Here is a 53,058-nt window from a genome sequence, read left to right as displayed (position 1 = left end):
CTACCTGCAGGAATATATTGGTTTGCTTGCGGAGTACCGGGACACGCACTAGCTGGAATGTGGGGAACAATAATAGCATCAACCTCAGTAACAACACCATACGTAATAATAACAAGTTAAATATTTTCTTTTGATTTTTATTTTTTAATTTATTTTAATACTATCTACTATACCTCATAAAATCAATTATCCTTTTTCCATATTATAGATATAAAACTTCATTTTGTTAATTTTTTACTTTAAAATTTAATGATAATTAAAAATAAATACTAAGAAAAGCTTTTAAACTATTACTTGTAATTAATTTTTGACCCAAATTGGCAAATGAGCATAGAGATTGGGAGAAGATCTGGTTCTTCATCATGTTAGCTTTAGTTATTGCTTTTACTGGCTATAGCTATGTTTCTATAGCTAATGGAACTTCAGCCACTTATCGATACGGTCTACCGTTAGGTAGTGGTTTACCTAAACATCTGCCTAATGGAACTCTGGTAGTCTATATGCTAGCAGTCCAGTGGGCATTTATACCACAAAACGCTACAGAAATAATTTACGTTAACGGACATATGGAAAACATAAGTGTACCACAAGTTATAGGTTATGCACAAGGATATAATCCAGGCTTATCAGTGCCTTATATTAAGGCAATGCCAGGTCAGCCGATAGTAATAGTGTTATATAGTAACAACGTAGATCATGGCTTTTATATACAACTACCTCATGGTACACAAAACTTGAATATAGTCCCGGGTATTAACTCCTATGCGTTTTTTTACGCACCTAATACCCCTGGAAATTACACATTCCATTGTTCGGAATATTGTGGAGTAGGCCACCCATTAATGTATGGTTATATATGGGTTGGGTGATGTAAAATGGTAAAACTATATCCTAAAACGGGTTTGGGTTTAGGTTTAGTTTATGCAAGTGGAGCGATTGCATGGCTAATAGCTATGGGAATAGCAGCATTATGGTTCAGAACTATACTTTTAAACCCTAACCTACCACCCAAGACTGAAGCAGCCGTAGCTCCACTTTACTACTTCCTTGTGACTTTTCACGGGCAAGCTGCCATGATGATAATAGTTGAAGACCTCTCGTTCTCTATCTTTGCCTACGCATTGTATAAAAGCAACATGTCGATAATTCACAATAAGTTACTATACGCTCTATTCTGGTTGATAAACCTACCAATGATAGTGACTTTTGCTGGAGGTCCAATGACAAGTTGGTACATGTATCCACCTTTAGCATTACAGAGCGGAAGCTGGATGATCTTTCACTCATCTATATTGATTGGTTTAGCTTACTTCATGATGTTCATAAACGCAGTAGCTGTTTCCTTAACTGCTTTGGTTATGTTCATTGACGGATTAAAGACCAAGCCTAAAGAAGGTAAAATACCTATATTTGCAGCATATGCAATGATATTTGCAGGAGCGTTTATATTCTTAACGGAACCGGCACTAGCTGCTGCTGAGTTATGGTATGTACTATACTTTTGGGCTAACGTTCCGGTAAACCCGTTAACATGGGTAGTGTTATTCTGGTTCTGGGGGCATCCAGTAGTTTACTATGCACCGTTTACTGTATTCGGAGGGCTATATGCTCTAATACCACAATTTGCTGGAAGACCTCTATATAGTGATAAATGGGCTAGGTGGAACATATTATTGCTTTTCACTTTCGGAATGACAGTATGGGTTCATCATTTACAGACTTGGCCCTTACCAGTGTACATTAGAGCATTCATGACTTCTAGCACACTTATATTAGCTACTGGTTCAGGCTTAACAGTACTTAATTTAGGTTTAACAATTGCAACAGCCAAGAAGTATGACTACAAGAATCCCGTAGGATTCTCAGCTCTTATAGCCTTAATAGGATTTATTCTAGCAGGTTTACAAGCACTGATATTACCAATAAACCCGTTAGACGCATTAGTCCACAACACCTACTACATAGTAGGTCATTTCCACCTGATGATCTGGACAATTATTGTCGTGGGTTATGTGGCAATATTGTTAGACATGTTGCAAACTAAAATGGGGACGTTAATGCAATTATCGAGTATAGGCAAGGGAATGGTATTCGGAGGTCTAGGTCTATGGACTATAGGAGCACTCGGTGCTGGTTATGTTATGAGTATTGCAGGTTATGAAGGTTTAATCAGGAGGTATGTATCATATCAGCCGTACTTCCAGTCTTTCATGGATGTAATATCTTACTTTGGAATGATGATGGGAATAAGCTTCGCGATGTACGCTATACCAGTATTATTCACTTTACTAAGAGTGGGGACTAACGTATTCTGGGTAAGGAGCGAAGCACCATCAATGCCTACAGGGACTAACATAACAATGAATACTACAGATGATAGCTCTTCTTCTAAGACGGTAAACACAAAAACATTAAATAGTAGTGATAAAAACTTAGATTAATAAAAGTAAATTTTTTAAGGTATATCTCGTAATTTTTTATATGATTAAATTAAACCATAACGTTTCTAAAAAACCCTTAATTATCTCGTTAATATTCGTTTTAGCTTTTGTCAACCCTTATGTAGAACTCCTCCAGTTCACTAATCCTATTGCTTACATGCTAGACCACTACGCTCTGTATGTTGCAGGGCTAATTGCAGGTTATAAGTATTTTAGGGGCTCCTTCTGGGCTCTACTTATAGGTGCTATACCCGCTGGGTTCTGGCACATCCCGTTGTTCTTCGCTCTAGCCGCATCCTTTTGGCAATACCGGGTTTTGTGTGAAGTTACATTTTTTGTAGGAGGTCTTTTAGCCGGGTCTTACATACCTAATATGTCGCTGTCACAAAAGCTCGTGGGTTTGGCTGTATACATGCTATCTGACTCAATCTTAAGTATCTTTTTTGTCCTAGGTTATCCCCAATATTCCAATGTAGACTACCCGTTTTTGCAATGGAGTAATGATGAACTCCCACCGGTCGGAATAGCAATGTTTCTGGTAATGAACATAGTGTTAGTTTACAGTATATATAAACTCATGAGGAACATTCAACTGTTCTAAATACTTTTTATATATACTCGTCTTCTTTGCTTAAATAAATAAATACTCGTCGTATATTATAGTGAATATATAAGCTACAATTTATTTCCCACCACGTTATTTTTAAAATTTTTCAACAATCATGGTGACTACGTTAAACGCACAAAAACTGACACATATTTATAAGCTCAATCTACAAACTTAACAATATGATTTGTACAGTAACAGACTCTGACTTTCGTGTGAGAATATTCTCAAGGGGAGATTTACTAGTACTTTATGATGAGACTAAAGGCGAGATAGTGTTAAAGAAGAAAAACCCGGCTCTCGATTCGCCAATGAAAAGACCTGCAGTGGCTAAAGAGTGCATCAGGCTGGGTGCTGACAAAGTCCTAGCAGCTCATGGTTCCCTCTGTTTTCCAGCTTTTAGAATGCTTAAAAAAGCCCGGATAAAGATGTTGATAACTGACGACGGTAGTGAACTTAAAACTACTAATTATTGGAACGTTAACTGGAAAGAAGTAATGTATTCAAGCTTTCTGGCAATGACAGAGAGGATAAAAGGACATGACTAAGCATAGCTCAGAAAACTATATACTCTAGAGCGATTAGCCTTATGGCCTTGTGTAAGCTAGAAGGGAATAAGTTCTTTTTAATTTATACTTTAAAAAACGAGGGTAAAAATACGGGAAAAAAGTAACGAGTATATTGTAAGAGTTTTGGACTACTATTTCACATTGATAAAACAGCTCGACACCTTGTCTAATTAACCTTTACTTTCGAAGGTATTAACGGGATTAACACGGTTGATAAAACAGCTAAGACGAGAGCTATGTAAAACGTCGATATTAACGAGAAATTAAAACCTAATAACGCCGTGATTAACGCATTACCCGCAGCACCTCCCACAGTAACGCCTATCCCCCAGATGTATGAGTTAGCGACCGTGTAAAATGACTTGGGAAAAGTCTGAGATACGTACCCCAAAAGCACGGGGAAAGCACTAAAAGCGGCAAATGTAAAGACGCTGTACATCAACACGGAAGCTAACAAGTTATCAGACAGCAACAAAAAGCCGAGGAAGGACAACACTGACAGTATACTTGTTATCAGAAATGCAAACCTCCCTCCCTTCTTCTCAGTGACCCAACCGAAAACCGGTTGACCCAGAACAGAGCCTAGAAATCCCACCGTCAAGAAGATCCCCGCTAAGGTCTTTGAATGGTATATATAGTAAATAAATTCCCCTGTGAACGTGGTAGTCCCAGTTATGAACATGCTCCTAATAAATACCAATACACCAAGTATGATAAGGAATTTATAAAGTACTCTGTCTAGTTTTTCCGCCCTTTTTCTAATTTCTTCAAGGGATCTCTTTTTGTACTGTCTTAGACCGAGGTAGATTACCATTGTTGCTAAGACGAACACTACTGTCAGGGATAACAGACCTCCGATTTCTCCTATAGCTACAATTAGAAACGTAATTATCGATGGCATCAATGCCCTACCTATACTTCCGAAGGCTCCGTTAATACCTAGTGCTCTTCCGCTGCTCCTACCGAAAACCCTAGAAAGTATTGCACCACCGATCGGATGATAAAAAGCTTGTCCTATACCTAAGAGTACTGTTCCTATAACTATCAGCAAGGGTGTGAAAAAGCCTAATGCGAAAAGAAGTATTGACACACCCTCCATGAAGATCCCTAAGCTCATCAGCGGAGTGTCCAGGTCATGTTTATCGGCAAAGTCACCTATCAGAGGAGATAGTAAACCGGAAAGTAGAGTGTAAACAATCGATAAAGCCCCTAGGAATACCAGACTAACGTGATCTTGGGTAGAATAGTAGACTGTAACACTTTCACGTTACTTTTAAATACTTCTAGTTACTTTTAATTACTGTGGAGAGGTATCTAACACCTAGTGAAGTTGCTGAAATATTCGGCATGAGTAGGAGTGGTGTTATTAAGTGGATTAGGGAAGGGAAGATAAAGGCTGTTGAGGTTAACGGTAGGTGGAGAATACCTTACAGCGAAATTGAAAGATTACTATCTGGCGGTGGAAGGGTTAAACAAGTAGCGATTTACGCTCGAGTTTCACCAACACAAAAGGACTACCTAGAGAGGCAATTGGACGCATTAAGAGAATGGGTTAGGAAAACTCTCGGAGAAGTGAGTGCAATAGAAGTTAAGGACATAAGTTCCGGGTTGAAAGAGGACAGAGAAGGTTTAAAGAAATTAATAGAATTAGCCAAGAGGAGGCAAATTGACACAGTTGTAGTAGCTTACAAGGACAGGCTAACACGTTTCGGCTTCGAATACCTCGTAGAGTTGTTCAAAGCATATGGCGTAAACGTTATTGTGGCTTTCCAAGATGAAAAGGATTACGTGCAAGAGCTAGTGGAGGACTTTGTAGAAATCGTCAAGTCATTCGCCCCAAGAATTTACGGCCAAGAGTATGAGAAGGTGATAAAATGTGTTGAAGACGTTGAAAAGGACGGTTAAACTAGAGAGCGACTTCTTGAACGAGTGGAAATATCGAGTTCTCAGAGAGGTTGAGGAATACCAGAGGAAGTTCGTTAATGAAATGATTGAGGTAATCCTATCAGAGGCCTTACAGACCACTAGGAAGAAGTTACACGAGAGGTTTTACAGTGACTATAAGGAGAAGTACCCCTTCCTACCCTCAAGGGTTATTGAAGGTGCTTATATCGTTGCTGGTAGGATTGTTAAGAGTTTTAGGGAGAGGAGGAAGAAAGGGTTAACGAGGAAGGATAAACCAGAGTATAAGAGGGTTATGATCACTATTCCTAACATGGTTAATTGGAAGTTTAACAAGGTTTCTGTCAGCGTTTTAACTCACAAGGGTTGGGTCGAGATACCCCTCAAGTTCACCAAGCAATTTGTCCACTACATATATGAAGGTTGGAGGGTTTCGCAAGAGCTTAAGCTGAGGTTAGTTGGTAGGAAAGTCTTAGTTTGGTTGACTTTCGAGAAGGAGGTTGAAGTTGAGTCCAAGGAGGGTAATTATATTTCTATTGACGTTAATGAGAACAACGTCACTTTAGCGACTTTTGAAAATTTTAAACTCAAGGAGTTGAGGAGATATGAAACTGGATTAGGGAGGATTGTGGTTAATTATTCCTTGAGAAGGGAAGAGATTACTAAGGGACACTCAACTAAGGACCAACTAGTTAAGAAGAAGTTGAGGAAATTAAGGGAAAGGGAGAGGAAAACTGACGTTTTGAGGAAGACTGTTAAGAGAGTCGTGGAATTAGCTAGGGATTTAAGGGCTAAGGTTATTGTTGGTAAGTTCTCCTCAAGGTCTAAGGAGAAGATGGAGAGCAATAAAAATGATAAGCTTAGGCATAGGATTCACCAGTGGAGTGTTGTTAAATTTGTGGATATGTTGAAAACTCAAGCGATAGACGTTGATGAGGTTTCTGAGTCCTACACTTCCTCTATCAACCCGTTTAACGGTGAGAAGTTGAGGAAGGGTAAGCAAGTAGTTGAGAAGGTTATCAGGGTTTTTAACCCCTACCTGATGACGGGCACTGCTCACGAGGGTGGGGGGATTAAGGTTTTCAAGGTGAACGCTAGGTACTTGGAGAGTGGTGAGGTTCTTTTGGAGAGGGATTCTATTGCTCCTCTTAACTTGGTAAGAAAGGTGGATGGGAGGGTATTGGTGTTTCCCTCGACTAGCCCCAATGAGTTAAGGGTGACTGTGTATGATCCCTTAAGAGGGGTGCCCGTGGCGGAATTAAAAGTAATTAAAAGTAAGGAAAAGTTACGCCATGGGTAAACACTATTAACAAAGGGAAGATCAGGAAAGTACCGTCGTTCATGAAGTGAGCTAATGAAGTTATGGCAAGTGCCCTGAAATCGTTGGGTTCCATAAAAATAGTTCGAATTCGAACAATTTAAGTGTATCTAAATATCATTCGCTCTTAACCTTACTCAACAAGCTGTAATAAATATAACCGCCAGCTATCTGCAAGACCCCTCCTACTATCTCGGGTAGAGGTAACCAAATATCCATCAGAATACCGCTTGCACCGCTACTCAACTGAGCTACACGTGTTGAAACGCCTTGAATGCTAGTCGCAGCACCGTAGTCCTCCGCTGAGATTCCCCTAACGTTTATTGCAGTTCTATTTGGCGCCCCTATTCCAGCGTTAAAACCCCTTACAGCATAAAACACAGCTGCCATGATAAAAAAAGGTGATAAAGCCATTGCTATGAGGAATACGCCGTTTAGTAACCTCGTTATTGAGGCTACAAATAACGTGTTTCCCCTTACTTTTGAAGCTAGGGCGGAACCCAAAGAGGTCAGTAAATACGAGATCGTGAAAACCAGACCGATCTGGGATTCCGTAACATGGTAAGCCAACTTAAACCATAGGGGAAGCAAGGGGACGGCTAACCCTATCCCAGCCCCGGTTACCGTGTTTGACGCTATGACCCGTAAGATGTAAGAGAAGCTCTTCTTTCCCATGATCTTTGTGGTCTTTTTGGGTCTTTTGGCCTCCTTAACTATGGCAATACTTATTACTGAAATCGCCATTAATACTGCAGCTACAGCGAAGAGCGTTCTGTACTCTTCTACCGCCGGTTTATGGATGAGGGGTTGGAGGGAGAGCAATAAACTACCTATGACGCTCGCACTACTCGCACCTGAACTTAAGTAACCGAGTTTTTTAACCCTTTCTTTTTCGTCCCTCCAATTTGAAGCTACTAATGCGGATATCCCGGGGGACCAGAGACCTCTTAGACCACCGCTAGCCCCTCCGCCTATACCGGTAATGATCAAGAGTGGTATAACGAGGTTTATGTTGGAGGTAAAGCTAAGTGCGGTTATGCCGAATAAGGGGAGCATGTCACCTATTATTAACGACTTTTTATACCCGTATCTGTCCCCTAATAAGCCTAAACCCAGTGAGAGAAGGGAATAGAAAGCGATCACTCCAAACACTATTAATCCGACGTTGATTACGGAAAGCCCGAGTAATGAAAGGTAGAGAGGAATAGAAAGGCTGACGTAGACTAGTGCAATACTCCTAGCGACCCTTGATATGAAGAGAAATAAAAAAGATCTATCGACCATGATTTATCGAGTCTTTTCGGGACTAAAAAGTTTAATTTAGAACAAATTTATGTATATGGCTGTCACTGAAGGTTTATGAGAGAAGAGTATATTATCCTAAAACTGAGGAATAAAACTGCCACATTAGTAATATTTAAAAACCCTTTTAAGTCTCTATTATTTACGATATTTTCTCTACTTTTTTCGTTTATTTTTACCTTTATATTTCACATACGTTTTTGATAAGTTGCTTAATGAGGGAGTAAAAATCTCTTTACTATTTGAATAAATTGAAATTTACTAATGGATTTATAAATCATGTGACATATTAATTAATATGGAGTCACAAAACGGAGACATATTCGATGCAATATCTCATGAAATCAGGAGAAAAATAATCCAACTGTTAGCTGAAAAACCAAAGACTTTTTCCGAGTTACAAAAGGATTTAGGGTTAGACAGTCCGGCACTGGCTTTTCACATTAGAAAACTTAACGGTCTCATATCTAAAAACAACCAAGGGTATTATGAGTTAACACCCTTAGGGGTTAAGGCTTTAAACATGATCAGGCAAATACATAATGAAGCCCCCACTCAAGCTAACAGTAATGAAGAAGATGAAGAGGAAAAAGGTGCATTTTTGCTTACCCCTGGACTTTCTAGTTTGTTTAAGAGTATACAATCAATAGCTGAATTACCTTCTAAACTAGACGAAATTTTCGCTAGGGGTTTCGGCTGGCATAAAATGTTCGAAGTATATAACGGTCCTCTATCTCTAAAGCCTGACTTAACTGTGAGTATTAATGGAGGTAAGGTCACTATATATCAAGGTGACCCACACGCCGTAATCAAATGTGTAGACGAAGACGGATTTCACATGAAAGATATAGGAAACGAATTAAGGATAGAGATCGATGGATGTTACGCAGTGATACATTATCCGTCATTGAACTCATTGAAAGGAGAAGTTAATGGAGGAGCTATTACGCTAAAGAACTCGATTGCAAATATTTCGATTGAGATAGACGGAGGAGTTTTTCGCGCAGACGTGGAAAACGTGGTAAACTCTAAAATCCAAATAAATGGAGGAGTTGCTAACTCTAAATTACGTTATGCCGGAGAAGGTACCTTATATGCTGAGGTAGACGGAGGGACGATAAATCTGGATTTAGAAATACCTTCTAACATAGGAATAATTTTCAATAAGAACGTAAACGGCGGATTAGTGAAAGGGGGCAAAAACATGGTTAAGGAGAAGAATGTGATCGCTAACATAGAAGTTGACGGGGGAATTGTATCTGTTAATACTAGAGTATACTAATAGATTATGGTAACACTGATACTGTAAGAACAGATGAATAATTAAAAGAGATATGAAGCGATTATCTATAGAAGATATAGACAATACAATAGATAGTGTAGTAATAATAGGCAAAAACACAGTATTAAGGTTAAATAAACGTGAAGCAAAGAGGTTACTAAAAAATACTAAACGATCCTCCAACAAACAAAGTTAACATAAATTACAGCTATCTGACAAGAATAGGTCTAGTTAAAATTAATCTTATAATAATGCGGGGGGTGGGACTTGAACCCACGCAGGCCTACGCCATCGGGGTTCTCACTTATGGGGTCCTGAGCCCGACCCCTTTGACCTTGCTCGGGCACCCCCGCACACCACATATTATACGTTTATGGTAAATAAAGTTTTAACAAGTCCCAAAGCTCTTTACCTTAAACTTATCTCTTGGTCTCACTTTTTATTTCCCAGTTTCTATTAAATCTACACTTCAACACTCTATTCAGATCCCTCAAGTTGACCGTAAGGAGAGCTACAGAGCCTAAAGGTAGGATATAATAGACCAGTATATAATAAGTCGGGGAAGCAAGAATCGGTAGAACTGAAAATACAGCCCCTATTCCAGCAGCAACAGTGACTATTATCAAAGTAGGTAAGGAGAGGCAACAAGATGTCCCAGAAATTATTCCAACTGTAGGTAAGACTACAAGTGTTATACTTTTCTTCTTAGCCTTTACAGCTTTCCACAACTCCAATACTCTTTCAACGTTGGCTCCTAGTAGTAAGGAGAGGATTAAACCTAAAAAGATCGTATAGGGAATAGCATCTGATACGAAACCGTAAAGGTAAAAAGTGAAGCCTATAGCCTCAGTCTCGTACTCGACAAAGTAGGGAAGAGGAGGAGGAACAGCTGCTCCGAAATAAACAGTCACATAGGGCAAATATTCTACACCGCCAAATAATGCTTCATAAAAGGCTCCGTAAAGAAGTACATGAAATGTCATATAAATGGATGCAGAAATCCAATAGGCCCTGCCTTTTTTAATCTCTCCCCACACCATATTGAAGAACCTCTTAGGTATCATAAGCCAAACTGCTGACCAGAACGTTATAGCTGATAGCATACCACCTATTCTCACGTAGTGAAAAGCTAAGAGATAAAACACGAAGGAAGATACTAGAAGGATTATGATAATACTTAGCCTTGTTGCAAGATTCATAAAAAATATATATCTTCGTACAATTTAAACTGAATAGTAGTAGTTGACGACGAAACCAGTAAAAAACCGATTGAAACGTTAAATTTTAAGGTTAACTTCTTATCATTCGTTAGTTGGCAATCAGATCTTCATATAAAGGCGGAAGAAGAATCCCCCATCTCAATAGCTTTGATAAGAGGGAAATATTTCGTTTAGCGGAAGGGCTATTACCCAGCCGTAACTATTCGCTAAGAACATTGTATTTCCGGCGATTACTGGGTTCACTATTCCGAACCTTCCTCCTACTTGGTAAGTTGCCAATATTTGTCCACTATGCGGGTTTAATACGTAAATGTCTCCTCCTGCTGCTACCCACAATAATCCGTGGTAGTAAGTCGGGCTACCTCTAGGACCTCCGGGCAACTTAGGAGGTATTCCTAAATCTGGTAGTCTGGTTTCCCAAAGTATTTTATCAGTAAACAGGTTTACCGCTGCTACACTACCTAAAGATGGTATTCCTACGTAGACAGTGTCATTTATTATTATCGGAATTCCACCCTTAAATGCTGGAGGAGTATATCCTCTACCTAAGTTAGTAGCCCATAGAACCTTTCCGTTAGTTGCATTTATTGCTAACAACATCGTGTCCACAGTCCCGTTAGGCTCAGCGTTTGCAACAGTGCTCTGGACTACGATACCATATTGTTGTGATACTGCTACGGGTACGTCACCCATACCGGTATTATATGGTTTATTGGGTGAAGGCAGAGTCGCGTTCCACATCGTAGCACCGGTTAGTCCGTTTACAGCAATTATTAATCCGTAGGGAGCTCCTAAGGAAGTGAACCCACCTATGAATACCGGTGTACCGTTAGGTAGTACGTAGTAATTCACACTACTCATACTAGCGAATAGTCCCTTGAAATCATCCATCCATATGACTTGTCCAGTACTAGCGTTAACACCTACGAAACAACCTCCACCCGTAGTATATGCTAATATACCATTATATACTGCAGGAGCTGGCATCGCTTCACCCATTGTAAACCTCATCCATAATAATACTCCGTCAGAAGCGTTAAAGGCATATATAGCTCCATAACCCATACCTCTATGGATTAAATCGTACTGACCTTTTTCGTAGTGAACAAAATTAGCAAAGTTAAAGCCCACATCACCTACAGTAACGAATATTATACCGTTCCACACTATGGGGTTATTCATAGCATAACTTGCTAACCCGGTAGCATACCATATTACGTTCCCGGTAACAGGATTTACTGCAAATATACTCCCTGGTACACTGTCCATCTCTACAAATAATTCGTTATCTGCTAGTGATACCCCTAAAGGTTGTCCGACCATTTGTGTTAACATCACTAAGGCTGTCTTAACCCCCATCACACTCGCTCCCGGTAGTTTAGAGGGAGGAGTAGATAGAGGTATTGAAACACCTCCTGCTAATTGAGCAGCAGGTAATTCCCAAGAGACGCCAGTTATTAGCGCGGTACATGTCGTAGTGACAACAGCGTTGTGATCTTGCTGTGAATTAGTTACTGGCCACGTTGAGGGTAGCCCCATATTTGAGTCGGAAGCGTTTTCTGGATAGTAAATCACTTTAATAGTGTAAGGGAAATAAGTCCCGTTATAGCACGTGTACTCCCTAGTTATGACTATCGGGGAGGAGGGTATTAGTGGTGGCTGTCCACTTAGTATCGATACTGCAGCTACTAAGCTCAAAATTAGACTTAGTATTAAAAATACCAAGAAGATTTTCTTACCCAACATTTTTTGTCATTACAATTATTAATTGAAATTAATATAAGCTTTGCACATTTTTAAATAATTACTCAAGTTTTCATGAAAAATATATTATTTGCATAGATGTAAAAACGTTATTTACAGTGGTTTGCAATGAACTCAACGGCCCTCTTTATTGAGTCAATGTAATTTTCTATCTTCATAAACCCATGACCTTCTCCTTCATATATCTTGTACTCAACTTGCCTACCCAGCTTCTTCAACTCCTCAACAACCTGAATTGTTTCTTCAGCTGGACATCTGGGATCGTTTTGGCCAGCCAACAGCATTAATGGTGCCTTTATTCTATCAACGAAAAAGATCGGTGACCTATCCCTAAGTAAAGCCTCATCGTTACCGATCTTTATTTCATCGTATTGTTTCAATACCTCCCTCTCGAACTGTTTCTCAGTGAACCAGTTGACGAACGGTACTACAGCCACTGCAGAACACCATAAGTCAGGGTATTTAGTCACGGCCATCATTGTTAAATATCCGCCGTAACTAGCACCAGTAACTGCTACCTTCTTCACGTTTAGTACTTTAACCGCATTAATAACGTCGCGTAGGTCTCCTCCTCCTAGATCCTTGTCGTTCATGTGATTGAACTTCCTACCATAACCGGTGCTCCCCCTATAATCAGGACAGATCACCTTGAACCCCTTCTTCACCAGGAATTGTATTTCAGGGTTAAAGTTGTCAATACATTGGAAGTCCGGGCCCCCGTGTATGTAAACTACTCCCTTGTCCTCATTTCCCCTACTGTATAATAACGCGTGGATTTTAATACCATCAGAGTCATAAGTTACTGATGTAGGGCTCACGAATTCATCCTTGACTCCGTTCATTGAGTCGGTAAGCCTCTGGCTCAATTTACCTTCAATTACGTACAAGTCTGTAGCCCTAGAATGTTTTGACATCAGGTAATACACAGAATTCTTTACAACCTTCAGGTCGTGGATATAACCACCTTTTTCAAGATGTATGTTAGGGACTTGTAATAACTCACTCTTACCGTCCTTTATTAAAGTGTATAACACCTTTTCGTTATAAACTACAGCCTCATTAATGTCATAATCCGAGACGTTAATTATACTGGAAATCTCGTCCTTTTTGATATCATAGGAATATAACCCAAAAGTACCATTATGATTTGAGAGGAATATAAACTTGTCCTTATTTAAGAAGCAGTTTTCCGACGGGACTATTTGTTCGCTCTCGTCAAAGGATAACTCCTTTATTACATTTCCAGTGAAGTCGGAGACATAAATATTGTCATCATATATTCCTTGAGAATAGACTATCAGCTCTCCATTAGTACAATAACCACCTACAGGCTCTTCTCCCTTGCTTATATTTTCGATCTTCTTACCGTCGTACAAATAGAGGTGTAAAGTCTTCCCGTCCCTATTAGAAATGAAGAGGATTCCGTAAATGGTGACCATAGGAGAGGAATTATCGTATTTGTCGACTAAGAGAGGTTTTGGCTTCTCCCATCCCTTCTCCCACTCATAAATTCCCCTCCTCTCTCCACCCTCGGGATCTATAGTTATCAGGAGTCTGTCATTATCAGCCCAAACTACTTCTTCTGGAAATCCGAAGGTGTTTACTTTGTTGTCACCGTAGATGTATACTTCTGGCTTATTCTCCCTAATAATCAGTGCAATTTGACTGTCTTTTCCTTCTACATCATAATCTAGAACTGGTTTTATCTTAGTTAAATACTCGTATTCCACGAGTTTGTGATTTATGTAAAAATCAATATTTAACCTTATTCTATTAAAATAAATCGTTAGATTGAACGTTAGGTTTAACGATCCTGATCAATATTGCCACAAAACTTCATGTAACTTCACACGCTATGTTAATAAGTTAACACTAAATAACTGTAGGACAAAATTATCTCATGAATGTTAAAGAAATCAAAATGAGATTCGTAAAATCTTTCATTATCAATTTAGATAACGGTGACCAAGTAATAGTGGACAGCGGTTTACCTAACTCTGCTCAGAAGATACTTGCGGAAGTTAATAAGGATCGTGTTAAATATGTAATTTTTACTCATTCTCACATAGACCATATAGGCAGTGCCTATGAACTTAAGAACGCATTACGGAACGCACAGTTCTGCATTCACAAGGAAGGAGTAAAGAATCTTAGAGGAGAGGAGATTAGGAAACCAGTAGTACACTCCTTCACCTACAAACTCCTAATTGGCGCTTTTTCGTCCTTTACAAAGAAAAACTTCAGGGGAATTGAACCGGACTGCGAGTTAACTGAAGAGGAATTAGATGGTCTCCAGATTTTATACACGCCAGGTCATACGTCGGACTCAATCTCTATTTACATACCATCTGATAACTCAATAATTGTTGGGGATATGTTACAAGGGACTAGGAACGGGCTTAGAATGCCCGTAATACATGAGAATATAGAAGAGCTTTTGAAGAGTATACAGAGGATAAAAGAGCTTAAACCAAGAGTAGTTTATGTCTCTCACGGAGAGAATGGAAATAATATTTTAGTGTAAACAATTTGGTAGAAATATAGTCCCGCCGCGGGGACTTGAACCCCGGACCACCCGGTACCAGCTAATCCACCTACAGCCGGGCGCTCTAGAACCGGGCTGAGCTACGGCGGGTCTCTTACATCTGTCCCGACATTATAATTATAGTGCGAGAACGATTTATAAGTTTTTTTTCAATTAACGACGTTTGAGCTAGTAAGTGTAAACATGATGTCTTAAGTATAATTAATTCTATATAGACCTTCGCAATAATTTGATACTTTTTCATTAATAAAACTTTGGAATTATACTGAAATGAGATACCATAAGTGTCCTAACTACGAAAGAGTAACGGAAGTCTATTATTTAACGAAATATATCTATGTAATCTGTATAGCGAGTTATAAAGTTAGGATATAATTACAGAAAGGAGAGTTTTAAAGACACCTAAAATATGAACAAAATTTAACGTCAGTTAAGCGAGTCAGCTACTAAGATAATACTTGAGACTCTAAGTGAGTGATTAACGTAGTGAGATAAAAACCAAAGTAGCCACGATGATATTAAAGTTTATACATGTATACATATAATCTGATTTTCTCCCTAAAACAAGGAAGCTTTTAATCTTTTGAAAACATAAAGTTCGCTATATCGTAAGTCTATATTGATAATCAACTATCAATATGAAGTTACGGCAAGATAGCTAATTATTTAAAATTAACTAAACAAAAAAGCGTAGAATAATAATAATGTTATAGATAATAAAAATATAAAAGAAAAAAGTCATTATTACTTAACTTAATTCTGCTTTGAAGGGCTCTGAACTTCTATCTCGAAGTCCTGTGCCGTTATTACTGAGATAGGTTTCCAGCCTGCTAGTCTGGCTATTAATGAACCAACAACTGTGGTTATTAAGTTCAATGACAACGCTATTAATGCTATATAAATCGGACCCATAGGGGTATTAAAGAACGAGCTCACTAGTGGCCCGAAGTGGTTTACATAGAGGGTTAAATAAATTCCGCTAGCCATTCCTACTATCCAACCTGCTAGTGTTGAATTACCCTCTAACTTGTCGGTATATAGAGCGATGAATACAGCCGGTAATGTTTGGGAAACAAGTATTCCGCCTAAAAGTTGAAGCTGAATCGCATAGGTAGGAGGAACTACAAATACGAAAGCTAACGCAACAAACTTGAACACTGTAGACAAGATCTTTGCTAACCTAGCCTCACTCGAGGGAGATAGCTTTGTAAACTCACCTATTACGTTTCTCGTTAGCAAGTTAGCCACACCTATAGCCATGATCGCTGCTGGCACTAACCCACCGATGAATATAGCTAAGAAAGCTAAACCTACAAACCAATCAGGCATTGAAGCAGCTATCAAAGCGGGAACTGTTAACGAACCATTCTTAGTAGTTATTACAAGGTTTAACGCGCTCGGTACTAAATATATTAAAATGCCAAATAGAGTGATTAAAGCTAAGCCGATTCCGTATATAGGCAATAACGATGTGCTCAACTTCAGCTTCTCTCTACTCTCAGATGATAAGGAACCGTTTATAGCGTGAGGATATAAGTATAAGGCTAGAGCACTTCCTAAAGCTAAGGAAAAGTAAGCAGCGTAAAGTTGAGAGGGAAGCACTGTATAACCGAGAGCCGACTTTAACGCCACAACATTGTGTATACCGCTCTTAGGATTAGATAAGTAAGACTGTGCAGCACTTAGAGCTGCTCCGTAACCTCCGTGTATGAGCGGTATATACACAGCTACTGTAATTACAGTGATCCACACTAAGATGTCCTTGAATATACCAGATAAAGCAGCTCCCCTTAGCCCACTAGTTATTGTAAACGCAGCTAGGACTATGAATGCTAGTAGTAAAGCTAGTTCTGTTACACTTAAGCCCGCAATCGTTGCATGCGGTGATATTCCTAACCCTACCAACAATACAGCTAGAACAGCCTCCATTCCTACGATCTGCAACGCGATATATGGCAACTCAGCTACTGCTCCAGTTAATGCCACGGCCATTGCTAAGGGCTTATTATTAAACCTATCCTTCACGAAATCAGCCGCTGTAACATAACCCTTATTTTTAGCAACTATCCAGAGTCTCGGCATTGTTAGCAGTGCTACTCCGAATCCCCAAGCTACATATGGTACAGCGAACCAATATATCGCTCCTTTTGCTAAAAATGCCGATGGTACAGCTATAAACGTATAAGCTGTGAATAAATCAGCGCCTAGCAGGAACCAGACTATTAACCAGCCTAGCCTTCTTCCTCCTAGTCCCCATTCATCGAGTTTTGATAAATCTCCTTTCCTCCACTTAGCACCATAAAAACCTAGAAATGTGAAAAATGCAAAAAGTACGACGAAAGTGGCTAGGGTTAAACCATCAACGTGCAAGCCCATTGCCATTTTCCGTCACCTATTTTTGAAGATTAGACTTACGGCTACGAACATTATAGATGAAACTATTAGTAGTATTATCTGGTAGAAATAGAAGATAGTTAGACCACCTACTGTCTCTGTTGCACTATTAAATACTGGATAAATAGAATATATTATTATGTCTATTAATAGAACAATTAGGGTCACCACGTAAAATATTTTATCGTTTACAGCCATGCTTGATCAATAAACATTCTATCAACTTATTTAAAAAGCTTATATCCTTAAAACAAGGGTTTTTCTATCATATTAATGTTATAATATCAAAAGTCGAAAACTACTTTAATTTGGTAATTTAATATCATATTATTGTGAAGTTAAAAACAAAGAGAGCGGAAGAAATAATAGTTCCACCTTTGCCTGAATACTCTTACGTGTGTAACGGCGAAATAGTTAGTACCGAGTGTAAGGGGTCAACAATTTTTCGTGATCCAGATTTTATCACTATACAGCCTCAAGACGTTCTGTATTCTTTTAGCTTATCCTCAATCGTCTCATTAAAAGCCAGAGGGAGAAAATTTCGAAGGTGGAGCCACTACCTCAACAGCTATAATATCCAATTGGAAGGAGCAGACACTTCATTCCTTCTCTCATCAAACGGCTTTATCACAATTTACGTTGATGGCTTAGATTTTTGTGGGATCAGCGGGGATGTTGTATATAAAGAATATAAGGTAATCACGACAAAGAAGGATTATGATCAAAAGCTCGAAGAGATGTTAAGAGTAAAACCCCATTTGGCTATAACTGAGTTACGTGAGCTATGGATATCCATAACCGGTTATAAAGTGATATATATTGATAGTACAATTAGGAAGGAGTTGGAGAGAGTAGTTGGTGTAACTAGAATAGAATGTAATAGGATTGAAGAACGCGGTTGTACAACAATCTGTGAAAAGAGATAAAGTATATCAGCCACCTTCACTTCGTCATTACTCCGTACTCGGCAAACTCATCATTTTCCTAGGGATCATCACAATTCAGTCCCTACACCGTTCCTCATAAATAATTCAGTATGTAAAAAATTTGGAACCTTGTTAAATTAAAAGTTGATGAATAGATATTAACGTTAATATAATCACGTAAGATCCTACGTAAGATACCACTCCTGATATTAAGTTTAGATAAATCCTTAATATTGTATTAAATTTTCCAGAAACTAAGTTGGCAACTACTACCCCTACTACGATCGGCAGGACGTACTCGTCTATAGGGTTGAACCACCAGGAAGGTCCTTGTAGGAAGGCGTAAAAATCCAGAAAAGTAAATAGAAAGAAGCTAACTAATCCGCTCAATATCCCTAGTATTACCACATACCAAGCTTTCATTAGTCTTCACCACTAGTCTTGTAAGTAATCCTATATAATCTTTGTGACAAGAAAATTATATATCCTGTTGATAGAATAGTTCACAAGGACATTTGTTCGGGCTTTCTCAATGAGTGGGAGTATTATCAGCCATATCCTATTTTAACCTTTAGAGTTACACTACGGGAAACACAAATTTTACTCCTAGACTCATTTTGGATTCTTACTCAACCAAGGAAAATATTATTTATATCACATATAGATAAAATTTATTATAACCGACTTGTACTAAAACGTATGAAAGGTCTAAGCGGTAAAATAATAGGACTAATAGTTATCGTACTAAATAATAGTAGTTACATTAGGACTACATTTAGTTACGAACCACTTCGCGTCAACGGTTGCTTCCTTTAACTATAACACCAGTAACATCGACATCTAACATTACGTTGAGTGTGGTCACTTTTAGCGAACAATCAGTTAACTTCATACAGTATGTAAGATTTTTAATCGAGTTACTCTAACTTTACATGAAAAGAGCCTCCTCGCATGAGTAAAGAAGTCTTTAAGAGTAAAAACACTCCGTCGTCAGAAAGTGAAAAGATACGAGCTAACATCCCATACCTAAAATATTTAAGTTATAACTTATTAGTTCTAGTTCGGAATAGTCAGATAAATCTAATTCTCAGTTTGATTTTCCGTATTTTATTATAAATGAACTACCCTAAAACAGTAACATATAATTCACATTTTTTATCTTCTACTGTATTAATTAAAAAGGATCCAGCTGATCCATGAGTATGAGTTTTTTATTTAAATTCCCTAATGTAAGGCTCAGGGGGAATTTTTAATTACAAACCTTTCTATTCTTTCTGATTCTTATCTCCTTAGCTTATTTAAAAAAGTAATAATTTCTATTATTTTACACGTTAGAAATGGCCGTGATGATGGTGGTGATGGAAGGGTTCGGCGTACATATCTTCTTCTAGTTCGTCTTTCATGTTCTTTTTCAATTCTTCTAGGTGATCTAATACGTCATTTAAAGTCTTATACTCCGTAGGAATGTACTTTATTCTACCATAAGACATCATATACGAACCGGGGCATAAGAACTGTTTGCCAACTACTATTGCATCTGGCTCAAGGCTTAGAATAGCGTCCATCGTCATCTCCTTGCTTCCAACACCAGGATTCTCGTACTGTTCAACTTCCTTCTTCTCCTCGTTTATAATTCCTATTATTTCAGCTTCATCTAAGGGTTTTAAATTATAGTCTTTATCATATGTTACAGCTATTTTCATTTCACTTACTATCCAATTACGGGGATAATAAATTCGCATTAAATAAAGGTTTGCAATTATTCGTTATCAAACTATTTTAAGCAAGAAATAAGATAGTTCTCATGGAAGGCAAGACCCACGTTAAGATAGTGTATTGTAGACCATGTGGCTATCTGGATAGAGCATTAGATCTAGCAAGAGACGTTCTAAGCTATTTTGAAAATACAATCGTTGAGCTAGAGCAAGGTAGTAACGGAATATTTGATATTTATTTGAACGGAAATTTGATCTTCTCCCGCTATAAGGAAAGGAGGTTCCCACAAAACGAGGAAATCCTTAAGGAGATAGGAAAGCTTAAGACGTCGACATGAATTAAGATAAAAAGTACAAATGAAGAGAAGAAATAGGGAGAAAAATTAAAAAAAGAGAAAAAATTAAAAAAAATTAAAATTTTCTAGGAGGCTTGTCTCGATACTCTATGGGCAATACCTATCTTCTCTAGTTCGGTCTTAACTAGGTTAAATCCTTTAATTACGCCGTTAGATACTATATCATAATCTCCACTAAACGTCATGACTAACGAATTAGTAACCTCACCCAAACTTACACTCTCACCATAACTTACCCTACCTTTCACTAAAGTTAACACCACATTTACTAACCACACAGTAGTTGCTATGTCAGCAATTGTAGAACCTATCGTAGCTAATATCTGCCCGTCTATGAACGCTGGGGAAAGAGGATAAACTTCTTCTTTCCTTATTAGCCCTGATATACCAAGCTCAGAGAATCCAACTATAAGCATTATTGTACCTATTAAGTAGCCCCAGAAGTGTATCCACGCCATCTTGGCCGAATACCAAGACCTCTGTGTCATCATCGGTAACATTAAGTATAGAGCAGCAAATCCAGCAGGAACTATTGAGAACAATATCATCGCATGGAAATGAGATACTACGTAATAGCCCTCATGAGATATTGCGTTAAATGAAATAACTGAATTGGATATTCCCATAACACCTCCATATATTGAACCAGCGAAAGACAACACTGTCCAAGCTGCTAGCAGGTTCCACTTAATATTAGCTCCTTTTACAGTAGCAAACAAGTTAAAGAATGTCATCATTGAAGGCACTACAATACCCTCTGTCAACACCTCTACCAACACTTTTACTTCGGGAGGTAAATTAACCATGTATAGGTGGTGTATCCCTAGCGGACCGGTGGAGAATATTAAGTATAGTACTGCAGATACCCTTGCCAACTTTTCACTGTATAGTGGTTTACCCGCAAGGGTCGGTATCAGTAAGTACAAGGAAGCTACAGCTGGGAACCATGCAATATAGACTATTCCGTGCCATAATGTCACAAAGGATATCTGGTCAGCAATTACGTTGTAACCTACTAACTTGTAAAACGCTAGTAAGTCCCATAATGAAGTTACTACTTCACCAGAATAGCTCTCTAACATTAATATTGCTACTACTAAACCGAACACCAGAAATATAGGTAATTTTTCATTCCTACCCTTTGAAGCAAGGTAGAAGTGATATACATACCAACCCGTCATTAAATATATTCCAGCGTCCATTAAAAGCCATGCTATGTACCAGAAGGGAGATACTACGTATAGGGAGTATCCAGGGATTCCTATTGGTGCAAGGTAGTACCAACCAGTAGCACTAAAATAGTTGTCAAAACCTTGTTGTTGAGTTATAATAATAGGGCCTTCGAAGAACATGAAAGAGATGTTGAATAATACGAAGCCTAGGTTAAACACCCACTTAGCTCTCGGCTGGATTAGCAACATCCTAAATGTGAAGTAAATGAATACTGCAAGAATTAGTTGTTGAGCAAACCCGAACAAGTCCCTGATTGCGTGAAGTGTTACAGACGCGTACCATTCCTGAGGAGTTAGAGGTAAGAACTGAGCTACCCCCCAAGCAAACTCTTGAACTCTAACCATAAAGGCGTCTATAATCCCTAGAATACCCCATATGACGCTTAGTACTATCATTCCCATTGTAACTCTCGTAACCCACTCCTTATCTAATTGGAATAATGCCTTTACTAAATCAGCCAGTTTTCCCATAACGAAGTTAAATCCCAAATATCCTCCAATTACAGCTCCTCTAATAAGCCCCCTCAAAAAGTCTCCTGCGCTCATTTTAATCTACCTCACATTTTTTATTTAATCTGATATAAACGTAGTTTTATAAAAGATATATATGTATTTCAAATCTTTTTAAAATAATACTTAAATATGGTGAAAAAATATCGATAAAATAAAGTAATTTTTCTAACAAAATAGATCAGAGAAAGTATTTATTTCTCTAGCATAGGTATAATCAGGGATGAATACCTTAACAACTGAGGTATTAAAAGATTATGCTAAAATAACCTTCAACACTGGCGGAAAATACAACGTAGTGAATAAGGAATTTATGTACGACGTGATCGATACATTAAGGAAGTTAGACAGTGATAAGGACGTAAGGTTTATAGTGCTAACTGGAGCAAACAAGAACTTTGGAGCTGGAGCTGATATAAAGGAGCTAAAGTTGGCAAATGAGAACAGAGAATATGCAACGAATTTTTTCTCTACAATGTTCGAAATGTATAGAACCATTATAAATCTCAACAAACCAGTAATCTCGATCGTAGAAGGAATAGCTTACGGTGCGTCAATGGAAATACTTCTCGTTTCGGACATCGTGATTGCCTCTCCTTATGCTAGATTTGCGGCACCTGGGGCTAAGATAGGAGTATTCCCACCAGTCCTTGTGACTATAGGTAAAGATGTTATAGGAATTAATAATGTGATCAGGATTGCCCTTTTGGGAGAAGAACTAAGTGCTGAGGAAGCAAAACAGATAGGGCTAGTCCACTTCGTAAGTGATAACTTGGAAGGTGAAATACAGAAAGTTATGGATAAACTCAGACTTATGGCTCCTTCGTCTCTAATGAGTATGAGAAGACTTATTTTCAAAAAGTATGAAAGTGAGTTAGAGTCAGCTTTCAAACTTCTCATAGATCAAGTTTTAACTAAAGACGCAACTAACGGGATCTTAGCGTTTTTGACAAAGACGAAGGCTCCTTGGGTTCTACAATAAGATTATAAAGTGTTTTTACTTTTTTCGTCAGTTTATCTTATACCTCTCTGAGCCTTAACAACCTAGAACCAATTCCCAAGAATACTACGGTAAGGATGAATATCACTCCTAAATACACCGGGTTAGGAAGTTCACCGAGGACTAATGTTGCTCTGACCACATCGTTTAGCAATGATACTGGCTGGTACTCGGCAAACACCTTCAGAAATGACGGAAATATAGAGGGAGAGAAGAAAGCGTTACTGATGAACATTAAAGGTAAAACTAGGAAATTGGCAACTATGTTAGACAAGAACACTTTCTCCTTGGGTGTTAAACCAAGAATCGCTGCACCTAAACCTGAAAACATAAGAGTCCCTAATACTAGACCTGCTAAAAACGGAAGTCCTAGATCTGGCAAAAAACCCATTAACGCACCTACTACTAAGGTAGCGATAGAAGAGAGAATTGTGATTACTACCTCGTAGATCATCAAAGCCAAGACCCATTCATAATCCTTTATTGGCGATGAGGCTAACCTCTCTACAAGCCTATCTCTATAATATCCACTACCAACACCGGTTACCCCAAACAGACCATTAGATAGGGTTATTACTCCGACTACACCTGAAATCTCATAAGCTACTGGAGTAGCTCTCGTAATAGTTTCTTGAGCTGTAAATGGTGTTTGCTCATGTAAGTAATACAAAGACAGATATGACTTCAATAAGGGAATATAGTTACTTGTCAGTTGGCTGTAATATATTACTTTAGAAGTAGAGTTAACAAAAATTGCGTTATACAACGTGACGTAATTGGGATTACCTCCAACATAAGCAATAAATAGTTTACTCTGATTGAGGTATGAAGCTATTTCCCCACTATTATTTCCGGCAACATAAACCATTATATGGAGTTGAAAAGCTTGACCGAGTAATGAGAAAATGAAGGCGAGTATTAATGGAAATACTATTACAAAGCCCAGGGTAACTCTACTTCTCAAATTGTCTTTAATGATCGCAACTGCAGTAGGGATAACGTTCCTCATTGATCAACACCCTCTAGTTGTCTCATAAGCTCTAAGTAAGCTTCCTCTAAACTTTCCTTTTTGAACTCATTTACGAGTTCGCTTGGAGTTGACAACTTAACGATCTCACCCTTATAGATTACAGCTACACGGTCTGAGAGCTTTTCCGCCTCGTCTAAGTAATGAGTTGCCAAAAAAACTGTGATCCTCTTGTCCTTCAAAGACTTCACAACCTCCCAAATGTTCCTCCTAGACTTGGGATCTAGACCAACTGTAGGTTCGTCTAAATAGACTATCTTTGGATTACCGACTATTCCACAAGCTATCGCTACCCTTCTCTTGAGTCCTCCAGATAACTCCCTAAACTTTTTATCCTGATGTTCTTTTAACCCCAACTCCTCAATCACGTCGTCCACAGTGTCAACTTTGTAAAGCTTTGCGAAATACTGGATATTCTCTCTTACAGTCAATTCGGAGAAACCCTGAAACTCCTGAGGTACTACACTTACGATCTCTCTTATCTTCTTACAGTCCTTCGGAACTTCATAACCTGCTACAGTAACTTTTCCCTTAGTTGGTTTAAGGATGCAGGACAAGATCTTTATGGTTGTTGTCTTCCCTGCACCGTTGGGTCCTAAAAAGGAGAAGACCTCGCCTTCTTTCACTCGTAGCGATATCCCTCTTAATGCCTCTACTCTGTTCTTGTAAACCTTCCATAAGTCCTCGATGACTATGATGTCCATAAATATCATTGTCGTTTATTTACTATTATGCGTTTCGGAAAAATTCCAATTAACACATTTTTAAACAAAATTCCTCATGAGGACTGCGTAGTTTGTCCAAGTATAGGTGAAGACGACGCTTACGTAGATGTAGAAGGCAAATATTTGGTAATCCATTCGGACCCTATAACCGAGGCAGGAAAGAATGCCGGTTTTTTATCAGTAGTTGTTGCGTGTAACGATGTTAATATGAAGGGAGTACGTTGTAGGTGGGTAACCACGGTTCTATTGTTGAAAAGTGAGGACTCACTTGACAACGTAATTGAGGGGATAAACGAAGCTTGTAAACTACTCGGATGTAATGTAGTAGGCGGTCATACGGAAGTAACTCAAGGTGTGAACAGAGATATCGTTGTAACTACTGCCTTCTCCTTCTCAGATAAGATAATGAAGTTATCCGACGCTAAAGAGGGAGATTACGTATTGGTTTTCGGAACGGCGGGAATAGAGGGGACTTGGATTCTCGCTAATGAATTCGAAGAGGAGCTTTTGAAAAAGGGGGTAAGAGCGGAGGTCATAAAAAGATCTAAAGGATACAAGTACAAGATCCCAGTACAAGACATTGCATTAAAGGTAAAGGACTACGCTATAGCGATGCATGATGCTACGGAAGGCGGTGTTTACCAAGCCTTGCTTGAGGTAGCCAAAGCCTCAAACCTAACTCTCGAGGTAAAGTCTGAAATTCCGGTGTCGGAAGAAACGGCAGAAATAGTAAGAGCGTTGAATATTAACCCGTATCAACTCATTTCTTCAGGTTGCTTCATTACGGTTGCTAAGAGTCCCGATGTTAAAAAACTGGAGAGTATTGGAGGTAAGGTAATAGGTGTACTTAAAAAAGGAGAGCCGAAGCTAATTATTAACGGTAAAAGTTATACCGAAGACTTCGAAGAGGAGTTGGTTAGAATTGAAAGCTATTATAATGGCGGGAGGTAAAGGAACTAGGTTCACCCCTTTAAAACCACTAGTGGAGGTTTGTGGCTTACCCTCTTATTATCGCGTTTATCAAGTAGCTAGGATGTTTGCAGAAGAAGTCTTCTTAGCAATTACTAACTCTTCTCCTTTAATTTTCTCTGCATTGTCTAAAATAATAACAGAGGGACGAGGTTATGAAATGGATGTATATGAAGCTGTTAAGAAGGTAGGTATCCCGACTTTAGTCTTTCCAGCTGATACCCCTATTATACCTATTGACGCTGTTGAGATCCTCATCAGTTCATGCGAAGCGGATATTTGCTCCTTGAAGAACCACGGGGATTACGTAGGGATAAGCTTGTGGAGGGGGTTTAACACGAGTAATTATCAAGACGTAGAGTACTCCTCTTCAAAGATTTATAATGTGAACACGTATGAGGATTACGTTAGAGTGAATTATTTATGCAGGATAGGAGTATAATGTTCAATGAGTTACGAGAAACCACCTAGAATTTTAATTATATATCATGTAAGGGGGATACTCGCAATCGTCTACATTTTTTTCGCCTTTTTAATGCTGATAGTCACTATTGGTTATTTCACATTCCTCTTTAAGAGTATTGGTTTAAACGACGTGTATAGCTTTCTCTTAGCTTTCAGTTTCTCATTTCTCAGTTTTGCCTTCAGCCCGGTTAATATAGTCTTAAAGGAGATAGATAGGGAGGCATTGATGCCCAGTGTTGACGTAATTTATGTTTTTGGCATTCCTTTGTACGTACCAAGACTTTCATACGAAATAAGGAAAACTTTAGTTGCGATAAACGTTGGGGGAGCAATCGTACCTGTAATAATATCCTCTATCTTATTGATTTTCACTGCTGAACTTTCCTATTTTATCCCTCTTCTGATTATGGTTAACACGTTAATAGTAGTTCTAGTTTCTCATCGCTTTTCGAAAGTAATGCCCGGTGTAGGAGTCGTAATGAACCCTTTGATTGCGCCAGTCACTTCATCATTCGTGAGCTTGATCTTCTTCTTTAGTACACCACTTTTCGTTCCTATTTCCGCCTACATAAGTAGTGTTTTAGGAACACTCATCGGAGCCGACTTACTTAACATGAATAAGATCATTAAGGCAAGTCCACAGATAGTGAGCATTGGAGGTATGGGGACGTTCGACGGCATTTTTTTGTCCGGTGTATTTTCAATAATGATTGGGGAATTTCTTCTGGCACTAGTCAGGTGACATTTTTTCCTTTCACGACTTTAATTTTATAAGGTGTTATCACGTAAATATATCTCGATTAGGGATGAGTCTTTGACAAGTACTTGATAAGTAGACAAGAATTAAAGGTTCTAATCAGAGAATTAAAGAAATGGAGTGCACCAGCAACAGTCCTACTCTCCTTATACATACCTCCGGGCAGACCTGTACCAGATGTTCTTAATCTATTGAGACAAGAAGCGTCTATAGCACAGAACATTAAGTTAAAGCGAACGAGAGACGCTGTAACTTCAGCTATACAGTCCGCTATTGATAGGTTAACCCAAATCAATAAAGTCCCAGATAACGGTTTAGTATTGTTCTGCGGTGAAAACTTCGACACAAATGATTTCAAATGTTTCATGTTCTCACCACCAGAAAAAGTACCCATATTCTTCTATCGTACTGATAAGTCTTTCCATACGGAATTCTTGGAGGACATGGTAGAGGAGTCAGACGTATATGGGTTAATAATAGTTGAGAGGGACTATGCGACGATAGGTGTACTGAAAGGTACCAGAATTCAAGTCTTAGAGGAGTTTGAGGGTTTCGTTCCAGGGAAGCACATGATGGGTGGTCAGTCACAGCGAAGAATTGACAGAATCATCGAGGAAATGTACGCTAACTTCCTTAAAGAGGTAGGAGAGAAAGTAAATGCGTTCTTCATACCGTTCGTCGAAAACAAAAAGATGAAAGGGATATTAATAGGGGGTCCCGGGTACGCTAAAAAGGACTTTTACGAAGGGGACTATATGGATTACAGGCTGAAGAAGCTAGTATTACAACCATTGTTTGATGTACCAGATCAAGGTGATGCAGGACTTAAGGAGTTAGTAATGAAAGCTCAGGATTTACTGAAGAACCAGAAGTACATTCAAGTGGAGAACTTACTTGAAGAGATAAAATACCACCTTGCTAAGGATGACGGGCTTGTGATTTACGGAATTAGTGATATAAGAAAAGCGTTACAGATGGGTGCGATAGACTCGCTAGTTGTGTATGATGAGCCTGGCTCGGAGCTGGAGAAACTGGCACAAGAAGCGGAGAACTACGGTGCGAAAGTGTACGTGATAGGAGATGAACTTCCTGACGGGGAATGGGTAAAGAAGACTTTCGGAGGAGCTATAGGTAAGCTAAGGTATAAGGTATACTAGGATAATAATTAACTCACTTTTTAGCAAATTATATTTTTATCGTATGCTAAGATAAGAGATCTCTTCTTTTCATTTCTTGAAGTATTTTCTGTAATGGAACAGGTGGTTTTACACCATAACTTTCTAAAAACTTCTTCTCTAGCTCCTCAGTTTTAACCCCCTCATTCATTAGTTTTCTTACAAGGTTTATTTCGTCCTCCCAGTAGTTCCAAGGATACATAAACCATGTCCAGTCCTCCACTATTGAAGCTACATAATCTGGCTTAACCTTAGCTACTGGCTTAATGTATTGCATTGTAGCTGTCTTGGTCACTGCAGGAGAGAAATTCTCAGATACGTATTTCTTCGCTAACTCAACACTGTCACCGGTATCAGTTATATCGTCCACAATCAAAGTCTTCTTACCACTTAAGTCCAGCCTATACGCGTACTTAACCTTAGCCTGAGGAGTGTGTGAAGCGGTTTCCACCCAATGTTCTACCTTTATGGACAACACATCCATAACTCCTAATACATCGGCAACTATTCTTGCTGGTACCAAACCTCCCCTTGCTATTGCTATTATTACGTCGGGTTGATATTTATCCTCTTTAATTATTTCCGCGAGTCTTGTTGACCACTCTACAACTTCATCCCATGTTACTACCTTAACGGGTATCTTAGGCAATTCAACACTCCCATGACATCTATATCTAAACCTTTATCAAGTTTATGGTTTATACTTTTTATATCTGAACGTAAAAAACTCTTTGATGATTGAACTAAAAGATAAGACAACAATCGGGATAATAGGGGGTTCTGGAGTATACGATCCGAAAATACTCACAAACGTGAAGGAGATAAAGGTCTATACACCTTACGGTCAACCCAGCGACAACATAATTCTCGGTGAGTTAGAGGGGAAGAAAGTAGCCTTTTTACCCAGACACGGAAGAGGACATAAAATCCCTCCTCATAAGATAAATTACAGAGCTAACATATGGGCGTTAAAAGAGTTGGGGGTTAAGTGGGTAATTTCTGTCTCAGCTGTTGGGAGCTTAAGGCTCGATTATAAGCCTGGCGACTTCGTAATCCCTGACCAGTTCATAGACATGACAAGAGGTAGAGAATATACATTCTTTGACGGTCCCGTAGTCGCTCACGTATCGATGGCAGACCCATTTTGTAACCACCTCAGAAGGATAATAATAGAGTCAGCGAGGGATTTGGGAATAACTACTCACCCTTCCGGCACCTACATATGTATAGAGGGTCCTAGGTTCTCGACAGGAGCAGAAAGTAAGGTCTGGAAGGAAGTCTTCAAGGCTGATATAATAGGGATGACTTTGGTTCCAGAAGTTAACTTAGCTTGCGAGGCACAGATGTGTTACGCGACTATAGCAATGGTTACGGACTACGACGTTTTCGCGGATATACCAGTTACGGCTGAGGAGGTTACTAAAGTCATGTCCGAGAACACTGAAAAGGCCAGAAAGCTCCTATACGAAGTTATCAGGAGGTTACCAGAGAAACCTAATGACGGAGAGTGTAGTTGTTGCAATTCCCTAAAGACCGCTTTAGTCTGAACCTCTTCTCGATTCCTTTTTTATCCACAATTGGCCCGGATTTCACTATAGTGTACAACAGAAAGAGTGAATTGGAAGCGTTCACTCTTTACAGAGCCCTTTCACAACTGTCGGAGAAAGTTGTGAGGCTCGTTAATTTATACGACTTCTTATTCTCGGAGAAGCCTTACGCTGACGTTAATAACGTAATTGCGTTTCTACACGACAAAAACGACGTCATCCCTTTTTTGGACTCCATGTGGTCTCTAGGAGGAAAAGGATATCTGATAACGTGTAACGTAGACATGAAGAAGGAGAAAGGTAAAGGTGATGTGGAAATCTTGAGTAAAGAAGGAGAGTTATGTGAAATAGAGACGTCTTTATCTCTCCTCAAGGAAATCTCGTCCATAAACAAAAACAAGAGGAGTGAGGAAATATTAAAGGAGCTTAGCTCCCTTAACACATTAGAGGAATGGTTGAAAGAAAAAGTTAAGGAAGTAGATTTCAACGGTTTAATTGTTCTCTCCCCGCTTCTTTTACCCGCACGCAATTTAATGCAGAAATACCTTAATACTGAAATAAAGAGCCACGAGGATTTTCTTGGTTCTAGCAATACATATACATTTATAACTACTGGAGCCGATGTTTTAACGGTCAGGCGTATGGAATTCGAACTTAGGGCTAAAGGAAAGAACGTGAGGGAGATTATCTTTGACGTTGACCCTTTACTTGCACCAGTTTATTTATCAATTTTAACATATTTATTTAAGCAACCTGCGAGAGTGTTATGAAGTGGATTTTCTAACTTATTGGCGACGTACTAAAGAGATCGTTGATAAGCTCATTGAAGATTACTTATCAGATATAAAGGACTGGGAGTTATTGGAAGTGAGTAAATACATTCTGAAGGACGGTAAGAGGTTCAGGGCAACGCTTACCATGTTCTTCACTGAAGCTTTAGGAGGGGAACAGTCGAATTCATATAAAGCTGCTTTAGCCTCTGAGATCCTTCACTCATCTTCTCTAGCCTTAGATGACATTGTTGATTACGACCTTACAAGGAGAGGAGTGGAGGCGGCTTGGGCAGTTTACACAAACAGAAGGGTAATATTCATTACCAACTTTCTTATTCCCTCCGCATTGAACATTATCTCGAGTTACGGGGAGAGGGCATTAAAGTTAAGTATTGACCTCTGGAGGGACACTGCTATAGGTGCATTAAAGGACATTTTCGGTACTCCTGTAGATTATATGAAGACTATAGAGTATAAGACTGCGAGTCTCTTTAAACTGTCTACAATGCTGTCTGCTTTTGCAGCGAAAAGAGAAGAGGTGGTGGATATTATGATAGAATTGGGAAAAGAACTGGGAATAGCTTACCAGCTCATAGACGATTACATAGACGTGTATAAATACGAAAAAGGAGAGTTGAAGGTATTGGTAGGGAGTGCAAAACAGCTTTATGACTTGAAAGGTGCAGATTACAAGGAATATGTTAAGGCCGAATATACTAGTGCTGTATCTAACTATTTATCGTTGGTGAGAAAAATAGACGTAAGACAAGAGTTTAGGGAAGCTGTAATATCTATTCCCGACTTCCTTACAGCGGGTTTACTTAACGAGGCGGGTATTAATAAACTATAAAAACGACTCATATGAGGAAAAGATTGGTGATAACTTATTAAAATTGCAGTAATCCACGAGTCTCAAAAGGTCACTGAGGCTTCTAAGCAACTACTTCTAGAAATAAAGAATAATGGTCATATTGCAATATATTTAAGGATTTCACAGATAAATCCGGTCATTACGACTAATGGTGTAGAATTTACATATGGAGGAAAGACATTAATGATAGACGGAGGAGTCGTAAGGAACTTAGGTTTCATATCCTCCACTGAACAACTTATCAAAAGATTCGACACTCTGAAAGCTATGGAAAACAACGGTGTAACGTTAATTAATAGGCCTGAATCCATGTTCATCGCTAGAGATAAGTTTAGCAGCTTAGTAAAGCTAAAAAGTGCAGGGATCCCCATACCTGAGACCGCATTAGTGGAGAGTCCCTTTGAAGCTATGAGACTTGCAGAGCGATGGAAAGAGGTGGTAATAAAACCCTTGGTGGGAAGCCTTGGTCTCGGAGCAGTAAGAGTTACAGACCCAGATATAGCGTTCAGGATAGCTAAATCAATTTTGTCTGTAAATCAACCTGTGTACATACAGAAATACGTGAGAAAGCCGGAAAGAGACATAAGAGTCTTCGTGGTTGGAGATAGAATAATAGGCAGTATATACAGGATAAACAAAACCTCTTGGAAGACCAATGTTGCTCAAGGGGCTTTAACACAAGTTATCCTACCGGACAAATACCTTGAGGAGATAGCATTGAAGTCCACAACCGTCTTGGGACTTGATTACGCTGGTCTCGACATAGTCGAGGATTTAGATGGTGGTTATAAAGTGCTTGAGGTAAACGCGGCTCCGCTCTGGAAGGGATTTTATCAAGCGACTAACGTAAACCCTGCAAAATATATTATCCAGCACCTGATTCAGAAAATTAAGAAATGAGGACTAAAAAACCGGCTGAAAATGTGATGACGAGCTCTCGCACCGATCAGTCTAAAATTACACTTCTCAATTCCTTAATAGTCCGTAAGACGAACATTGTATATGTTGAAGTTACTCCGTCCATATTTCCTATCATATCGAGAACCTTTGCTAACTCCTCCCTCGTTTTAACTCTCACCTTTAATAACGCGTAAAATTCACCGGTTACATCATAAACCTCCAAAACCTCTTTGAACTCGGAGATCCTCTTCAAGATTCCCTCATATTTTTTGGGATCAGCTTTAATCATAACGAAAGCTACCACGTTATAACCTATCACTTCAGGGTCTATATCTACGTAAAACCCCTTTATGACCCCGTTCTCTCTCAGTCTCTTCATCCTCATGTGTATTGTAGATTCACTTAAATTCAGCATTTTAGCTATCTTAGAAAACGGAGTCCTCGCATCTTCCTGAAGTATCTTTATTATCTTTTTATCTATATCATCGAGAATATAGGTCATAATAGTGACCTCCCAAACAACTTAATTAAATCGGACATGCCAAAGTCTCCTATAGCTATTCTATATACAAGGTCTGGGTCACTTTTAGTTATTAGCTTAGAAAGTAGACCAATACTTATGATTTTCTTCTTGACACTATCTATTATTTTAGCCTGGGCTTGAATCGTGAAGTATAGTTTTGAGGCTTTGAACTCCTTAACGAAATCCTTATCCTCTAAAAGCGAATCAGCGTAAATTTTGGAGCTCAGTATGGAAGGTCTTATACCCTCTCCAGTGAGAGGATATACAGTACCTAAAGCTTCTCCGACATAAGTCTTCTCGTTAAGCCTCAACTCATCTATACCATAATCCGAGACCCTAGCCCCGTGAAAAGTAAATACTTTACCCTTCACTAATTTAGATAATCTTTCCTTTAGAAAACTAACATCGGCATAACCTCCTATCCCTATCTTACTACCTTTATCATCGGGGAATATCCACGCATATCCTAACAAATCGCTGTAGAAGTAAAACTCAACTATCTCTGGGTCTATCTTGTAGTCCGTAATATATTGAATTGCCGGTACCGTATGATCCTTAGGTAGTTCATAGTGACCGTTAGAAATTACTACCTTATCCGCGTTAATCTTCTCACCGTTAACCAAATAGTACTCCTCTTTACCCCCTTCTCTCTTCCTGATGACTTTCGAATTAAACTTAACGTTGAGCCTTTCGGCAAGATGTTTCAGAAACAAGGGTTTATTTATAATATAACCGAGAGTTTGTTTTCCCCTTATGTCGTGTATAAGCTTATCGTTCAAATAAATCCTGAAGCCTTTGATCTCGCTAATTATACTATCTTTCGTGATCGGGAGTAAGGACTCAACCCCGCTCATAAGACCCCAAGCACAAGGTTTTTTTCCGACATCGTCTAACGCTTCATAAACAGTAGCGTTATATTTCGTACCTTTCAAAAACCAGGCTAAAGATAGTCCAGCAGGCCCTGCACCTACTATCGCTACTTTCATTTCACCCACTTCTCCTAAAGTATAAAAATACCAGAATAGCTACCACTAAAGTTCCTGAATATAAAATTATTAGTGGGTAAAATGAACTCAAAAACCTTCCGATCACAGAACCTATTATCAGTACCAGAAGAAAAGGTACGTAACCGTTGCTGAAGTAAAGTAAGTCCTTACTAATCATAGAGGGTAATATGTTTTTCAGCAAAAGGAGGAATTGGACTATGAATGGTATTATGAATATTAGACCAGTCTCCGCAAAAAGTTTCGGTTTTGAATAGGCTGAGAAGAATATCCCTAACGTTACACCTACGGCGAATACACCGGAGAAGTACGTCCCTACTACCTTCCCCTTAAGTGTTTCCCAAGTACGGTTAGAGTACATAATATAAAGAACTATAATGAGACCTATTGCTGAAGCTACTAAGAACGCTGGATAATTTAAAACATATGCTGGCACTGTGGGAAGTATAAGCAATATTACCGAAAGTAACACCGTAGTCCTCGTCTCCAATTTGGTTCAAAAAGAATAATGAATACGAGTTATAAAATTCTAATGCTAACCCTTTCTGAGAAAATAAAAAATAGTTAAAATACATATTAGTAATAACGGGTTTAAGATTGAAGATCCTAGTGATGGGTAACATAAGGTTTCCAGAACCGCACGTCGAAAGCACATTATCTTCGATAATCAAAAAAGAAGAACCAGAGACTATTGTACTTGACGGGGATACTACTCAGTGCTACTGGGACTACGAGTGTCCAAGAGTTATTGACGTCCTATATGTTATAAGGAGTATAGCCCCTTGGGCTCAGATAGTCTATATTCAAGGAGATATGGATCCTCATGCATTGAAATGTATAATGGCAGAACCTAGATATAGGGAGGAAATTATAGGTACTACAATGTACATAGCGGAGGTCTCCTCGGTTAAATACTACATACTACACGGGCATCAAGGTGACGTAGATCAGCTCAGAAGGAACGTAGGAGCAGGTCCTTGGGATTGGATAATAATTGCACAACAGAAAAGGCTTGAGATAGATAAGCTGGCAAGAGTTATATACGTAGGTGGTATCACTAGGGAGTACCCGCCGGAAGCTAGAGGGTACTTAGTCATTACTGATTCTTCTCATTTCCTACGCCAAATTAAGAGCTGACCCCGAACCTCGTTCTTTTTATCATTTCGTAAATCTTAACGTCGTAATAACCTTCCTCCACGTCATATTCATCTCCCTCACTCCAAACGTTGTAGGAATTAATCCAGACAGCGTCTTTTTCACCCTTAGTGAATATTATTTCAGCCCCTAACTTCCTTAGTTTCCTAGTAATCTCCTCAATTTTCTCGTCAAATTTTCGGTATATTACTTGTGCTATCACAATATAATATTGTAGTGTTTACAATAAATGAGATATTAGAAAATACTCGGTATTTCCTCAAACCAGCGAAAAACACTAATACTTTACAACAAGAGCAAAAATAGATGAAAGCATTACTAGTCCTTGTAGCAATGAAAGATGAGAACTTAGAGAAAACCTTTAGAAAGATCTTTGCAGACGTGAGGTCAAGCGGGGCTAAAAAAGTGCTTATTAACGTAATATCACAACAACCTTTCCATAAGGTCGTGGATTACATAAGGGAGCCAATGTTAGACAATATAGACATAGGATACGAACTTTTCTTATGGAAAAGGGAAGATATGTCTAAAGTCGTAGAGGAAAATAGCAAAAAAGAGATTGATGGAGTCCTCTTATACTGTGATAACGAAAACAGGAGTTTGATAGAGAAATTATTCTCTCAATTACCTAACAATATTCGCGTAAACTTACTTAAGGATAACTGCAGAAACCCTAGTGTATAGATAAGTAGAAAATAGTTTTAAAGCCTACTAATTGAGTAAGAGAAATAGCGTGAATAGTTTGAAGGAATTAAAATATGATGTGTTAATCATCGGAGGCGGTTTTGCAGGTGCAAGTACTGCTTACCACCTAGCAGGACACGGACTGAAAGTCCTTCTAATAGACAGTAAAACTTGGAACAGAATTGGAGATAAGCCCTGCGGAGATGCTGTAAGTAAAGCCCACTTCGATAGGCTCGGTATGCCTTATCCGAGAGGGGATGAGTTGGAGAACAAAATAAGCGGTATAAAATTGTACAGCCCCGATATGGAGACTGTTTGGACTGTTAAAGGGGAAGGATTCGAGCTTAACGCACCGGCTTATAACCAAAGGATACTCAGAGAAGCAGAAGCTAAAGGAGTAGAGATATGGGATCAGACGACCGCAGTAAAACCCATAATTGATCATGATACTGTCGTAGGTGCCGTATTGAACAATAGAAGAACTAATGAAGAAGTTACGGTTTACACTAAAGTGGTAGTTGAAGCTACCGGTTACTCCAGAAGTTTCAGAAGCAAACTACCTCCAGTCCTTCCAGTAGCTGAGGACTTAGACGAAAGGGATACAGATATCGCGTACAGAGAGGTCTTATTAACTAAAGACGATGTAGAAGATAGTGACTATTTGAGGATCTATGTGACTCAAAAAGCCTCCCCCGGAGGTTATTGGTGGTACTTCCCCAAGGGTAAGGACAAAGTAAATGTGGGACTGGGAATTCAAGGAGGTATGGGATACGGAAGTATCCACGAGTATTATAAGAAGTACTTGGACACTTACGCACCTGATGTGGACAAAAATAAGTTGTTAGTAAAAGGAGGAGCACTTGTTCCGACGAGAAGACCCCTCTATTCAATGGTCTGGAATGGAATTATAGTAGTCGGCGATTCAGCTTATACAGTTAACCCAGTTCACGGCGGTGGTAAGGGCTCAGCAATGATCTCAGGGTACTGTGCAGCAAGGACTATCTTATCAGCATATGAGACTGGTGACTTTACTACAAACGGTCTATGGAACATGAACTTATGCTACATAAACGAATACGGAGCTAAACAAGCCAGCTTAGATATATTCAGAAGGTTCCTACAAAAACTCACCGATGAGGACATAGATTACGGGATGAAGAGGAAAGTCATAAAAGAGGAAGACCTACTTGAGGCAAGCGAGAAAGGGGACTTGCACTTATCAGCTGCCGATAAAGCTATGAGAGTTATATCAGCTTTAGGTAGACCCTCTCTACTGTTCAAGTTAAAGACCGTTGCTGACTACATGAAGAGGATAAAACAACTATACCTTAACTATCCTCAATCTCCTACAATGTTAAACCAGTGGAAAGAAAGTGTAGATAGGACGATACTAGAGTTTAATAACGCCATTAGTAATTAGTATAAGCAACAAAGACAACATCAGCGGGGAAACTAGTGGTATCCAAAAAGTCCTTATTGTGTAGTTTCCCACCTCTTCTAAAGCCGTTACAAAGTTCGAAAGCATTTTTCCTAAAACTTTTACACCTTTTACATCTATCTCCTTAACACTAACCTTTACCTCCTTCAGGTCTGAGATTGCCTCCCTCGTTAGGTTTTCGGCAAGATCTAATAATTCTTTGCAATATTGTGCTGGTAAATAAAGATCTCTCATTGAAGACGCGGTACACGTGTGATCATCGGGTGTAACTAAAAGAGGGAAGTCCACAAGCTTACCTATTCTTTCTCTAATTGCTTTAGTTAGAGAAGGATCGGAGTTATTGGCATATAGGTAAATTATCCCTACTTTCTTTTCCCCATCTGAAATTACTATCACCCTCACCACATTCTTACATAGTCCTTCACAATTCTTTACCATACCTTCCTTTATAGCTACAAGTAGTGGTTTTAACGTAGCTGATCTCCTGAACTTTTTCACGTTCTCCACGTTTTCTATTATACATTTATCCGAGTGACTTGGTAATTCCTCACTTAAATACTCGTTATGACAATCAACAATATAGTCTGCACCCTTTGTCACATAATCCCACAGTTTCAAGGGCAGGTCATCTATCCCCTTGCCAGGTCTCTCAACGAATGTAAGGGATGAGTTTGAAAACAATAATGTAACACCCCTGAAATTACAACGAGAGCTCCAAGGGTATATCCCATAAAAGGTTTGATCCTTCCAGTTTGTCTCGTTAATCTCTTCGGAAAAGACTAATTTAGCTACCTCCTTTGTTTGCTTATTACTTGTAATATCTATCTCATGACTACCAGGACCGTGAAAAACTATGTTGTTTGGATTCAACTCTTCTAAGTGGTAAAGGAACTTAGAACTACCTATTTCACCGCTTAGCCCGAAATGTATTTTCGGTAGGACAAAGAAGTGATCTGTAAACCTAAACATACCGATCCTTAAGTTAGTTTTAATCCCTAGCCCGTCAAGGAATTTTTCTAATGCCTCGTAGTCCTTTTTAACTATCCCTTCTATGAAAGGTCTTACAATCTGTAACGACTTGAGACCCGTAAGCTTTTCTCCCTTTCTGTTCAATAAATAAACGTAAATATAGAAAATACCCGTAATTGTAAGGGAATAAATTAATATGTATAACCTAAAGCCAAAAGTTATAGACGGTACAAAAGTGGACAAAAACATAATTAAAGTAGCTTTTGCTTCCGACTTACTAGCTAAGCTTCCGTATCCGACTAGAGGGGCAATAATGCCGAAGGACAAGAGGAAGTCTCTCGAAAAAAAGGGGAAAATGAGGTAAATAAACGCAGTTAAGTCTAAGAAAAACAATGTAACTTTTAGCTCTCTCAGGAGAATTAACATTACTGAGAAGTATAAGATTAATGAGATGAAATATTCTATTCCTAGCGTTAAGCTTCGTAAGTAGACTAAAGCGCTCTCAAGAACCGATATGCCGGAAATCACCTTAATATTTGGTAAACTTTTAATCTTCGAGTAATATTTTCTCGTAATAGTTTCAGAATTCACATTTTTAACAGTGATATGGGGGTTAAAATGTTGTTGTCTAAGGACGACTTAGGAGTGGATAAATTGCTTAGGAAAAGTAGCGACGAATGTGAAATTTACATAGCCGAGAAGGGAGGAAAAGTGTTTCTAATAGGGGTTTACAGCGGACGATATAGCAAATACTACTTTAAAATCACCCCAGCTTTTACCGGAAAATGGAATTGTGAAGCATTATTATACTACCCCTTCGGGTATTTTGGCTTTAGCGATAATGAAAGTGAATTAAAAATTAAGGTCAGCGAAAAAGTTAAAGAGTTTGAGACAAATGTCCTTAAATGACTACGAGTTAATAATTAGTGACGTTGACGGAGTGTTGATGAGAGAAGGAGAACCAATATGGCCTAACATATATGCGATAAGAAATTTGATTGATTCCGACCGTAAAGTATTACTCCTAACGAATAATTCAGGTTTTAGTAGAGTTCTCCTTTCTAGACAACTCAATTCCTTAGGTCTGAAAATTTCTCCCGACCATATTATAACTAGCGGTACTGCTGCTGCAATCTACATGAAAGAGAAAACCGACATAAAGACCGTATTTGTAGTAGGAGAGGAAGGGCTTGTAGAGGAACTTAAAAACCACGGCTTTAGGCTCCTTAACACGAGAGACTTAGAAGAGGAGACACCTGACGCTGTAGTTGTAGGCTTAGACAGGCTTTGCACATACGAAAAACTCTCCGCGGCGATGAGGGCAGTATATAACGGAGCTAAATTCATTGTTACTAACATGGATAGACTATGGCCTTCTAGAGACGGTCTTAAACTAGGTGCTGGAGCGTTGGCCAATGCCATCTCCTATGCGTTGAAAAGAACACCAGACTTTGTCGCTGGTAAACCTAACCCTTGGATGATCGAGGTAGCTTTCATGATAACAAAATTAGACAGAGGGTTTAACAAGGCCGTCATGATAGGAGATCAACTCGAGACTGACATAAAAATGGGGATCAACGCTGGTATAGACACTGTTCTAGTTTTGACAGGCATTTCTACCACTAAGGACGTGGAGAATAGTGATGTTAAACCTAAATTTGTTGTACGTACCTTGCAAGAATTAATATGAACAAGGTTTTTAAATGAATTTACGTCAATCATCTTATGGAGAAAGTTAATTATGACGTAGTGGTTATCGGGGCTGGTTTAGCTGGATTAATGGCTTCTCATGAAATAGCTTCTGCCGGATATAGTGTTGCCGTCATTTCAAAAGTTTTCCCCACAAGATCCCACTCTTCAGCTGCTGAAGGAGGAATAGCCGCGTACATAGATGGAAATTCTGACCCTAATGACAACCCCGATTACATGGCTTACGACACGATTAAAGGAGGAGACTATCTTGTAGACCAAGATGCGGCAGAACTTTTAGCTTACAAATCAGGTGAGATCGTCAAGATCTTAGAAAGTTGGGGTACATTATTCAATAGACAACCCGATGGTAGAATTGCCGTAAGGTATTTCGGAGGGCAGACGTATCCTAGAACCAGGTTTGTTGGTGATAAAACTGGAATGGCACTTCTCCATACTGTTTACGAGAGGACATCAGGTCTTGGAAAAGTTGACTTTTACTTCGAGTGGTTTGCGTGGGAGCTAGTTAGGGACGAGAGCAGGGTTAGGGGAGTAGTTGCCTTCGACATGAGGAATATGATTCCAGTATTCTTCAAAGCTAGGGCTGTAGTAATTGCTTCAGGAGGCATGGGGATGCTGTATAAACACACCACTAATAGTTACATCAACACTGGCGACGGATATGCAATGGCTCTGAGAGCCGGTGTAGCGTTGAAAGACCCTGAATTCGTTCAGTTTCATCCCACAGCTCTCTATCCGTCAGACATTCTCATAAGCGAGGCAGCGAGGGGCGAGGGAGGAATCCTCAGAAACAACAAAGGAGAGAGGTTCATGGCTAGATACGCCCCTAAGAAACTCGATCTAGCCCCTAGGGATATAGCCTCTAGGGCTATCCTTACCGAAGTTAAGGAAGGTAGAGGGTTCCCTGGTGGATATGTAGGTCTTGACTTAACACACTTAGGTGAAGATTACATTAAGGAAAGACTTGCCTTGGCATATGAAGCTGCAAAAGCCTTCGCTGGAATTGACGCTACCAAAGAGATGATACCGGTAAGACCGGCTCAGCACTATTATATGGGAGGTATAGATGTAAACATTGAAGGTAGAAACCCTGACATAATAGGTCTATTTGCTGCTGGCGAAGCCGCATGTGTTTCTGTGCACGGTGCTAATAGGCTAGGTTCCAACTCCCTGCTGGAGACTTTGGTTTTCGGTAGGGAAACTGGAAGAGCAGTAGTTGAGTTCCTTAAGTCTTATACTGAGCCATCATCAGATATAGATAAAGAGGCTGAAAAAGCGGAACAGACAGCTTACGACGTTGTCAAGAGAGAGAGTGGAGTTCACTTCGGAGAAGTAGTCAATAAATTAAGGGAGGTCATGTGGGAGGACGTAGGTGTGTTCAGGAATGAGGATAGGATGAAAAACGCGGTATCTGAAATACTAAAGCTAAGAGAAATGGCAAAAGACACTTACGTATTGGATAAGTCGAACATTTACAACACTGAGTTCTACAACGCGTTAGAGATGAAGAACATGCTGGACTTAGCGTTAGTTTTAGCTTCAACCGCACTTAACAGAAAGGAATCTAGAGGTGCCCATTACAGATTAGATTATCCGAAGAGGGATGATGAGAACTGGCTAAAACACACAATTGCATATTTGAGGGGGAACACAGTAGAGATAACCTATAAGCCCGTTAAAATTACCAAGTGGAAACCTGAGGAAAGAGTATACTAAATAAAAGGTGATGGTCATGTCCTTACAGAACGAAGAAGCGGAAGTAATAATAAAAGTAAAGAGGTTTTCCCCAGAAAAAGGTAACTGGTGGCAGGAGTATAAGTTGAAAGTAGATAGGTTTACACAGTTCACTGAAGCCTTGAGAAGGATAAAAACTGAACAAGACCCGACCCTAGCTTACAGAGCGGCATGCCACATGGCTGTATGCGGTAGCTGCGGGATGAAAATAAACGGGGAGCCGAGGCTAGCGTGTAAGACCCTAGTCTTAGATATGGTAAAGAAGTATGAAAGTAACGTAATCACTATAGAGCCAATGGACTACTTCAGACCGATAAAGGATCTGATAGTAGATTTAGATGACTTTTACCAGAGAATGTATAAAGTAAAGCCGAGACTTTATCCAAACGAGCAAGTTTTAAAAGGAGAAGCTGAGCACAGGTTGAAGCCCGAAGACCAGAGGATGTTGTGGAAGTTTGCACAGTGCATATGGTGTGGGCTATGCGTATCTTCTTGCCCGAGTGTTAGAAACGACCCAGAATTCTTGGGCCCTGCAGCTCACGCAAAGGGATTCAGATTTTTGGCAGATCCGAGGGATACAATTACTGAAGAAAGGGAGAAAATATTACTAGATAGTGCATGGAGATGCACTTATTGTTACATGTGTTATAACGTGTGTCCGAGAGATGTTGAGCCTGTTACTGCGATAAAGAAGACTAGGGCTTATACGAAGATAGCTAAGGTGAAAACACCGGTTATAGAGACCGGAGAAAAACACACAGAAGCAGTGTTCAATTCAATCTTCGAAAGCGGAAAAATTGAGGAAGCAAAAGTTTACCTAAGTACTTACGGCCTCATCGGATCCTTAAGGGATATGATATTCTTGCTACAGAGCGGTAAATTAAAGTATGCTCTTATTAAAGAGAAACCCGTAGAGAATATAACTGAAGTAAGAAAGATATTAAGAGGTGAGTAAAATGTCCTACGCCTATTACCCTGGCTGTGCATCTCACGGACTTTCGAAAGATGTAGATATAGCTACTAGGAAGGTCTTTGAGACTCTTGGTCTCAAGTTAGAGGAAGTCAAAGACTGGAACTGCTGCGGGGGAGGCTTCTTAGACGAATATGACGAAATAGGTCACATTGCCTTAAATCTCAGGAACTTATCCATAGTCGAGAAGATGGGCCATACTAAAATGGTCACACCGTGTAGCGTATGCTTACACAGTCACAGATTAGCTACGTTTAAGTATAAAGAGAATAAGGAATTGAGAAAAGAAGCAGAAAAGAGAATGAAGGGAACCTCGATAAGTTATCAGGGTAAAGCAACTGCAGAACACATAGTGTGGGTATTAGTAAGAGACGTAGGAATTGAGAAAATCAAGGAAAGGGTAAAGAGACCTTTAACTGGATTGAAGGTAGCATCTTACTATGGTTGCCAAATGCTAAGACCAGAGGAAATCATGGGTTTTGAACCCGCATTTAAACCTCATAGTATGGAAGACTTGATAGCTGCTACTGGTGCTACCCCAGTTCCATTCCCTATGAACAAGGCTTGTTGTGGATTTCCTCTAATGGGTAGCAATCCTAAAGTTGGGATTAAGCTCGCTTTTAATGTACTCAAAAGTGCCAAGGATCAACAAGCGGACATATTGGTTCATCCTTGTAGCCTCTGCCACTTACAATTAGACTCGCTACAAACTAGAATAATGAGTGAATTTAACGTGAATTGGACGATGCCTGCGATTTATGTCACGCAATTACTGGGGCTAGCTTTCGGATTTTCACCCGAAGAGTTAGGGATAGGTAAATACGCTACCGAAATATTAAAGAGTAAGGGTGTTATTTAATGGATGAGGAAGCTATTATTAACGTTTTCACTAAACTAGGAGGAAAGATTACGAAAGGCTGGTATACAGTAAGTGAGAGGCCTGATAAACCACCGTTTGCTAAGGAATTTGAGTACTCTTTCAGTAATTTCTGGGGGAAAGTTCACTTAAGAAATGAAGGAGACTTATACGTTTATATTATTTCTAAGGATGTATTTAATTGGAAGGACAGAGTTATAGATCTAAAGTTAAGAGGAGAAATCGTAGACGCTGCAGGCGGTCTGATGTGGATAAAAGAAGAAAATGAGAAAAACTTAGAAGAAGACTTGAAATATTTACAGTCATACCTTTCTTCAGTAAAAACTTCCTCATCACATTAGTCAGAGTTCGGGTCTCTCAACATTTTTATACTTTTTCTTAGATTGTAATATAGGCGACGCCATGCTCAGTTGACGCCGCATTAGCGGTGAATGATACTGAGACCTCCGTCTTCATGCTTCTACAACTCTAAGTAAGTCATCATGATCTAACTTATACACGACCAAATACTGATCTGCTACCCTTCTCAAATCCGCGTTGTCTCCTCTGATCATTACGCTTATCAGCGTGGAATTAGCCTCTTTTAATGACCTCCTAACCGTCGTCTCCGCTATCTTATCCTCTCCGTCAGTTAACAATATTATCTCACTAACACCCTTAACATGGCCTTCTTTAATGTCCTCACACGCGGAAATTATAGAACGGCTTATGTCAGTCCCTCCGCCTCCTCTTATTTTACCTATATACTCTATCATCTTTATTATGTCCTTACTTTTAGCGTTCCTTATGACCTTTATTAAGGGATAAGGTATATTGTCGAAGAACCTTATGTAAAAGTCTCTGTTCTCTCTCCTTGCCCTGCTGTATAGTGCTAGTGCTACTGCTTTAGCCCAAATTATCTTTTCCCCATCCATACTGCCTGATTTGTCAAGCAACAAGTAAATTGGTCCTAAAACTTCCTTTATCCTCTTCTGATATAGTAGTAACTGGGATTCTGCCAACTTTATGTAAAATAGCTCTTCAGGGTAAGCTAGCTCGGATGGAACGAGCCTCTCTAGATCTGAACCCTCCTCGTAACCATAAAGCTCACCTCTTGAAAATCTAGTAGTCTTTTTCTTAGTGTAACTGCCGAGCCTCGGCATACCACTTAAGAATTCTAGAATCTTCTTAATCTCAGTATTCCTAGCAAGCCTGAGAACTTCATGTATTTCCCCTTCAAAGTTAAGAATTGAACCAGTACCAGCTCCATTTCCTCCTACGATTCTCTGCATACTCCTTACAGATTCAGCGTCTTCCATAGCCTTATTTAGCGCTTTCTCATGAACTTGCTTCATCAGCTTCTCCATCTGTTGATTCTGCTGTGTCTCACTGTTCTTTTTACCTTCTCTCATTCCGCTACCTTTCATAAGACCGTTCAGTATTTGCTCCGCCATTTGCCTCTCTTCCTGGGACTGGGAAGTTCTCTTAATCCTCTCCAGCTCCTCGATCAAATTCTGAACGTAACTCACAGATAGTGCCATGCTTACTGCGGAATTAGCTATCGAATACTCTCTGTTTCTTAAGACAAGGTCTGAGTTAAGCATCATATCTATAAAATTGAACATAATCTCCTTTTCCTTTGATACTTCACCCTTGGTCTTAGGGATCGGCATCGGTAAATAGTGGAGATAAAACGTATCTATTAGGAAGTTTTCATCTAATTGAATTTCTCTACCTAAAAGTTTTTTCAGAGTATAACTAATCCTCTCCCCCCTATATCTAACTAGAGGGTCATCATAATCTACTCCTCTTAAAAACCCATCGCTCAAGGATATATCCCCAACTTTCTAGCTACTTTCTCCAATAATTTGTCAATCTCATTTATAACCTCTTTTGAAAACTCCTCTACTTTGTCATCTCCGCTTTCCTTACCTAGAGCTAATACTCTATCTCTGGTAGCCCTTAAGCTCCTTATTAACTCAACCAACCTAGGGTCTGACTCGTTAGCAGCTTCCACATATTTACTTGCCTCTTTGACGTTAGAATATATCTCGTTCAATTCCTTCATATACTTAATAGGAGTCTTTAGCTCTTCAGAGAGAAGGGCTGATACCTTCTCGAAATCGTCTAACTCCTTCGGTGCTATATACTTTAACACTATTAGGTCTTCTTCCAGTGCTTTCATTCTACCATTCAATATTGAGTGAGCCGATACAATTTTCAATACCTTACCCTTTCTTCTGTCGCTTAAGTGTATACCTTTCTCCTCAAGGATTGCATAAAGTTTCAGCAGCTTACCTTTTACCGCTGACAAGTCGACTTGAGGGATCAGAGTATAAAGTTCGTCCAACTGTTGAATACTCATCAGTGGTTCGGAAACATTCCACTTCCCCGAAAACTCGTAGTCCCAAGCGGAGTTTATCAAATCTTTCCATAGGTCCTCGCTTACGGGTCTTGCGTAGTGTCTCAACAAGAGTCTGTCATATAGAGCGTCTAACTCTGGTTCGTCAGGCACTCTGTTGCTGGCAGATATTAGAGTTCTCAAGGGAACTTTAATGACATTGTAACCGTCATATATTACCCTCTCGTTTAGCAATGAGAGTAAGGCGTTCAGGATTGCGGAATTCGCGTTGAATATTTCATCTAAGAACGCGATTTCGCTCTCTGGAAGTCTATCTTTTGTTATTCTTTTATAAATCCCCTGCTTTAATGCGTTTATATCAAGTGCACCGAATAACTCTGCAGGTTCAGTATACTTAGTTAGGAGATACATGAAGAACTTAGCATTAAGCAGATCAGCAGCTCTTCTAGCTAATGCGGATTTAGCGGTTCCGGGCTCACCTATGAGTATTACGTGCTCTTTTGAGAGCAAAGCCAAAGTTATTACTTTTGCCTCCTCTTCTCTACCTACGAAAGGAGCAGATAGTGCTTCTATGAATTTTTTAGGATATTCTAATAGCTGATTGACGTTATTATTACTCACAATAGTATCCCATGAATATTATAGATACTCAGCTTAAAAGTTGACATTAGTATGAATTACATTTCTTGTTTTAAATATATGATTTAATTGCTCTTGGTTATTAACACAAGTGTCCGTGTTTTTCCTCTTAATTAACGATTCACATAAATTTTTATACTACGACGAGAAAATCACTATTAACAAATTTCGAGAGTCGAATCGTATGGGAGAAGAAAAAGTAGGTAACTTAAAACCCGGAATGGAAAACGTAAACCTAACCGTAAGAGTAATAGAAGCAGGAGAACCAAGACAAATACAAACAAAGAACGGAACAAGAACTATAAGCGAAGCGATAGTCGGAGACGAAACAGGTAGGATAAAGTTAACGTTATGGGGAAACTTAGCTGGTTCTGTTAAGGCTGGCTCGGTAGTAAAGATAGATAATGCATGGACCACCGCTTTTAAAGGACAAGTTCAGTTAAACGCTGGAAGTAAATCTCAGATAACAGAAACACAAGAAGACGGAGTTCCAGAGGCAGACCAAATACCAGAAAACGTACCATCAGCTGGAGACTACAGAAGACCTCCTCAGAGGGGAGGAAGAAGGTTTGGAGGAAGGAGACCGAGACCTAGGAGAGAAGACGAAGGGGAGGAAGAAGAGTGAGTAGTGATTTAGGTCCTGAAAAAGAAGGAATTAGCTTCGACCAAGTAAAGGACTTAAAACCCCAAAAGATTGGCGAGTTTATAGATAAGAGTGAAGACGAAGAAGGCTATATAATCAAAGTCTCTGAGGACAAAGTTTACGAGCTAGCTCCCATAGCTTATTACGTATGGGAGATGTGTGATGGTAACAGAACCGTAACTCAAATCGTAAATCAGATAAGTCAAGAGGCAAACTTATCTCCTGAACAAGTAAGAGAACCTATCGTAATGGTTCTGAACGAACTGAAAAAAGCCTCCCTCATAAGCATGTAAAGATATAAATGGTTTTTCATATTTCTTTTTACATGCGTGCGATCTTAAAGGAAGAAAATCTTTTAACAGTAGATGAAGCGTTAAAGAAGTTTATTTCGTCCTTACCTCCTTCTCTTCCCGATACTGAAGAAGTAGACTTATTGTCCTCTTTAGGGAGAATATCTGCTGAGGACGTTTTCTCACCTCTCGACATACCTCCTTTCTCACGTTCCACTGTAGACGGCTATGCTATAATATCCGATGAAACTCCAGGGGAATTCAGAGTCATAGATAAAGTCAGTATAGGTGAAGGCAAACAAGTCAAGTTAAATCGCGGGGAGGCTATTGAAATCGACACGGGAGCAATTATTCCCAGCGGGGCCACTGCTGTAGTCAAAGTAGAGGAAACTATTAGGGACGGTAACAAGGTAAAAGTTGCTAAGAGACTGAGGTTCGGTGAGAACATAGGCTGGGTAGGTAGTGACATACCTAAGGGCATGTTAATTCTAAGAAAAGGTGAAAGAATTACCCCAGAGAAAATCGCGTTACTTTCTTCAGTAGGCATAAACAAAGTGAGGGTTTACCGTAAACTAAAGATATACATAATTGCAACCGGTGACGAGTTGGTAAAACCTGGGGAGAAGCTGACCACTGGAAAGATCTACGAGTCCAATACATATTATTTAGCCTCTAGGCTGACAATGCTTGGATACGAGGTGATAGGAAACGTGCTAGTCCCTGATAACAAGGAGAAAATAAGTGAAGAACTCTCACGCGGGTTGGAAAAAGCTGACGCTGTGATCCTGACTGGGGGAACTAGTGCTGGAGAGAAGGACTACGTTCACGAGGTAATTAAGGAGCAAGGTACGATAATTGTTCACGGGATAAAGTTCAAACCCGGAAAACCTACAATCCTAGCTAAGGTAAAAGAAAAACCTGTATTCGGTCTACCGGGGAACATAGTATCAACTATTATGATCAGCGAACAAATAGTCGAGAAATACTTAGCACTTATGAGCGGAAGCGAGGCTGAAGTACAGATTACCATTGAAGCAGTAGCCATGAGTAGAATAACCGCCGATAAGAAAAGGTTCACTTATGTCCCGGTTTTTCTATTTAAAAAAGGCAATGATTTCTATGCTCTCTCAGTTCCTTTCGATAGCTACATGATCGGCACGTTTGCCCTTGCGGACGGTTACGTTGGGTTAAACCCCGGCGAGGAGGTAGAAGAAGGTGGGAAGGTTAAAGTTTACGTGAGGAGGATTGATCCCGGCCCTATTTATATAGGCGAAGAAGAACCTACATTAATGGCTAAATTACCTTCCGCTTTTAGACGTTTACCTTTGGGCACATTCGCTGCACTTAAGGCATTGAAGTACGGTGTAGGAGATATAATTGTGGTAAGCGACCTTCTAGACAACAATAATAGTGAGGGTGATAGGACATTAGAGAGGAATATTATGGAGATCGGTGAGGGAGATGTGATAGGATATTGGGATTGGGTCGGGATGTCTAAGCTGGTAGAGAATCCTGCCGTAAAACTAAGGTATCCCTCTTCAGCCCTCAACTTCTTAGGGAAGGCTAAAATATTCGTACCCCACACGATATTAAACCAAGGGAAAGTCGTTGCTAAAGAGAAATTGAAAATTTTCTTAAGAAATACTGAAGTTAGAAAGTACTTAATAACATAATTCTTTATTAGTAATGTGTCAGCATTACGCCTATGCAAGAGAAAATTGTAATTGCTAAAGCCTATTCTTCCTCAGCAAATTTGGGTGCTGGTTTTGACATTTTGGCTATGGCCCATGACGCTTTTCATGATATAGTTGAGATAAGCTCACAACCCTCGTCCTCCCTTCAAGTTCAAGTAGAAGCCAACGGGGTACCTAAAGAACCGGAACGTAACTCCGCGAGTTTTGCTCTCATGAAGATGCTGGAAGAGTTCGGTATTAAGGCTAAAGTGAAGGTAAAGGTAAACAAGGGTGTACCACCAGGGTTAGGGATGGGGAGTAGCGGGGCTTCCGCGGCAGCAGCTGTGGTTGGCGGAAACGAACTTTTTAACCTAGGCTTAAGCAAAGACGATCTAGTAAGGTTCTCGATGCAAGGTGAGATCGCTTCTTCGGGCTCGCCTCACCCAGATAACGTAGCTGCTAGCGTGGTAGGCGGAGTAGTAGCCGTTATATCCGGCGAGCCCGTGAGAGTGTCTGAAATACCCATAAACCTGGACTTCAGTCTAATACTTTTCATCCCTAAGGTGACGATAGAGGCAAAGACTAAGAGAGCAAGGGAAATGGTACCTAAACAGATCGAGCTCCAAAAACTTGTTAAGAACTCTAGGTATCTCTCTTCTTTAATCTTGGGACTCATAAAAGGGGATAGGGATTTAGTTAGATTAGGTCTTAACGACGATATTGTAGAAAGGTCTAGGGAATCCCTCTTCCCGTATTACTGGAAGTTAAAAGAAGAAGTGGTAAAGTATAATGCAATAGGTGCATGTGTTAGCGGAGCTGGACCGACTATAGCTGTATTCGTTGATGAAAAATCTGAAAGGGATGAAATTATAAAGAGAGGACTTAAAATTTGTGAGTCGTATGGTTATGAATGTAACTTTAAAGATGCAAAAATAGCAAGAGGTGCTTGGGTTGAGAGACGGAACTAAGGTCACTAAAGAGGGAATAGATCAAGAGACCGGAGCTATAACTACGCCCATCTATCAGACTTCGTCTTATGCCTATCCAATCGGTGAAAAGTATAGATACAGTAGGGAAGTAAACCCGACCGTCCTTAAGTTAGCCGAGATGATCGCGGATTTAGAAGAGGCGGAAATGGGGGTAGCTTTTTCTTCAGGCATGGGAGCTATTTCCTCGACTTTACTAACCCTCGTTAAACCGGGTAGCAAAGTCCTGATTCATAGAGATATGTTCGGTAGGACTTACAGATTTTTCAATGATTTCCTTAAGAGCTGGGGAGTCAAAGTAGATGCAGCAAACCCAGGGAAAATCATTGAAGCCGCAGCTAGCGATAAGTACGATATTGTTTTCGTAGAAAACATATCCAACCCAATTTTGCGTGTAGTAGACGTAGTAACGTTGTCTAAGGTTTGTAGAGAAAACAATAGTTTATTAATAGTCGACTCCACATTTGCCACTCCGATAAACCAAAAACCTATTGTTCAGGGAGCTGATATAGTCCTTCACAGTGCCTCTAAGTTTATCGCCGGTCATAATGATGTGATAGCAGGCTTAGCTGCTGGTAAGAAAGATTATATGACTAAAATAGACTTAATAAGGAGGACATTAGGCACGTCTTTAGACCCACATGCAGCATACCTAGTAATAAGAGGGATGAAGACTTTGAAGATAAGAATGGACGTAATTAACTCAAACTCACTTAAGATAGCGGAGTTCCTGACGGAGCATCCTAAGGTGAGGACGGTATATTATCCGGGTTTAAAAACACATCCAGATTATGAGATAGCAAGAAAGGTATTAAAGGGATTCGGTGGAGTTGTAAGCTTTGACGTTAAGGGTACTATGGAAGACTCTATCAGGTTAATGAATAAGTTTAACGTGATTTTAGCTGCCCAGACACTAGGTGGAGTAAATTCTACTATTTCCCACCCAGCTACGATGTCACATCGTACGTTGTCACCAGAAGAGAGAAAACTAGTAGGCATAACTGACACAATGTTAAGACTTTCGGTAGGAATAGAAGACGTAGATGACTTAATAGAAGACCTTGACAAAGCTTTGTCTTCTATATAAGAGTTCTAATTTCATTTTTTAGTTCTTCCATTAGCATTCCTTTTATCTCTTCTTTGTGAAGCCTGGTGAGGTGCAAGTATAACCCCTTCTTAGTAAAGGGACCTTTACCGCACAGTTTACAGTATAACAAAGTCTCTTTATGGTCTACAAGCCAAAAGGCCACTTTCTGTGATACTCTCTTTGCTATGACTTTTGAAGAAAGACCTACAAGCTTTTCTATCTCCTCATCTTTAACGTTTATTTTACTAGCATATCTTGCCGTAACCTCAACTAGTTTTTCAGCCGTTATTGATAGCCCGCTATCCATTTAGAATCCCACACACTAGCTATTGCGATAGCTATTGCGAATATTGATATCAACCTGAGCTGCTGCTTAGTTATATCTCCTTCCAAGAATTTTTTAATTTCACTGAGGTCAATACCCAAGACCCTTAATACCCTTTCAATCCTTACTTCTACTTCCTTGTAAAATACTGGGAGGTTTCCGTTACTCAACTCCCTCTTAGCTTCGATCACTATGTCCAAGGTCTCTCCTAACTCATCCTCCGTTATTTCAGGGAAGATTTTAGTTAGTTTCTTATTTATTTTACTCCCAACTATTTCCGCCATTCCAGGGGAATAGTCTATTGGGACTAAAAAGGACACCCAAGCGTCTACATACCTTCTTACAGTCTCTTTTACTTCTTCACTTTCACCTTCTAGTTCTTCTACAATAGATGCAGCTGCAAGTATATGAGATAATGCTTCTCCTATTCTTAAGTTCACGTCGACTGTTTGTGAATATTCATTATTAGTTATATACGAGCTTAAGTTATCAATTACATCGCTCATTTACGAACACTAATGACATTCTTACCCGTGATATTGTTTAAAGTATCAGATCAGATAATACGCGTTAACCTAACCTATTACTTTGAGTACTTCTTATTACTTAACCTCAAGTATAAAATGACATAATGGTTAAATATGATTCGATGAGAGCATTCGTTTTTGGACTGGGCGGAGGAGGGGACGTAGTATCAGCATATGTTGCTGCTCTTTACTTGAGATCAAAAGGATATGACACTATTATAGGAGCAGTGACTTGGGAAAGATATGTGGAAGACCCCGTACCGGGGCCTATATGTGACTTCGAAAACACTGTAAAGATAAATGATATAATAAGGGAACTAAACCAAAACTCTTATGCAATCAGGTTGGGTAAATTAGTAACACCACAAATCGTCAGGCTAATGAGAGCTGTTAATATGCAGAAAGGCTATGCGATATGTATTAAGGAAGGGCTGAGGGAAATAGTATCAGGTATTAACGATTTCCTTCAATCTATGAAAATCGACTTTGTTTTAGGAGTTGACGCTGGGGGAGATGTCTTAGCTAAGGGGTGTGAAGAGACATTAGGTAGTCCGTTAATAGACTTCATGATGTTAAACGTGTTAGGGAAATTGAGAACAAGGTCTCTGTTAGCAACAATCGGTGCAGGTAGTGACGGTGAGCTAGAGCATGACTATATTCTCAAGAGGATCGCTGAAATAGCGTCTCTAGGTGGATTAAAGGATAGTAAAGGTATTGACGAGGAGACGGCGAAAGAACTTGAAAAAGTGCTTAAGGAGGTTCGAACAGAGGCGTCTAGAATTCCTTATCAGGCGTTTAAGGGACTCTTTGGTGAAGTTAAGATCAGAGACGGGGCTCGAAGAGTATATGTAACTCCCGTTTCCTCGATTATGTTCTTCTTAGACCCTAAAGTCGTGATAGAAACTTCACCTATTGCTAAGGTCTTGAGCGAATTCACGTCACTTGAAGATGCTGACAGAAGGTTGAACGAAGTTGGAATCTTTACTGAATACGATCTAGAAAAAGACCTATTTTCAACTTACGGGACTAGGAGTAGTGAGGTTAACGGAGAGGATGTTATTAAAATTAGAACTGACGGTAAAAAGAGGTTGGGTGGGATAAAATTAAAGTGTTAATCATAGAAAAAATCTAAAAACGTTCTTTGAAGTCTTTTATTTAATGAAATTCACTATATATACTGTGAAGACCATT

At 39.4% G+C, this 53,058-nt stretch carries 56 protein-coding genes, 2 tRNA genes and 1 pseudogene; 35 read left to right on the top strand and 24 right to left on the bottom strand.

What is annotated here, in order from left to right; genetic code table 11:
• Nucleotides 1-12 precede the first annotated feature (12 nt).
• The 5 genes from WIW89_RS13450 (at nucleotide 13) to WIW89_RS13430 (ending at nucleotide 3,596) form a co-directional block, all read left to right on the top strand.
• The gene (locus WIW89_RS13450) at nucleotides 13-120 is read left to right on the top strand and encodes a sulfocyanin-like copper-binding protein (protein ID WP_337701300.1); all 108 of its coding nucleotides are present in this window, start codon (nucleotides 13-15) and stop codon (nucleotides 118-120) included.
• A gap of 197 nt (nucleotides 121-317) precedes the next feature.
• Nucleotides 318-869, top strand: a complete 552-nt coding sequence (gene soxA / locus WIW89_RS13445; protein ID WP_337721147.1) for a proton pump complex quinol oxidase subunit SoxA — start codon at nucleotides 318-320, stop codon at nucleotides 867-869.
• Nucleotides 870-875: 6 nt separating this feature from the next.
• Nucleotides 876-2,441 (top strand): proton pump complex quinol oxidase subunit SoxB, encoded by a 1,566-nt coding sequence (soxB, locus tag WIW89_RS13440; protein ID WP_337721145.1) that lies wholly within the window; start codon nucleotides 876-878, stop codon nucleotides 2,439-2,441.
• Between the two features lie 40 nt (nucleotides 2,442-2,481).
• Nucleotides 2,482-3,042: a DUF1404 domain-containing protein gene (locus WIW89_RS13435; RefSeq protein ID WP_337721143.1), complete on the top strand. Its 561-nt coding sequence runs from the start codon at nucleotides 2,482-2,484 to the stop codon at nucleotides 3,040-3,042.
• 188 nt (nucleotides 3,043-3,230) lie between these two features.
• A complete protein-coding gene (locus WIW89_RS13430) occupies nucleotides 3,231-3,596 on the top strand; it encodes a NifB/NifX family molybdenum-iron cluster-binding protein (RefSeq protein WP_337721141.1) in 366 nt (121 codons plus the stop codon).
• A gap of 187 nt (nucleotides 3,597-3,783) precedes the next feature.
• Here WIW89_RS13430 and WIW89_RS13425 read toward each other — a convergent pair.
• Nucleotides 3,784-4,842: pseudogene (locus WIW89_RS13425) on the bottom strand (MFS transporter); the annotation flags it as partial.
• 77 nt (nucleotides 4,843-4,919) lie between these two features.
• Here WIW89_RS13425 and WIW89_RS13420 point away from each other — a divergent pair.
• Complete coding sequence (locus WIW89_RS13420) at nucleotides 4,920-5,522, top strand: IS607 family transposase (RefSeq protein ID WP_337721139.1); 603 nt, start codon at nucleotides 4,920-4,922, stop codon at nucleotides 5,520-5,522.
• Entirely contained in the window at nucleotides 5,494-6,819 is a 1,326-nt protein-coding gene (locus WIW89_RS13415) for an IS200/IS605 family accessory protein TnpB-related protein (RefSeq protein WP_337721137.1), read from the top strand. Before WIW89_RS13420 ends, WIW89_RS13415 begins: the two co-directional genes overlap by 29 nt.
• A gap of 135 nt (nucleotides 6,820-6,954) precedes the next feature.
• Here WIW89_RS13415 and WIW89_RS13410 read toward each other — a convergent pair whose 3' ends face one another.
• Nucleotides 6,955-8,121 carry an MFS transporter gene (locus WIW89_RS13410; protein ID WP_337703367.1) on the bottom strand — a complete coding sequence of 389 codons (1,167 nt, stop codon included), beginning with the start codon at nucleotides 8,119-8,121 and terminating at the stop codon, nucleotides 6,955-6,957.
• A gap of 316 nt (nucleotides 8,122-8,437) precedes the next feature.
• Between WIW89_RS13410 and WIW89_RS13405 the strand changes: the two genes are divergently transcribed.
• Nucleotides 8,438-9,421: a DUF7347 domain-containing protein gene (locus WIW89_RS13405; protein ID WP_337721135.1), complete on the top strand. Its 984-nt coding sequence runs from the start codon at nucleotides 8,438-8,440 to the stop codon at nucleotides 9,419-9,421.
• A gap of 252 nt (nucleotides 9,422-9,673) precedes the next feature.
• On the opposite strand, the gene WIW89_RS13400 is transcribed toward WIW89_RS13405, so the two are convergent.
• The 4 genes from WIW89_RS13400 to WIW89_RS13385 all read right to left on the bottom strand — a co-directional run bounded on the left by WIW89_RS13400 (nucleotide 9,674) and on the right by WIW89_RS13385 (nucleotide 14,135).
• Nucleotides 9,674-9,774, bottom strand: a tRNA-Leu gene (locus WIW89_RS13400).
• 66 nt (nucleotides 9,775-9,840) lie between these two features.
• Nucleotides 9,841-10,620 (bottom strand): hypothetical protein, encoded by a 780-nt coding sequence (locus WIW89_RS13395; RefSeq protein ID WP_337721132.1) that lies wholly within the window; start codon nucleotides 10,618-10,620, stop codon nucleotides 9,841-9,843.
• 159 nt (nucleotides 10,621-10,779) lie between these two features.
• Nucleotides 10,780-12,387 carry an outer membrane protein assembly factor BamB family protein gene (locus tag WIW89_RS13390; protein ID WP_337721131.1) on the bottom strand — a complete coding sequence of 536 codons (1,608 nt, stop codon included), beginning with the start codon at nucleotides 12,385-12,387 and terminating at the stop codon, nucleotides 10,780-10,782.
• Nucleotides 12,388-12,494: 107 nt separating this feature from the next.
• Nucleotides 12,495-14,135 carry a S9 family peptidase gene (locus tag WIW89_RS13385; protein WP_337721128.1) on the bottom strand — a complete coding sequence of 547 codons (1,641 nt, stop codon included), beginning with the start codon at nucleotides 14,133-14,135 and terminating at the stop codon, nucleotides 12,495-12,497.
• A 170-nt stretch (nucleotides 14,136-14,305) separates the two neighbouring features.
• Here WIW89_RS13385 and WIW89_RS13380 point away from each other — a divergent pair, with 170 nt between their 5' ends.
• Complete coding sequence (locus tag WIW89_RS13380) at nucleotides 14,306-14,929, top strand: MBL fold metallo-hydrolase (RefSeq protein ID WP_337721126.1); 624 nt, start codon at nucleotides 14,306-14,308, stop codon at nucleotides 14,927-14,929.
• A 20-nt stretch (nucleotides 14,930-14,949) separates the two neighbouring features.
• Here WIW89_RS13380 and WIW89_RS13375 read toward each other — a convergent pair.
• The 3 genes from WIW89_RS13375 to WIW89_RS13365 all read right to left on the bottom strand — a co-directional run bounded on the left by WIW89_RS13375 (nucleotide 14,950) and on the right by WIW89_RS13365 (nucleotide 17,542).
• Nucleotides 14,950-15,040, bottom strand: a tRNA-Tyr gene (locus WIW89_RS13375).
• 663 nt (nucleotides 15,041-15,703) lie between these two features.
• Nucleotides 15,704-17,332, bottom strand: a complete 1,629-nt coding sequence (locus tag WIW89_RS13370) for a sodium:solute symporter family protein (protein WP_337701976.1) — start codon at nucleotides 17,330-17,332, stop codon at nucleotides 15,704-15,706.
• 6 nt (nucleotides 17,333-17,338) lie between these two features.
• A complete protein-coding gene (locus tag WIW89_RS13365) occupies nucleotides 17,339-17,542 on the bottom strand; it encodes a hypothetical protein (protein ID WP_337701974.1) in 204 nt (67 codons plus the stop codon).
• Nucleotides 17,543-17,676: 134 nt separating this feature from the next.
• Here WIW89_RS13365 and WIW89_RS13360 point away from each other — a divergent pair, with 134 nt between their 5' ends.
• Nucleotides 17,677-18,270, top strand: a complete 594-nt coding sequence (locus tag WIW89_RS13360) for a hypothetical protein (RefSeq protein ID WP_337721125.1) — start codon at nucleotides 17,677-17,679, stop codon at nucleotides 18,268-18,270.
• A 132-nt stretch (nucleotides 18,271-18,402) separates the two neighbouring features.
• Here WIW89_RS13360 and WIW89_RS13355 read toward each other — a convergent pair whose 3' ends face one another.
• Nucleotides 18,403-18,693 carry a hypothetical protein gene (locus WIW89_RS13355; protein ID WP_337701970.1) on the bottom strand — a complete coding sequence of 97 codons (291 nt, stop codon included), beginning with the start codon at nucleotides 18,691-18,693 and terminating at the stop codon, nucleotides 18,403-18,405.
• A 908-nt stretch (nucleotides 18,694-19,601) separates the two neighbouring features.
• On the bottom strand, nucleotides 19,602-19,973 hold the full coding sequence (locus WIW89_RS13350; protein ID WP_337721123.1) for a hypothetical protein: 372 nt from the start codon (nucleotides 19,971-19,973) through the stop codon (nucleotides 19,602-19,604).
• Between the two features lie 101 nt (nucleotides 19,974-20,074).
• Here WIW89_RS13350 and WIW89_RS13345 point away from each other — a divergent pair, with 101 nt between their 5' ends.
• Nucleotides 20,075-20,323, top strand: a complete 249-nt coding sequence (locus WIW89_RS13345; RefSeq protein ID WP_337721122.1) for a SelT/SelW/SelH family protein — start codon at nucleotides 20,075-20,077, stop codon at nucleotides 20,321-20,323.
• A gap of 83 nt (nucleotides 20,324-20,406) precedes the next feature.
• Here the strand turns inward: WIW89_RS13345 and WIW89_RS13340 are convergent, their stop codons facing one another.
• The gene (locus WIW89_RS13340; RefSeq protein WP_337721121.1) at nucleotides 20,407-22,119 is read right to left on the bottom strand and encodes a cbb3-type cytochrome c oxidase subunit I; all 1,713 of its coding nucleotides are present in this window, start codon (nucleotides 22,117-22,119) and stop codon (nucleotides 20,407-20,409) included.
• A 187-nt stretch (nucleotides 22,120-22,306) separates the two neighbouring features.
• Between WIW89_RS13340 and WIW89_RS13335 the strand changes: the two genes are divergently transcribed.
• On the top strand, nucleotides 22,307-23,065 hold the full coding sequence (locus tag WIW89_RS13335; protein WP_337721120.1) for an enoyl-CoA hydratase/isomerase family protein: 759 nt from the start codon (nucleotides 22,307-22,309) through the stop codon (nucleotides 23,063-23,065).
• A 37-nt stretch (nucleotides 23,066-23,102) separates the two neighbouring features.
• Here the strand turns inward: WIW89_RS13335 and WIW89_RS13330 are convergent, their stop codons facing one another.
• Together WIW89_RS13330 and WIW89_RS13325 are read right to left on the bottom strand one after the other, a co-directional pair.
• Complete coding sequence (locus WIW89_RS13330) at nucleotides 23,103-24,092, bottom strand: ABC transporter permease (protein WP_337701960.1); 990 nt, start codon at nucleotides 24,090-24,092, stop codon at nucleotides 23,103-23,105.
• A complete protein-coding gene (locus tag WIW89_RS13325; RefSeq protein WP_337721119.1) occupies nucleotides 24,089-24,814 on the bottom strand; it encodes an ABC transporter ATP-binding protein in 726 nt (241 codons plus the stop codon). The genes WIW89_RS13330 and WIW89_RS13325 overlap by 4 nt, the downstream gene beginning before the upstream one ends.
• 27 nt (nucleotides 24,815-24,841) lie before the next feature.
• Here WIW89_RS13325 and WIW89_RS13320 point away from each other — a divergent pair, with 27 nt between their 5' ends.
• The 4 genes from WIW89_RS13320 (at nucleotide 24,842) to prf1 (ending at nucleotide 28,183) form a co-directional block, all read left to right on the top strand.
• A complete protein-coding gene (locus tag WIW89_RS13320) occupies nucleotides 24,842-25,786 on the top strand; it encodes an AIR synthase family protein (protein ID WP_337721118.1) in 945 nt (314 codons plus the stop codon).
• Nucleotides 25,758-26,246 (top strand): NTP transferase domain-containing protein, encoded by a 489-nt coding sequence (locus WIW89_RS13315; protein WP_337701955.1) that lies wholly within the window; start codon nucleotides 25,758-25,760, stop codon nucleotides 26,244-26,246. The genes WIW89_RS13320 and WIW89_RS13315 overlap by 29 nt, the downstream gene beginning before the upstream one ends.
• Nucleotides 26,247-26,252: 6 nt before the next feature.
• Nucleotides 26,253-27,011 (top strand): DUF1614 domain-containing protein, encoded by a 759-nt coding sequence (locus tag WIW89_RS13310; protein WP_337701953.1) that lies wholly within the window; start codon nucleotides 26,253-26,255, stop codon nucleotides 27,009-27,011.
• Between the two features lie 83 nt (nucleotides 27,012-27,094).
• Nucleotides 27,095-28,183 carry a peptide chain release factor aRF-1 gene (gene prf1, locus WIW89_RS13305; protein WP_337701951.1) on the top strand — a complete coding sequence of 363 codons (1,089 nt, stop codon included), beginning with the start codon at nucleotides 27,095-27,097 and terminating at the stop codon, nucleotides 28,181-28,183.
• A 46-nt stretch (nucleotides 28,184-28,229) separates the two neighbouring features.
• Here the strand turns inward: prf1 and WIW89_RS13300 are convergent, their stop codons facing one another.
• Entirely contained in the window at nucleotides 28,230-28,850 is a 621-nt protein-coding gene (locus WIW89_RS13300) for a phosphoribosyltransferase (RefSeq protein WP_337701949.1), read from the bottom strand.
• Between the two features lie 85 nt (nucleotides 28,851-28,935).
• Here WIW89_RS13300 and WIW89_RS13295 point away from each other — a divergent pair, with 85 nt between their 5' ends.
• The 4 genes from WIW89_RS13295 to WIW89_RS13280 all read left to right on the top strand — a co-directional run bounded on the left by WIW89_RS13295 (nucleotide 28,936) and on the right by WIW89_RS13280 (nucleotide 32,292).
• A complete protein-coding gene (locus WIW89_RS13295) occupies nucleotides 28,936-29,748 on the top strand; it encodes an S-methyl-5'-thioadenosine phosphorylase (protein ID WP_337721117.1) in 813 nt (270 codons plus the stop codon).
• A complete protein-coding gene (locus WIW89_RS13290) occupies nucleotides 29,718-30,518 on the top strand; it encodes a hypothetical protein (RefSeq protein ID WP_337721116.1) in 801 nt (266 codons plus the stop codon). The genes WIW89_RS13295 and WIW89_RS13290 overlap by 31 nt, the downstream gene beginning before the upstream one ends.
• Nucleotide 30,519: 1 nt before the next feature.
• The gene (gene gdS-2 / locus WIW89_RS13285) at nucleotides 30,520-31,371 is read left to right on the top strand and encodes a hexaprenyl pyrophosphate synthase (protein ID WP_337708183.1); all 852 of its coding nucleotides are present in this window, start codon (nucleotides 30,520-30,522) and stop codon (nucleotides 31,369-31,371) included.
• Nucleotides 31,372-31,575: 204 nt separating this feature from the next.
• Nucleotides 31,576-32,292 (top strand): RimK family alpha-L-glutamate ligase, encoded by a 717-nt coding sequence (locus WIW89_RS13280; RefSeq protein ID WP_337721115.1) that lies wholly within the window; start codon nucleotides 31,576-31,578, stop codon nucleotides 32,290-32,292.
• Between the two features lie 46 nt (nucleotides 32,293-32,338).
• Here WIW89_RS13280 and WIW89_RS13275 read toward each other — a convergent pair whose 3' ends face one another.
• The 3 genes from WIW89_RS13275 to WIW89_RS13265 are packed head-to-tail and all read right to left on the bottom strand — an operon-like array spanning nucleotide 32,339 to nucleotide 34,291.
• On the bottom strand, nucleotides 32,339-32,794 hold the full coding sequence (locus WIW89_RS13275; RefSeq protein WP_337721114.1) for an Lrp/AsnC family transcriptional regulator: 456 nt from the start codon (nucleotides 32,792-32,794) through the stop codon (nucleotides 32,339-32,341).
• A complete protein-coding gene (locus WIW89_RS13270) occupies nucleotides 32,791-33,801 on the bottom strand; it encodes an NAD(P)/FAD-dependent oxidoreductase (protein WP_337721113.1) in 1,011 nt (336 codons plus the stop codon). The genes WIW89_RS13275 and WIW89_RS13270 overlap by 4 nt, the downstream gene beginning before the upstream one ends.
• Before the next feature lies 1 nt (nucleotide 33,802).
• Entirely contained in the window at nucleotides 33,803-34,291 is a 489-nt protein-coding gene (locus tag WIW89_RS13265; protein WP_337721111.1) for a hypothetical protein, read from the bottom strand.
• Nucleotides 34,292-34,416: 125 nt separating this feature from the next.
• On the opposite strand from WIW89_RS13265, the gene WIW89_RS13260 reads away from it, so the two are divergent.
• Entirely contained in the window at nucleotides 34,417-34,956 is a 540-nt protein-coding gene (locus WIW89_RS13260) for a phosphoesterase (protein WP_156007811.1), read from the top strand.
• On the opposite strand, the gene WIW89_RS13255 is transcribed toward WIW89_RS13260, so the two are convergent.
• A complete protein-coding gene (locus WIW89_RS13255) occupies nucleotides 34,946-35,176 on the bottom strand; it encodes a hypothetical protein (RefSeq protein ID WP_337721109.1) in 231 nt (76 codons plus the stop codon). The genes WIW89_RS13260 and WIW89_RS13255 overlap by 11 nt on opposite strands.
• A gap of 104 nt (nucleotides 35,177-35,280) precedes the next feature.
• Here WIW89_RS13255 and WIW89_RS13250 point away from each other — a divergent pair, with 104 nt between their 5' ends.
• Both WIW89_RS13250 and WIW89_RS13245 read left to right on the top strand, forming a co-directional pair.
• Nucleotides 35,281-35,658: a DUF5751 family protein gene (locus tag WIW89_RS13250; protein ID WP_337721108.1), complete on the top strand. Its 378-nt coding sequence runs from the start codon at nucleotides 35,281-35,283 to the stop codon at nucleotides 35,656-35,658.
• A gap of 58 nt (nucleotides 35,659-35,716) precedes the next feature.
• Nucleotides 35,717-37,078 carry a digeranylgeranylglycerophospholipid reductase gene (locus WIW89_RS13245; RefSeq protein ID WP_337708196.1) on the top strand — a complete coding sequence of 454 codons (1,362 nt, stop codon included), beginning with the start codon at nucleotides 35,717-35,719 and terminating at the stop codon, nucleotides 37,076-37,078.
• On the opposite strand, the gene WIW89_RS13240 is transcribed toward WIW89_RS13245, so the two are convergent.
• Nucleotides 37,049-38,656 carry a DUF2070 family protein gene (locus WIW89_RS13240; protein ID WP_337721107.1) on the bottom strand — a complete coding sequence of 536 codons (1,608 nt, stop codon included), beginning with the start codon at nucleotides 38,654-38,656 and terminating at the stop codon, nucleotides 37,049-37,051. The two genes, WIW89_RS13245 and WIW89_RS13240, sit on opposite strands and share 30 nt — an antisense overlap.
• Nucleotides 38,657-38,683: 27 nt before the next feature.
• Here WIW89_RS13240 and WIW89_RS13235 point away from each other — a divergent pair, with 27 nt between their 5' ends.
• Genes WIW89_RS13235 through WIW89_RS13210 form a run of 6 tightly spaced genes read left to right on the top strand, consistent with a single transcriptional unit; the run spans nucleotide 38,684 to nucleotide 43,697 of the window.
• The gene (locus WIW89_RS13235; protein WP_337701928.1) at nucleotides 38,684-38,974 is read left to right on the top strand and encodes a hypothetical protein; all 291 of its coding nucleotides are present in this window, start codon (nucleotides 38,684-38,686) and stop codon (nucleotides 38,972-38,974) included.
• Nucleotides 38,961-39,755, top strand: a complete 795-nt coding sequence (locus WIW89_RS13230; RefSeq protein WP_337721106.1) for an HAD-IIA family hydrolase — start codon at nucleotides 38,961-38,963, stop codon at nucleotides 39,753-39,755. Before WIW89_RS13235 ends, WIW89_RS13230 begins: the two co-directional genes overlap by 14 nt.
• A gap of 35 nt (nucleotides 39,756-39,790) precedes the next feature.
• Nucleotides 39,791-41,491, top strand: a complete 1,701-nt coding sequence (locus tag WIW89_RS13225) for a succinate dehydrogenase flavoprotein subunit (RefSeq protein WP_337721105.1) — start codon at nucleotides 39,791-39,793, stop codon at nucleotides 41,489-41,491.
• Between the two features lie 16 nt (nucleotides 41,492-41,507).
• Complete coding sequence (locus WIW89_RS13220) at nucleotides 41,508-42,464, top strand: succinate dehydrogenase/fumarate reductase iron-sulfur subunit (protein ID WP_337701922.1); 957 nt, start codon at nucleotides 41,508-41,510, stop codon at nucleotides 42,462-42,464.
• 1 nt (nucleotide 42,465) lies between these two features.
• Nucleotides 42,466-43,338, top strand: a complete 873-nt coding sequence (locus WIW89_RS13215) for a CoB--CoM heterodisulfide reductase iron-sulfur subunit B family protein (RefSeq protein ID WP_337721104.1) — start codon at nucleotides 42,466-42,468, stop codon at nucleotides 43,336-43,338.
• Complete coding sequence (locus WIW89_RS13210; protein ID WP_337721103.1) at nucleotides 43,338-43,697, top strand: succinate dehydrogenase; 360 nt, start codon at nucleotides 43,338-43,340, stop codon at nucleotides 43,695-43,697. The genes WIW89_RS13215 and WIW89_RS13210 overlap by 1 nt, the downstream gene beginning before the upstream one ends.
• 111 nt (nucleotides 43,698-43,808) lie before the next feature.
• Here the strand turns inward: WIW89_RS13210 and WIW89_RS13205 are convergent, their stop codons facing one another.
• Nucleotides 43,809-45,170 carry a vWA domain-containing protein gene (locus WIW89_RS13205; RefSeq protein ID WP_337701992.1) on the bottom strand — a complete coding sequence of 454 codons (1,362 nt, stop codon included), beginning with the start codon at nucleotides 45,168-45,170 and terminating at the stop codon, nucleotides 43,809-43,811.
• Nucleotides 45,161-46,318, bottom strand: coding sequence for an AAA family ATPase (locus WIW89_RS13200; RefSeq protein WP_337701916.1), 1,158 nt, complete (start codon nucleotides 46,316-46,318; stop codon nucleotides 45,161-45,163). Before WIW89_RS13200 ends, WIW89_RS13205 begins: the two co-directional genes overlap by 10 nt.
• Nucleotides 46,319-46,520: 202 nt before the next feature.
• Between WIW89_RS13200 and WIW89_RS13195 the strand changes: the two genes are divergently transcribed.
• From WIW89_RS13195 to WIW89_RS13175, 5 genes are read left to right on the top strand one after another with little or no spacing between them, the layout of a single operon-like run.
• Entirely contained in the window at nucleotides 46,521-46,961 is a 441-nt protein-coding gene (locus WIW89_RS13195) for a single-stranded DNA-binding protein (RefSeq protein ID WP_337701914.1), read from the top strand.
• Nucleotides 46,962-46,990: 29 nt separating this feature from the next.
• On the top strand, nucleotides 46,991-47,272 hold the full coding sequence (locus WIW89_RS13190) for a PqqD family protein (protein WP_337708238.1): 282 nt from the start codon (nucleotides 46,991-46,993) through the stop codon (nucleotides 47,270-47,272).
• Between the two features lie 32 nt (nucleotides 47,273-47,304).
• Nucleotides 47,305-48,942 carry a molybdopterin-binding protein gene (locus tag WIW89_RS13185; protein ID WP_337721102.1) on the top strand — a complete coding sequence of 546 codons (1,638 nt, stop codon included), beginning with the start codon at nucleotides 47,305-47,307 and terminating at the stop codon, nucleotides 48,940-48,942.
• A 32-nt stretch (nucleotides 48,943-48,974) separates the two neighbouring features.
• Nucleotides 48,975-49,910, top strand: a complete 936-nt coding sequence (locus WIW89_RS13180; RefSeq protein ID WP_337721101.1) for a homoserine kinase — start codon at nucleotides 48,975-48,977, stop codon at nucleotides 49,908-49,910.
• On the top strand, nucleotides 49,894-51,015 hold the full coding sequence (locus WIW89_RS13175) for an aminotransferase class I/II-fold pyridoxal phosphate-dependent enzyme (protein WP_337721100.1): 1,122 nt from the start codon (nucleotides 49,894-49,896) through the stop codon (nucleotides 51,013-51,015). The genes WIW89_RS13180 and WIW89_RS13175 overlap by 17 nt, the downstream gene beginning before the upstream one ends.
• On the opposite strand, the gene WIW89_RS13170 is transcribed toward WIW89_RS13175, so the two are convergent.
• Nucleotides 51,008-51,322: a hypothetical protein gene (locus WIW89_RS13170; RefSeq protein WP_337701907.1), complete on the bottom strand. Its 315-nt coding sequence runs from the start codon at nucleotides 51,320-51,322 to the stop codon at nucleotides 51,008-51,010. The two genes, WIW89_RS13175 and WIW89_RS13170, sit on opposite strands and share 8 nt — an antisense overlap.
• On the bottom strand, nucleotides 51,301-51,846 hold the full coding sequence (locus WIW89_RS13165) for a hypothetical protein (protein ID WP_337721099.1): 546 nt from the start codon (nucleotides 51,844-51,846) through the stop codon (nucleotides 51,301-51,303). The genes WIW89_RS13170 and WIW89_RS13165 overlap by 22 nt, the downstream gene beginning before the upstream one ends.
• Before the next feature lie 125 nt (nucleotides 51,847-51,971).
• Between WIW89_RS13165 and WIW89_RS13160 the strand changes: the two genes are divergently transcribed.
• Nucleotides 51,972-52,982, top strand: a complete 1,011-nt coding sequence (locus tag WIW89_RS13160; RefSeq protein WP_337721098.1) for a DUF1152 domain-containing protein — start codon at nucleotides 51,972-51,974, stop codon at nucleotides 52,980-52,982.
• Nucleotides 52,983-53,058 lie beyond the last annotated feature (76 nt).

It is taken from the genome of Stygiolobus sp. CP850M, assembly GCF_037389425.1.
Taxonomy (GTDB): Archaea; Thermoproteota; Thermoprotei_A; order Sulfolobales; family Sulfolobaceae; genus Stygiolobus.
The sequence above is the reverse complement of the archived record's forward strand: the minus strand, read 5'-3'. Positions and strand labels throughout refer to the sequence as shown.

What these genes read in the sequence shown, in the direction of transcription:
- WIW89_RS13280 (WP_337721115.1), top strand. Translation starts at nt 31,576, where the DNA reads ATGATAGACGGAGGAGTCGTAAGGAACTTAGGTTTCATATCCTCCACT.
- WIW89_RS13350 (WP_337721123.1), bottom strand. Translation starts at nt 19,973, where the DNA reads ATGAAAATAGCTGTAACATATGATAAAGACTATAATTTAAAACCCTTA.
- WIW89_RS13390 (WP_337721131.1), bottom strand. Translation starts at nt 12,387, where the DNA reads ATGTTGGGTAAGAAAATCTTCTTGGTATTTTTAATACTAAGTCTAATT.
- WIW89_RS13310 (WP_337701953.1), top strand. Translation starts at nt 26,253, where the DNA reads ATGAGTTACGAGAAACCACCTAGAATTTTAATTATATATCATGTAAGG.
- WIW89_RS13365 (WP_337701974.1), bottom strand. Translation starts at nt 17,542, where the DNA reads ATGGCTGTAAACGATAAAATATTTTACGTGGTGACCCTAATTGTTCTA.
- WIW89_RS13195 (WP_337701914.1), top strand. Translation starts at nt 46,521, where the DNA reads ATGGGAGAAGAAAAAGTAGGTAACTTAAAACCCGGAATGGAAAACGTA.
- WIW89_RS13235 (WP_337701928.1), top strand. Translation starts at nt 38,684, where the DNA reads ATGTTGTTGTCTAAGGACGACTTAGGAGTGGATAAATTGCTTAGGAAA.
- WIW89_RS13370 (WP_337701976.1), bottom strand. Translation starts at nt 17,332, where the DNA reads ATGGCAATGGGCTTGCACGTTGATGGTTTAACCCTAGCCACTTTCGTC.
- WIW89_RS13250 (WP_337721108.1), top strand. Translation starts at nt 35,281, where the DNA reads ATGAAAGCATTACTAGTCCTTGTAGCAATGAAAGATGAGAACTTAGAG.
- WIW89_RS13230 (WP_337721106.1), top strand. Translation starts at nt 38,961, where the DNA reads ATGTCCTTAAATGACTACGAGTTAATAATTAGTGACGTTGACGGAGTG.
- WIW89_RS13405 (WP_337721135.1), top strand. Translation starts at nt 8,438, where the DNA reads ATGGAGTCACAAAACGGAGACATATTCGATGCAATATCTCATGAAATC.
- WIW89_RS13395 (WP_337721132.1), bottom strand. Translation starts at nt 10,620, where the DNA reads ATGAATCTTGCAACAAGGCTAAGTATTATCATAATCCTTCTAGTATCT.
- WIW89_RS13225 (WP_337721105.1), top strand. Translation starts at nt 39,791, where the DNA reads ATGGAGAAAGTTAATTATGACGTAGTGGTTATCGGGGCTGGTTTAGCT.
- WIW89_RS13160 (WP_337721098.1), top strand. Translation starts at nt 51,972, where the DNA reads ATGGTTAAATATGATTCGATGAGAGCATTCGTTTTTGGACTGGGCGGA.
- WIW89_RS13430 (WP_337721141.1), top strand. Translation starts at nt 3,231, where the DNA reads ATGATTTGTACAGTAACAGACTCTGACTTTCGTGTGAGAATATTCTCA.
- WIW89_RS13275 (WP_337721114.1), bottom strand. Translation starts at nt 32,794, where the DNA reads ATGACCTATATTCTCGATGATATAGATAAAAAGATAATAAAGATACTT.
- WIW89_RS13210 (WP_337721103.1), top strand. Translation starts at nt 43,338, where the DNA reads ATGGATGAGGAAGCTATTATTAACGTTTTCACTAAACTAGGAGGAAAG.
- WIW89_RS13185 (WP_337721102.1), top strand. Translation starts at nt 47,305, where the DNA reads ATGCGTGCGATCTTAAAGGAAGAAAATCTTTTAACAGTAGATGAAGCG.
- WIW89_RS13325 (WP_337721119.1), bottom strand. Translation starts at nt 24,814, where the DNA reads ATGGACATCATAGTCATCGAGGACTTATGGAAGGTTTACAAGAACAGA.
- WIW89_RS13330 (WP_337701960.1), bottom strand. Translation starts at nt 24,092, where the DNA reads ATGAGGAACGTTATCCCTACTGCAGTTGCGATCATTAAAGACAATTTG.
- soxB (WP_337721145.1), top strand. Translation starts at nt 876, where the DNA reads ATGGTAAAACTATATCCTAAAACGGGTTTGGGTTTAGGTTTAGTTTAT.
- WIW89_RS13320 (WP_337721118.1), top strand. Translation starts at nt 24,842, where the DNA reads ATGCGTTTCGGAAAAATTCCAATTAACACATTTTTAAACAAAATTCCT.
- WIW89_RS13295 (WP_337721117.1), top strand. Translation starts at nt 28,936, where the DNA reads ATGATTGAACTAAAAGATAAGACAACAATCGGGATAATAGGGGGTTCT.
- WIW89_RS13435 (WP_337721143.1), top strand. Translation starts at nt 2,482, where the DNA reads ATGATTAAATTAAACCATAACGTTTCTAAAAAACCCTTAATTATCTCG.
- WIW89_RS13270 (WP_337721113.1), bottom strand. Translation starts at nt 33,801, where the DNA reads ATGAAAGTAGCGATAGTAGGTGCAGGGCCTGCTGGACTATCTTTAGCC.
- WIW89_RS13165 (WP_337721099.1), bottom strand. Translation starts at nt 51,846, where the DNA reads ATGAGCGATGTAATTGATAACTTAAGCTCGTATATAACTAATAATGAA.
- WIW89_RS13345 (WP_337721122.1), top strand. Translation starts at nt 20,075, where the DNA reads ATGGAAGGCAAGACCCACGTTAAGATAGTGTATTGTAGACCATGTGGC.
- WIW89_RS13220 (WP_337701922.1), top strand. Translation starts at nt 41,508, where the DNA reads ATGTCCTTACAGAACGAAGAAGCGGAAGTAATAATAAAAGTAAAGAGG.
- WIW89_RS13410 (WP_337703367.1), bottom strand. Translation starts at nt 8,121, where the DNA reads ATGGTCGATAGATCTTTTTTATTTCTCTTCATATCAAGGGTCGCTAGG.
- WIW89_RS13180 (WP_337721101.1), top strand. Translation starts at nt 48,975, where the DNA reads ATGCAAGAGAAAATTGTAATTGCTAAAGCCTATTCTTCCTCAGCAAAT.
- WIW89_RS13340 (WP_337721121.1), bottom strand. Translation starts at nt 22,119, where the DNA reads ATGAGCGCAGGAGACTTTTTGAGGGGGCTTATTAGAGGAGCTGTAATT.
- WIW89_RS13380 (WP_337721126.1), top strand. Translation starts at nt 14,306, where the DNA reads ATGAATGTTAAAGAAATCAAAATGAGATTCGTAAAATCTTTCATTATC.
- WIW89_RS13215 (WP_337721104.1), top strand. Translation starts at nt 42,466, where the DNA reads ATGTCCTACGCCTATTACCCTGGCTGTGCATCTCACGGACTTTCGAAA.
- WIW89_RS13335 (WP_337721120.1), top strand. Translation starts at nt 22,307, where the DNA reads ATGAATACCTTAACAACTGAGGTATTAAAAGATTATGCTAAAATAACC.
- WIW89_RS13355 (WP_337701970.1), bottom strand. Translation starts at nt 18,693, where the DNA reads ATGAAAGCTTGGTATGTGGTAATACTAGGGATATTGAGCGGATTAGTT.
- WIW89_RS13170 (WP_337701907.1), bottom strand. Translation starts at nt 51,322, where the DNA reads ATGGATAGCGGGCTATCAATAACGGCTGAAAAACTAGTTGAGGTTACG.